Origin of the sequence: Erwinia sp. MYb375 (assembly GCF_037479175.1) — a bacterium.
Classification (GTDB): domain Bacteria; phylum Pseudomonadota; class Gammaproteobacteria; order Enterobacterales; family Enterobacteriaceae; genus Erwinia; species Erwinia rhapontici.
The window spans coordinates 230,687-288,357 of record NZ_JBBGZS010000014.1; the positions used below are offsets into that span (position 1 = coordinate 230,687).

Sequence of the window (57,671 nt, forward strand, 5' to 3'; positions counted from 1 at the left end):
GTTTGTCTCCTTTACTCAGGCATCATCAGAGCATTTCCCGTTTACCTATTACAGTCAGACGCTGGAGATGGCGGATCGTGGCACGGCGGGGCAGTTGGCGGTGAATCCCGCCGTTCAGGTCGGGCAAGGTAGTTTTTAACGTTTCGCGCTTTTGTAGGGGCGAGGCATGCCTCGCCCGTGACGGATAATACGAAATGACGGAATACTAATTCAATTCATCCGGGTCCGGCCCCAGTCGCGTCCCTTCATCCAGTGCGGCAATATAGCTGATTTAGGTTTTCTGTAAGCGGAAATCGAACACCTTGAAATTATCCTCAATGCGCGACGGCGTGACCGATTTCGGGATCACCACCAGCCCACTGTCCAGATGCCAGCGGATGACAATCTGCGCCGGGGTTTTGTCGTACTTTTTCGCCAGCTGTTTAATCACATCCTGATCGAATACGCCTTTACCGCCCTGTGCCAGCGGGCTCCAGGATTCGGTCTGGATCTGATGCAGCGCATTCCACGCATGCAGGGTGCGCTGTTGCAGCATCGGGTGCAGCTCAACCTGGTTAATCACCGGGCTGACACCTGTCTCATCCAGCAGGCGCTTCAGGTGTGGCTCGTTGAAATTACATACGCCAATACTTTTGGTCAGCCCCTGCTTTTGCAGCTCAATCATCGCCTGCCAGGCCGCAACAAAGTTGTTCTTCCCCGGGCAAGGCCAGTGCATCAGATAGAGATCGACGCTCTCCAGCTGCAATTTTTTCAGGCTGGTTTCCAGCGCCTGTGGGGCGTTGAGCTGGTCGTCATTCCACAGTTTGGTGGTCACGAAGATATCATCGCGGGCGACATCGGTTTCCTGTAATGCCTGGCCAATGCCTTCCTCATTTTTATAAATTGCAGCGGTATCAATGGAACGATAACCCACGGATAACGCCTTAACGGCGGCGGCCCGAGCCTCATCAATGCTGGCCTGCCAGACACCCAGTCCGAGCTGCGGCATCATATTGCCATCGTGCAGTTTAATGATTGGTTGATCTGCCATGTTATCTCCTTATCAGCGAGTGAACCGGTGCGCGGGCACCGGTTGATGGCTCTAAGTCTAGTTGATACACAGACAACGGGAGGGGATTAACGGGCATCCAGATAAATCTGACGGCTGACGTCCAGCGTGATGTCCTGGCGTTCACCCAGCGCGGTCAGGCCTTTTTCTTCCAGTTTCTTGAGCAGTTGCGGGATGGAAGAACCGTCGAGCTGGTAGTCGCTAAAGCGCGTCGGTACACCCATCTGCTCGAAGAAGCTGCGGGTGGCGGCAATCGCGCCATCGATGCGTTGATCATCACTGCCGTCATGCAGGCCCCAGATGCGGGCAGCGAACTGCAACAGTTTCTCACGCTTAGTATCACGCTTAATATTCATCAACGAAGGCAGCACAATGGCCAGTGTCTGTGCATGATCCAGCCCGTGCAGCGCGGTCAGTTCGTGGCCGAGCATATGGGTCGCCCAGTCCTGCGGCACCCCGGCACCAATCAGGCCATTCAGGGCCATGGTAGCGCTCCACATCACGTTGGCGCGCACCGCATAATTTTCCGGCTCTGCCAGCGCTCTCGGGCCTTCTTCCACCAGCGTCAGCAGCAGGCCTTCGGCGAAACGATCCTGCACCCGGGCATCGACCGGGTAAGTCAGGTACTGCTCGATGGTATGCACAAAGGCATCAACCACCCCGTTGGCAATCTGGCGCGGTGGCAGGCTGTAGGTGTACACCGGGTCGAGTACGGCGAAGCGCGGGAACACATGATTGTTGCGAAATGCCTGTTTGTCGTGGGTGGAACGGCGGGTGATCACCGCGCTGCGGTTCGATTCTGATCCTGTCGCAGGCAGTGTGAGCACCGAGCCAATCGGCAGCGCTTTATGGATCTCCGCGCCGCCGGTTTGCAGGATGTGCCACGGATCTTGCGGGTAGAAAGCAGCAGCGGCAATAAATTTGGTGCCGTCCAGCACCGAACCGCCGCCCACTGCCAGCAGGAAGGTGATGTTTTCACGCTTCACCACCTCAACGGCCTGCATCAGCGTTTCGAAGCTGGGGTTCGGTTCAATACCGCCAAACTCCTGCACGTCAAAGCCTTCAAGCGCACTGTAAACCTGGTCCATCACGCCATTTTTCTTCACGCTGCCGCCACCGAAGGTGATCAGCACTTTGCTGTCAGCAGGAATTTCAGCGGCTAAATGGGCGATCTGCCCCTGACCAAACAGAATACGGGTGGGAGTATGCAGTAAAAAATTATTCATCGGTGACAGTCCTGGTGAGTGGGGCATTGTCTGAAGAGTCGCTTCAATTGTCACCACAAGGTGCTGTTGGCTCAATGCACATTCCTGCCTGTTTCTTGCCTGATTCTCCAAAGCACTGGAGAAATAGCAGTGTGCGGGCGATGATAGCGCCGGGTTTCTTTCGGTAAATGGGGAGCAATAATGGATCGACAGGCAATCTGCGCCCGACTGGCGCAACAGGTCATCGGCCTGGTGACGGGCGATAAAGAACGACTGGCTCCGGTGCCGGGCATCACGTTAATCTACGCCGATCGCTACTGGGCACGCCAGCCGGTGATGTACCAGCCCGCCATTGTGATCCTGTTCCAGGGGCAGAAAACGGGCTACCTCGGCAACAGCGAGTTCCAGTATGACGCTACCAAGTATCTGATGCTGACCGTCCCGCTGCCGTTTGAATGCGAAACCTTTGCCACACCGGAGCTGCCGCTGGCGGGGTTGTCGCTGCGCGTGGATGCGCTGAAGCTACAGGATCTGCTGATTGATATCGGTGAAGACGATGGCTTCCATCCCGAACCGCAAACGCGCGGCATCCACTCCGCGCTGCTGACGGAAGAGATGCTGTGTGCCACGGAGCGCCTGCTGGATGTGATGAGCCACCCGCGCGATGCACGCGTGCTGGGGCCACAGATTGTGCGTGAAATTCTCTATCACGTCCTGCAAGGGCCGTGCGGCGGTGCGCTGCTGGCGCTGGTCAGTCGGCAGACGCAGTTCAGCCAGATTGCCCGTGCCTTACGGCGTATTGAGCACCATTTTACCGACAGCCTGAGCGTGGACCTGCTGGCCGCCGAAGCCAATATGAGTGTGTCTGCGTTTCATCATAACTTCAAAGCGGTCACCAGCACCTCGCCGTTGCAGTATCTGAAAAGCTATCGCCTGCACCAGGCGCGCATGATGATGTTGCAGGAAGGCATGAAGGCCAGCGTGGCCGCCATTAAGGTGGGATATGAGAGTCCGTCGCAGTTTTCACGCGAATTTAAGCGCTATTTTGGCGTCACGCCAGGGGAAGAGATGATGCGGATGCGCCAGGCGGGATAGCCGTCAGATCCGGCAGGGGGCATTATATCAAAGGTTTACGGGCCAAAAAAACAACAACGTATTGATAAATAGTAAGAAAATCTAAATAAAATAAATTATTGAGAAGATGGTTAAAAAGCCATATATTGGCCGCGTTTTATGCAGGGTACCCATTTACTTTAATTCAATTAATTCAACTGCGGCGTAACAGACACCCCGGTTGTAGGAGAGATATGATGACGGATAAAGTCCGTATTGATGCTTTAGATGCCAAATCTTTTGATGGAAACAATGAGACCTATTTGGCCAGACAGGCCGAGTTTGAATCTAATGTAAGGAGCTATCCGCGCAAATTGCCGTTTGCAATTGCGAAAGCTCAGGGTATTTGGATTACAGATGTTGAGAATAATCAATATCTTGACTGCCTTGCCGGCGCGGGAACGCTGGCCCTTGGACATAACCATCCGGACGTTTTACAGAGCATCCAGAATGTCATTACCAGCGGCTTGCCGTTACATACTCTAGACCTGACCACGCCGTTGAAAGATCAGTTCTCAGAATACCTGCTGTCATTACTGCCAGACCAGGGTAAAGAGTACTGCCTGCAGTTCACCGGTCCTTCCGGTGCAGATGCGGTAGAAGCTGCGCTGAAGCTGGCGAAAAAAGTCACCGGTCGTGCCGGGGTGATCAGCTTCTCCGGTGGCTATCACGGTATGACCCACGGCGCACTGTCTGTGACGGGTAACCTGTCACCGAAAGAAGCCGTCGATGGCATGATGCCAGAAGTGCAGTTTATGCCTTACCCACATCTGTACCGCTGCCCGCTGGGCATTGGCGGTGATGCTGGCGTAAAAGCATTAACTTATTACTTCGAAAACCTGATCAACGATGTTGAGAGCGGCGTGCGTAAACCTGCTGCCGTGATTCTGGAAGCGGTGCAGGGCGAAGGCGGGGTGAACCCGGCGCCGGTTGAGTGGCTGCAACGCATCCGTAAAGTGACCGAAGAGCACGGCATTCTGCTGATCATCGATGAAGTTCAGGCTGGCTTTGCCCGTACCGGTAAATTCTTCGCCTTTGAACACGCGGGCATTCAGCCGGACATTATCGTGATGTCTAAAGCGGTCGGCGGCGGTCTGCCACTGGCGGTGTTGGGCATTAAGAAGAAATTCGATGCCTGGTCTCCTGGCCACCACACCGGCACCTTCCGTGGCAACCAGCTGGCGATGGCAACCGGCCTGACCACGCTGAAGATCCTGAAGAACAACAACGTTGCCGATAAAGTGGCAGAGCAGGGCGAGTGGCTGAAAGGCAAACTGGCTGAGCTGCAAACGCGCTATCCGGCCATCGGCCATATTCGTGGCCTGGGCTTGATGATCGGTATCGAATTCGTGAAGCCGCAGGAAGCGCCAGATCATATGGGTTGCTACCCGGCTGATGGCGATCTGTCTGCGCTGATCCAGAAAAAATGCTTCGAAAACGGTCTGATCCTGGAGCGTGGTGGGCGTAACGGTTGTGTGCTGCGTCTGCTGCCATCCCTGTTGATCACCCAGGAAGAGCTGGGTATTTTCCTGGATAAATTTGAACACGCCCTGCTGTCTGCTGGCGTTAAACAGTCTTAACTGGAGTAAGTTGATGTCCCGGTTAAACCCGATTCTGGCCGCTTCGGTGCAAAGCACCGATGCGTACCAGCAAGCGATTAAACAGACCAGTGAAGCCGTCGTGCAGTGGCTGCAACAGCCTGAGATGTATCAGGGTAAAAGTGTTGCTGAGCTGCGTGAACGTATCCAGCTGGACTTTACTTCTCAGGGCCTGGGCAACCAGGCCGCCATTGAGCGTGCGGTTGAGTTCTTCTTAAAAGACAGCCTGTCGGTGCATCACCCACAGTGCGTCGCTCACCTTCATTGCCCAAGCCTGGTGGTGAGCCAGGCGGCTGAAGTCCTGATCAACGCCACCAACCAGAGCATGGACTCCTGGGATCAAAGCCCGTCAGCCACCATCATTGAGATGAAGCTGATTGAATGGCTGCGTACTCAGGTAGGCTATCAGGCGGGTGATGCGGGCGTCTTCACCAGCGGCGGCACCCAGAGCAATCTGATGGGCCTGATGCTGGCACGTGATGCTTTCTTTGCCGCCAGGGGCCACTCTGTTCAGCAGGATGGCCTGCCAGGCGACCTGAGCAAGATCAAAGTGCTGTGTTCTGAGAACGCCCACTTCTCCGTGCAGAAAAACATGGCGCTGATGGGGCTGGGTTACCGCTCCGTGACGCTGGTGAAAACCGACCGCTTCGCGCGAATGGACATCAACGACTTAGCTGAGAAAGTCGCGCAGGCGCAGGCTAATGGCGAACAGATTCTGGCGATTGTGGCGACAGCAGGCACCACCGATGCGGGCGCTATCGATCCGCTGCGGGCGATTGCTGAACTGGCGGCACAGCATAAAATCTGGGTGCACGTGGATGCGGCATGGGGCGGCGCGCTGTTGCTGTCTGAGAAATACCGCGACTACCTGGACGGCATTGAGCTGGTGGATTCCATTACTCTGGACTTCCACAAGCAGTTCTTCCAGACCATCAGCTGCGGGGCGTTCCTGTTAAAAGAAGCCCGTCACTATGAGCTGATGCGCTATCAGGCGGCTTACCTGAACTCTGAGTTCGACGAAGCGCAGGGCGTGCCGAATCTGGTGTCCAAATCCTTGCAGACCACGCGTCGTTTTGATGCGTTGAAACTGTGGATGGGGCTGGAAGCATTAGGTCAGCAGCAGTACGCTGAAATCATCGATCACGGTGTGACGCTGGCACAAGACGTGGCACAGTATGTCACTGAGCAGCCATCACTGGAGCTGGTGATGCAGCCGCAGCTGGCGAGCGTATTGTTCCGCTATCGTCCGGCGTCGCTGGCGACTGCCGATGATGCGGCGATTGCACTGATCAACCAGAAAATTGGTGATGCTTTGCTGGATTCGGGCCGTGCCAACGTGGGTGTGACGGAATCGGACGGGGTAACCTGCCTGAAGATGACGTTACTGAACCCAACGGTCACCTTGCAGGATATTAAAACCCTGCTGGCACTGGTCGAAAAGACGGCAGAACAGCTGTAAAACGCAGTATGACGGGGAAGAGCAACCGCTGTTGCCCCGTTGATCAAAAGCCCGGTCTTACCGGGCTTTTTTGCCTTTCACGACCAGTGCAATACTGCCGACTAAACCAATCGAGAGCATCACCAGCGGCAGCACCATCAGGCAGGCCATCACCTGATCTTCATGGCGTTTAATAAACGGTACCTGACTGATACTGTAGCCAAAGCCCACCAGAATCGTGACCCAGAGCAGGCCACTCAGCCAGTTGAATAGCTGGAAACGGCCGTTTTTCAGACCCGAAATCCCCGCCAGCGTTGGCAGAATTGTGCGTACGAAAGCCAGAAAACGCCCTACCAGTAACGCCATCAAACCGTGACGATTAAACAGATGCCACGCGCGTTGATGGTACTGTGCGGGCAGATGCAGTAACCAGCCTTTGACCAGCCGGGTATTCCCCAGCCAGCGTCCCTGAATATAGCCCAGCCAGCAGCCCAGACTGGCGGCCGTGGTCAGAATCAGCAGCGTCGGAATAAATGCCATCACGCCTTTGGCGATCATGGCACCTGCCAGCAGCAGCAGACTGTCACCCGGCAAAAAGGCGGCGGGCAACAGGCCATTTTCTAAGAACAACGTCAGGAACATAATCCCGTAAACGATCCAAATTACATCCGGATTGGCCAGCGCGGCAAAATCCTGATGCCAGAGCGCCTGAACAATCTCGTGTAGTACACTCATATCCAGCCTTCATACTTTCTTGACGCTATTAAAACCTGACGGCTAGTGTAACTGGAAATACGCTCCAACACCTTGATCAAAGGCGCGAACCCGCGACCTCATTGATCAATTGTTGAGGATCACCGTATTTCATCGCTCAGGCGGGCAAAACCGGCGGCCAGGTCATCAATCAGATCCTCCACATTTTCCAGCCCGATATGCAGGCGTACCAGCGTACCGGTGAAATCCACACCGCCCGCCGGACGGATCGCCGCGAGTTCTTCCGGCTGGTTAGCCAGAATCAATGATTCATAGCCGCCCCAGGAGTACGCCATACTGAAGTGAGTGAAGTGGTCGAGGTAATGTGCCAGTTGCGTATGGCTCAGTTTTTCCTTTAGCACAAAGGAGAACAGGCCGCTGCTGCCGGTGAAATCACGCTTCCAGAATGCATGGCCTTTGCACTGCGGCAGCGCCGGGTGGTTGACCACCGCCACTTCAGGACGCTCTGCCAGCCAGTGCGCCACGCGCAGGCTGCTCTCTTCATGCTGGCGCAGGCGCACCGCCAGGGTACGCAGGCCACGGCTGGCCATATAAGCCGTATCGGCATCCACCATTTGTCCCATCAGATAGGAGTTTTCCCGCAGCTGTTCCCAGCAGCGTGCATTCGCGACGGCGGTGCCAATCATCGCATCGGAATGACCAATCAGATATTTGGTGCCCGCCTGAATGGAGATATCTACGCCAAAATCCAGCGCGCGGAACAAAATGCCTGCGCCCCAGGTGTTGTCGATCATAATGATCGCGTCGGGGGCTTTGCTACGGATTGCCGCAACGATCGCCGGAACATCCTGCACTTCCATGGTGATCGACGCCGGAGACTCCAGAAACACCACGCGCGTATTGGGCTGTACCTTTTCGGCGATCTCGCTGCCGATGGTGTGATCAAACCAGGTGGTGCTCACATTCATTTTACTCAGGATTTTGGTGCAGAAATCCTGCGTTGGCTCATAGACGCTGCCGCTCATCAGCACATTATCCCCGGCGGAAACAAAGGCGAGGATAGCATTGGCCACCGCTGCTGCGCCGCAAGGGTAGAGTGCACAACCGGCACCGCCTTCCAGTTCGGTCATCGCTTCCTGCAATGAAAAGTGGGTCAGGGTGCCACGGCGCCCGTAAAACAGCTCGCCGTCTGCCCGCCCGGCAGTGGCCCGTTTTTTGTCGGCGACCGTATCGAATACCAGCGAAGAAGCACGCTGAATCACCGTGTTGACGGATCCCTGGGTATAACGTTTGCTACGTCCTGCACGAATCAGTGCCGTTTCAATTTTGTCGCTGCTCATAAAAACCCTGTGTCATTTTTACCCTTTTTTTAACGTTAACACGGTAGCCGTTCAGGGGGTATTCGACAGGCGCATAAGTGATGAAAATTCACTATCAGTGCGAAAGCGGATTCCGGTAATCAACAAAATGAGCATAAAACGTCCAGAAAGTTGTAAATAGTAATGAGAACTACTATCAATTCACTCCTGTTTTGGTATGATCCGCGATAGAATTTTTCGCTATCAGCAATTGACGTTGGAGACACAGCGTGACAAATGATTTGATGCAGATGGACCTGTCCGTCTGGGGCATGTATCAGCATGCAGACATCGTGGTTAAAGCGGTGATGATTGGCCTTCTGTTGGCGTCCGTTGTCACCTGGGCTATTTTCTTCAGCAAAAGCATTGAGCTGAGCGCTGCGCGTAAGCGTCTGAAACGTGAGCAGCAGCTGCTGGCGAATGTACGTTCACTGGAAGAAGCCTCTCAGGTGTGTGAGAGCTTTAAAGGTCACAGTCTCAGCACGCTGTTGGTGAAAGAAGCCGAAAACGAGCTCGAACTGTCAGCCGGTTCTGACGACAACACCGGCATCAAAGAGCGTACCGGTTTCCGCCTTGAGCGTCGCGTTGCGGCTTTCAGCCGTCATGCCGGTCGTGGTAACGGCTTCCTCGCAACCATTGGTGCGATTGCACCGTTTGTCGGACTGTTCGGTACGGTCTGGGGCATTATGAACAGCTTCATCGGCATTGCAAAAACGCAGACCACTAACCTGGCCGTTGTTGCTCCCGGTATTGCTGAAGCACTGCTGGCCACCGCTATCGGTCTGGTTGCGGCGATCCCTGCGGTAGTGATCTATAACGTCTTTGCCCGTACGATCGGCAGCTACAAAGCCTCACTGGGCGATGTGGCGGCACAGGTTCTGCTGTTACAGAGCCGTGACCTTGACCTCGCTGCCAGCGAAGGTGCCCATCGCGTTCAGTCTGCGCAGAAACTGCGGGTAGGTTAAGCATTATGGCAATGCGATTAAACGAAGATCTCGATAGCAACGGTGAAATGCACGAAATCAACGTGACGCCGTTTATCGACGTCATGCTGGTGCTGCTGATTATCTTTATGGTCGCTGCGCCACTTGCCACCGTTGACGTGCGCGTCAATCTGCCTGCGTCCACCAGTTCGCCGCAGCCGCGCCCTGAAAAACCGGTGTATCTGTCGATCAAAGCCGACCGTCAGCTGTTTATCGGTAACGATGCCGTGACGCAGGAAACGCTGGTCGATACGCTGATTAAGCAGACTGAAGGCAAGAAAGACACGACCATTTTCTTCCAGGCGGATAAGTCGGTCGATTATGAAACCCTGATGGGCGTGATGGATAAGCTGCGCCAGGCCGGGTATCTGAAGATTGGCCTGATGGGCATGGAAACCGTCAGTAAATAATCTCGCAGGGGCGACCATTTCTGGTCGCCCCTTTCGTTTATACCTGAATCGCCGGCTCTTTCAGACGCCGTACCTGATACTGCTTCACCAACCGCTTAATCATCAACGAGCCTGCCAGCCCGCACAGCGCGGCAATCGTCAGCCATACGCCCGGCATCGCTTTATCCCCGGTAACATGAATCAGATAGCTGCATATCGCGGGTGTAAAACCGCCAAACAACGCAGTCGCCAGGCTATACGCCAGGGAGAACCCCGTCGCCCGCACTTCAGCTGGCATCACCTCCGTCAGATACACCACCATGGCCCCGTTATAGCTGCCATACAGGAAGGAGAGCCACAGTTCCGCTTCCAGCAGATGGGTGAGGCTGGGGGAGCCGACCAGCCAGTGCAGCACCGGCCAGGCGGTCAGGATCATCAGCACGGTAAACAGCAGTAACAGCGGGCGGCGACCGTAGCGGTCAGAGAGGGAACCCATTACTGGCAGCCAGATCAGATTGGAGATCCCGACGCACAGTGTGACAAAGAAGCTCTCTCTGTCGCTCATCATCAGCACTGTTTTGCCGAACGTAGGGGTAAACGCGGTGATCATATAGAACATCACCGTGGTGGTGACCACCATCAGCATGCCGGCGAGGATCAGCGCCCAGTTGCTGCCGACCGAGTGCATAATCTGACGCATCGTCGGGTGATGCCTACGCTGGCTGAAGGCCTCTGTCTCCTCCAGCATCCGCCGGATCCAGAACAGGAACGGCACAATCATACAGCCAATGACGAAGGGAATGCGCCAGCCCCATTCGGTCACCTGGCCTTTATCCAGCAGATGATTAAGCAGCAGACCCAGCAGTGCCGCGAAGATCACCGCTATCTGCTGACTGCCGGATTGCCAACTGACATAGAAGCCTTTTTTGCCCTTTGGCGCGATCTCTGACAGATACACCGACACACCGCCCAGTTCGACCCCGGCCGAGAACCCCTGGAGCAGACGCCCCAGTAGGATCATGATCGGTGCAGCCATGCCGAGGGTGCTGTAGCCCGGGACGACCGCAATGGTCAGTGTACCGATCGCCATTAGCCCGAGCGTGAGCAGTAACCCCTTACGGCGTCCGTGCTGGTCAATGTACGCGCCGAGGATAATTGCCCCCAGCGGACGCATCAGAAAACCTGCGCCAAAGGTCATCAGCGTCAGCATTAGCGAGGCGAAGGGGTCATCCCCGGGGAAGAAGGTTTTGGCAATGGCGGTGGCGTAGTAGCCAAACACCATGAAATCGTACATTTCGAGGAAGTTACCGCTGGTAACGTTGAAGATTGTTTTCGCACCGCCTTGCCGCGATGTATTGAGCTGGGGGGTTATCGCCATGACTGCATCCTTTTTGTGTTTCTCTCGTTTTTATCCTGCCAGGACGGTCATGTATGTGATGGTGATCACTCTGTTAATTTACAATTTATTTACATTGGTAATCAAAAATTAACAGAGGGCGTGAAGTTTAAAATTTGTACATTTTTCTGAACCTTCCATGAGTACCCTTCAATGAAGATTCACATTTGGTTATATTTGATCGCATTGTTCATTCCTTTTTTTCGCGCTGTATATCAACAGGATGACTGGTTTTTACTGTTTCCGGCCTCGACATGCTCTGAGCGATGACTAGCCTTATTGATGAATAAAACTGTTATCAACAGCCGGAGGAACCATGGCAGACCAATATGAAATGCAGAATCCTCTCACCCAGTATCCCGCCACTGAGTATCCGAAACAGCGTCAACCTGCACCGGGCGTGCAGGCCGAGATGCGCCCACGGCCGGACTGTGGTGAAAACAGCTATCGTGGCAGTGAACGTCTGAAAGGGCGCAAGGCGCTGGTGACCGGTGCCGACTCCGGTATTGGCCGTGCGGCTGCCATTGCCTATGCCCGTGAAGGCGCTGACGTGGCACTCTCTTATTTGCCGGATGAGCAGCGCGATGCCGAAGAAGTCGCCAGGCTGGTTGAGCAGGCCGGACGTAAAGCCGTGCTGCTGCCGGGAGACATCAGTAATGAAGCCTTTAGTAAAAAGCTGGTTGAAGACGCCCGGGAGCTGCTGGGGGGCCTGGACATCCTGGCGCTGGTCGCCGGTAAACAGGTGGCGGTAGAGCACATTGCCGACCTCACCACCGAGCAGTTCCGTAAGACGTATGAGACCAACGTATTCGCGCTTTACTGGATCACCCAGGCGGCCATCCCCCATATGCCACCTGGCGGTAGCATCATTACGACGTCATCCATTCAGGCCTATCAACCGAGTGCGCATCTGCTGGATTATGCGTCCACCAAGGCGGCGATCCTCGCCTATACCCGGGCGCTGGCGAAGCAGATTATCGATAAAGGCATCCGGGTGAACTGTGTAGCACCGGGTCCCATCTGGACGGCGTTGCAGATAGCGGGCGGGCAGACGCAGGATAAGATCCCGGAATTTGGTCAGCAGACGCCGATGAAGCGGGCAGGGCAACCTGCGGAGCTGGCACCGATTTATGTTTATCTGGCTTCGCAGGAATCAAGTTATGTCACGGCAGAGGTGCATGGTGTGACGGGTGGGAATCACTTAGGTTAGTGTGACTCACCGGTTTAAGGGCCAGGTCAAGGGCGTTTCGCTTTCCCACTTCGTGGGCGAAGCGACCAAAGGGCGGCAGTCGCCCCGCCCTTTGGAATCCGCGCTTGCGGCAGGCGCCACGCCCGCTTTCAGCGGGTGCCTTCGCAAGCGTTGCTCACCGACGCACCGCTCGTGACGGCACCTCCCTGTGCCGGCCCGAGCTTTCACCGCCGTCCTGGCGGTTCATCCTGGTTCACATCGCTTCCTCAGCGCGGCTTAATTGCCGCCTCAACGTCAAAATCAAAATCTAAAAGATTAAATAAAACCAAAAAGGCTTTTTATGTCTGGTCTATTTGATTGGTTTTTCTTTTGATTTTGACCTGGCCGTTGACCTTTTGAGCGGCAATTAAGCCTCGCCGAAGGAGGGCGGATTTCCAGGACGAGCCGACAGGACGGCGGCGAGAGGGTGAGCCGGGACAGGGATGTCCCGTCACGCCCGGTCCGGCAGGAAAACCGATCGACTGAGGGAACCCGCTTTAGCGGGCGATGCGCCTGCCGCTAGCCCGGGGTCAAGGGGCGGCGGCGACTGGCCGCCCCTTGTCGCTCAGCCCGCGCAGCGGGAAAGCGAAACGCCCTTGACCTTAATCCCTTGACTTCAAAACGATAAATCCACCGTCACCGTATCATTATACGTCCCTGCCACAGGCGTCGCCTGGCTGGACAACACCTGCGCATTGTAGCTAAACGTACGGGTGAGACCATCCGTACTGGCGATGCCGGCAGTGCTCTGTACCCGGTCAGCCGCCACACTGCTTCCCCAGCGGGTGGTACCCGATCCTTTATAAATCTCATACGCCAGCTGGCCACCCGCGGCGCTGGTCATATAGCGCTGCGTACCCACGGCATGCAGGCCGTTGCTCATGCCGACGCTGTAGGTGCTGCCTTTGGTGCAGATCACGTTGAGCGTCTGACTGATGGGGTTGAACTGGCTGACCAGGGGGGCGCTGCTAAAGTTGACGTTGGGCGCGGTGATCGTTGTGCAGTCTTTGGATATTGCGATATTCACGACAATAGACTGCGTGCTGCTGCCGGTTTGCTGTGAACCCAGCAAGCAGAGACCCAGCGCACCAATGCCCGTACAGACATCGTAATTGACCGTGACCGCCAGCGTGACGGTATAGCTCCCCTCCGCGACCACCGCGCCAGGAACGGTACGCAGGTAAAGGGGAATGTTAAATATCACCTGACCGCCGCCGCCAATATTCAGGCCCAGCAGTTGAGATCGAGACAGGGTGTAGGTTGCACCATTGATGGTCAGCTCGCTGGTAGTGCAGGCAGCGTCGTAACAGAGCTGTATCGGGATCAGATCCGTACCCTGTTTCATTGCGCCCCGATTACCAATGATTGAGCCGGTCGTGGCACCGGTCAACTGGAGCTTAACGGTGTCGCTGCTCAGCAGCGCCAGCACCCCGGCACCGCAGTTAACGGTAATATTTTGTGTGACGGTGCTAATGCCCGTATTCACGGTAAACGAGCTGACGGGGCCAAAGTTGGCCGTCACCGTGGGCGTGGTACAGGCTGCCAGCGCAGGCAATGTGCTCCCCATCAGCAGGATGGCGCTGCACAGCAATAACAGTTTTCTCATGGTGTCTTTCCTGAAGGTAACGGCGGCAGCGTGCAAACCAGCGGGCCGTAGGTGGTCAGTGATTTAGGCCGTCCACCGGAGACGGTCAGTTCCGTGTCACAGGTGCGTCCATCCGGGGTTCGTACATGGATGGCATTGCGGGTTGCCAGATTTTCCATCCAGACAATACCGTCCCAGCCAACATACTCCGTCTGCTGACCCTGACGAGTGATCTCGCTGGAGAGCGGCAGCGCCTCACCGTTCTGGTCATGCAGGATCACGCTGGCCGCACGCAACGGCTCAATGGGGAAATGCAGCAGATAGCCGCTCTGGCGCTTCACGGAAAAACGCTGCTCGACGCTGCTGCTGGTCATATCGGCCGGAAGATCGAGGGTGTCGATATCGTATTTTGCCGGATAATAGGAGCTGACTCTGGGCACCAGCAGGTAGCCTTTTTGATCAGTCTTGCCCATCAGCTGGTTTTCAAAACGCACATTGATATCCGGGTAATCCGTTTTCACCAGCACAAAGGCATCCGTCACCTGGTTAGCGGCAAACACGCCGCCGTCCATCAGCACCAGGGAACCGGATAAATCACCATATTGGGTGCTGTAATTGTCATCGCCGTAGAATCCGGCTGAGGTTTCCACTTTCTGGTTACGCCAGCGCAGGGTGCCCTGACGGTAGTTGCCCCCATCGCTCTGATTGGCGACCGAGGCATCCCACGCAAAACCGCCATCGGTCGGCATGGAGTGCGACAGGCTGAGACGCTCTGAAGTGCCGCCCTGCTGATTACGCTCTACGCTGATGCTGGCGCTGGTCATATCGCTGAAGGGGATCATCAGGCCAATCGCACCGGACCAGTCGCCTTGCTGCTGGTCGCGGCTGGCGGAGACATACAGGCTGGAGTTTCCCCACAGCGTCCGGCTCCACGACAGATTCAGCAATCGGGTTCTTTCGCCGCTGCCGCTGGTGATATCAATCAGTGCTGCACCCAGGCTACCGAACTGATCCAGCGACACGCTGGCATTGTACTGTGCGCTACGGCGGCTGAGCGTGTTGTATTCGAGGTTGTCGCTGTTGTTCTCACGGTCGGCATACAGGGCAAGGTTACCAAAACCGGTGGTGCGTTTGGTCTGCTGCATCCCCAGGCTAAAACGGTTGGTGCTGTACTGATAGCCCCAGCTGTACTGTCTGCCGCTCTCGCCCTGCATCTGGCTCTGGCTGACCGCACCGTTAACCACGCCGTATGCCCCCAGTTTAAGTTGTACCCCCGCGCCGCCCAGTGCCAGTGACGGCGCCGCTTCGGCATGGCTTTCCAGCGTCAGCCAGTCGATCAGCCCGTAGCGATAAGAACCGCTGGTCGCCGCCGAACCGTAATCAAAATTTTTCAGCCCGTAGTTCTGACGCAGGGCTCCGGCGGAGAAAGAGTAATCAGACAGCCCGCTTTTCAACAGGTTACTGGCGACATAAAAGGGTAGCGTGGTACTGACCCGTCGGCCCTGAGCATCGGTCGTGACCACTACTGCATTCCCTGCACCGTTAACAAACGGCATATTCGTCAATGAGTAAGGACCGGGCTGTACGTTATTACTGCTGGTTTTATAGCCGTTAACGAACAGATCAACGGTAGAGGGGACGGCGGCCTGGCCGGAAAATGAGGGCAGAGGATAAGTGACCAGATCCGGACGCAACGAGAAATCGCGCGACAGCTGAATACCGCCGAGGCGTACACTGCTGCTCCACGTCAGCGAGTCGCTGATCAGGTCACCCACCTGCCAGTCCAGGGCATTTTCTTCATTTTGATTCGACCAGTTGGTGTCATAACGGATATAGCCATTTTCCAGATAGCTGGTCTGGCCGGAGAGCTGCTGCTGGTAAACGCCATTGCTGACAAACTGGCCGTAGCCGCCAAACAGGCGCAGCTCATTTGTCGCCGCCAGACGTGAGCCACCGCCAGTCGACTGACTGACATACAGGTCATAATTTAACAGCGCACCGCTGCTGCTGCGTCCTTCATAGCGGGGGCCGTTATGCGTGGTGCCCGTAAAGGTCTGCTCGGGAAGCCATTCGGGCGGCACATTGAGCAGGATACGCTGGCGCTGGCGATCATACTCCGCTTTTACCTTATCCATCACGGAGACATCCATAATCGATGAGTTGATTTGCGCGCTCGGGATGCCTGCCTGCTGAAGATCGGCGGCACGCAAAAGGTAATGTCCGTCACGAAACTGCACCGGCACCACCATGCCGCGATCCTCATCATTGACCACCAACCCCAGCATATAGCTCTGTGGCTGATCTGCCTGGCCTCCGGCGCTGGCAGCGGGTGGGGGCGGCAGTGAGGTATAGGTTTCAGCACTGCATGTCACAGAAGACAGGCAGGTCAGCAGGCCGGTCACGATCAGAGTGCGGTGCCGTTCCGGCACCAGGCAGCGTCTGGTCATCGCCTAGCGTGCTGAACTGGTGCTACGCCAGGTCTTATTTTGCTCCAGTTGTGCGCTGATTTCGGCACGTTCTGAGGCGGGGCTGCTCAGCGGGAAAGTGTTACTGGCATTGGCCAGTACATAGCCCAGCAGACTTCCGGCGAGTTTTTTTCCCCCTAGTTCGACATTACTTAAGCGCGCATGAGCGTTACCACGATTAGTGATTTCAAGCGCCTGTTTTCCTTCGCGATTGACCAGCCGCCAACTGAGGTCAGGGCGGGCGGTCGATGGGTCAAGGCCGCTGCCGTAGACAAACAGGGGAACGGAATAGCGCATCTGGAGCGTCACTCCGGTCTGGTCTTCACCCGGTGCTTTTGGCGTCGGGATTTCATCCAGAATGACCCGATAAGCGGCTTCCTGACCGGCGGCGGGCGGGGTCTGCTTAATCAGACGCACCAGCTGGCGTTTACCTGGTTCAATGCGCACCATCGGCGGGCTGGCAGCCACCTGTTGCTGAGTCTGATATTGCTCCTGACCGTTAACCTGCTGCCAGCCAAACACCCGTACCTGCATCAGCGTGGTACTGGCACCGCGGTTTTCCAGCCACAGTTCGGTGGCTTTGTCGTTCTGACTGATTTTGGGATCGATCGGCCAGATGAGCACCGAGTTCCCGGCATGAGCATTGAGTGCCAGAACGCTCAGCAGCAGAGTGAATAGCGCGCCTGCGAGGTGATGTTTTTTCATTATTGCTCCTTCAATTCCCCGAAATTACCAGCTCAAAGTCACCGTCAAAGTGTCGCTGTAGGTCCCGGCGCGGTTAACACCGCTCAGTTGTAACTGGCCGTAGATGGGCAGCGTAATATTGTTGGCATTGCTCAGCGTCAGTGCCACATTCTGATTCACCGGAATGGCGGTGGTATGAGCGGCACTGGTGTACAGGCTATACGCCACCAGGTTGGTGTTGCCGGCGACTCTCAAGTTGCGTGTGGTGGTGTAGTTACTCCCGCCGTTGATACTCATACTCAGTGCCGTTCCCGGTGTGCAGGCCAGCGTAATACTGGAATTCTGCACATAGGCGGCATTGGCGGTAATAGTGCCTACACCGGGCTGAGTGCCGAAATCGAGCGTGCCGAAAACCGTGGGCGCCGTGCTGGTGATCACACAGCCATTGACGATAGAAGCACTGACTCCAAAATCGGCGGTAGGCAATGCATCACTGCAGCTGCTGTAGGCCAGCAGCAGTAACGTGAACGGACGAATAACCTCCGCATATCGCCTGAGCAGCTCCCGCACGATGGACTCCCCTGTCGCGGCAATCAGTAATTCACTGCAACGTTAATCGTATCCGTGTAGGTGGCGGCAGGAATGGCGGAAGTGTTACCCCCACCGGCAATACGACCATAAATCGGATAGTTATCACCGTAAGTCGCATCGGGGGTGCCGACTGGCGCGATATTGGTGTTATTGGCAATCGGCGTGGTGTAGTCAGTTGTGGGGTACAGGGAGTAGGCGATACCCACGGTGGCCGTGGTGCCACTGATCAGATAGCGTGGCTGCGTTGTTTCTGTACCGTACACGGTGGTCGGTTTAGCACTGCTGCTGGTGATTTGCACAGAATAGGTCGACCCCGTTGAACAGCGGACAAAAATACCATTACCCACCGTCCCGACAACGGCGGCGGTTTTGATATCAAAGGTCGCGGCACCTCCAGGGAACTCCAACGTACCCAGGTTACCGATGGCACCCGGCGTAGCGACCTGCCCATTGACCAGGCAGCCTGCAGTCAGCACCAGTCTTGCGGTAATGGTTCCGGTGGTCGTTGCGGCAAAGCCAGAACTGACTACGCCAAGGCTCAGGCCGCAGCCCAGCAGAAAAAGCTTAGTTTTCATAACTATTCCTTACTAATTAAAGTGATGAACTTGCTTTTTCGCCTGATGAAATATTGTCGTCAGTGTGACTGAGCGAACATGAAAATAATAAAAACCCTTTAGGGGGTAAAATATAACGTAAGGAATAATCTGTTATTTGAATTAACACGTTAGCATTGATTGACTTAACTATAGTTCAGCCCGTTCAGGCTGATGTAAGAATCGTAAAAATATTATTTATGTGTTACCCGTGTCATAGATAAGCAGGGCTTACCGGCGCGTGGCGACAGGGATTGGAAAATTTTCAAGAATATTCCTATCCTGATCTAGGTGAAATATCGGGCCAATGCTATGTTCACTGCGAAGAAGAGGAAAACTAATACACTATATAAATTATAGGGATATATCCTATGCCTGTAAAAATCCTCTTCAGGTTCCTTCACATTCCCCTGTGGCTGCTAAAGGCGGCTGATTTTTAGCCGATAAATAAGCATAAGCCTGGGGTGATTAATAATGACACCGGGTCACTACACACTAAGCCGAAATGGCTACTGCATTCGAGATTGTCATATGCTCATGAGTTCGTACGATCAACTGCTGGTTATCGTCTCTTTTATCGTCGCGTTTCTGGCCTCCTATACTGCGCTGGACATGGCGGGACGGGTTGCCACCTCCAGTGGCAACGTTGCCCGCGTCTGGCTATTGGGTGGCGGTTTTGCCATGGGCGTTGGGATCTGGTCTATGCACTTTATCGGTATGCTGGCGATGAGTCTGCCGATGGTCATGAGCTACGATGCCAGCCTGACGGTGGTCTCCATGGTGATCGCTGTGGCGGCATCCGTCTTTGCGCTGTGGATCGTGTGTTACGGTGAACTGCCGTGGTATCGGCTTTGCGGCGGGGCAGTGATCATGGGCAGTGGAGTCGTGGCGATGCACTACACCGGCATGGCTGCTCTGGCGGTTAATCCCGGTATTATCTGGGACTGGCGCTGGATCTGGGTATCCGTGTTGATTGCACTGGTTGCCTCCGGTGCTGCGCTATGGCTGGCTTTCCGTCTGCGTCAGGGCACTGGCCGCCTTGCACTGATGCGCAGCGGCGCTGCACTTATCATGGGGGTCGCGATTGCCGGGATGCACTATACCGGCATGGCGGCAGCCAGTTTCCCGATGGACAGTCACGCCACGCATCTTGGGGTCAACAGCAACTGGCTGGCGATTCTGGTTGTCGTCGTGACGCTGGCCATCCTCGGTATTACGCTGCTGGTTTCGATGCTGGATGCTCGCCTTCAGGCACGGACGTCGGTGCTGGCATCCTCTCTGGCAGAGGCCAACCGCGAGCTTGCACAGCTGGCGCTGCATGACAACCTGACCCGCCTGCCAAACCGCATCCTGTTGGAAGATCGTCTCGACCAGGCCATCAATAAAGCCTCGCGCGAAGACTCGAAATTTGCCCTGCTGTTTATGGATCTTGATGGTTTCAAAGCCGTCAACGACGCCTTCGGCCACCATATTGGCGACAGCCTGCTGATCGCGGTGACCGAACGCATGAAAGAGAAAGTGCAGGGGCATCACACGCTGGCCCGCCTCGGCGGTGATGAGTTTGTGCTGCTGATTGAGATTGACGATCCTAACGATGCCGCCGCCGTGGCGGACGCATTGGTCAAGGCCGTCGAGCGGCCATTTGATATCTCCCGCTACGAGCTGGTGGTGTCGCTGAGTATCGGTATTGCGGTCTTCCCGGGCGATGGACTCGACGAACGTGAGCTGATGTTTAACGCTGATGCCGCCATGTACCACACCAAAAATAACGGTCGTAACGGTTACAGCTTTTTCCAGCCGTCGATGAACACCATCGCACAAAACCAGTTACAGCTGATTAATGACCTGTGGCTGGCACAGGAAAATAAAGAACTGCGGCTGTTTTATCAGCCTAAATTCTGTGCGCCGCGTGGGCCGATTATCGGTTTTGAAGCACTGCTGCGCTGGCAGCATCCGCAACGTGGTCTGCTGACGCCGGATGTCTTCCTGCCGCTGGCAGAAAAAACCGGGCTGATCGTCAGCATCGGTAACTGGGTGATCGGGGAAGCCTGCCGCCAGTTGCGCTGCTGGCATTTACAGGGCAACAGCCAGTGGTCGGTCGCCGTCAACCTGTCGGCATTGCAGTTTGAGCAGGCCGGGCTGGTGGAAACCGTAGTGAAGGCGCTGGAAACGCACCACATCCCGCCGGAACTGCTGACGCTGGAAGTGACGGAAACCACTGCGATGCGCGACCCGGATGAAAGCATTCGCATTCTGACCGAACTAACGGAACTGGGGGTGAAAGCCTCTATTGATGATTTTGGCACCGGATATTCCAGCCTGCTGTATCTGAAGCGTCTGCCGGCCAGCGAGTTGAAAATCGACCGTGCCTTTGTGAATGAGCTTCAGGCACAAACGGAAGATGCCACCATCGTCACCGCGATTGTGGCGCTGGCGCAAACGCTCAATCTGAAAGTGGTCGCGGAAGGGGTGGAAACAGCCGAACAACAGGCATTTCTGACAGGGCTGGGCTGTAATACCTTACAGGGTTATCTGCTGGGGCGTCCGGTGCCACCGGAGAACGTCCCGGGCCTGAAGCAGTATGTTGACGGCGATGATGGCGTTGAGACACCTGAGGTGGATGTCCCAAATTTGGCGGCGGTCATACCGCTCTCTGACGTGGTATAATAGTTTTCTCTTTTGTTAAAATGGCCTGTAACAGTCGTGGCAAAATATGAACAGCTGGTGGCACAAATCCAGCAGCAGATCGAGACGGAGATATGGCTGCCGGGGGAAAAACTTCCCTCGTTGCGTCAACAGGTTGATCTGAGTGGCATGAGCCTGATGACCGTAATGCATGCTTATCAGGTGCTGGAAAGCCAGGGCTGGATCCAGTCGCGGCCGCAGTCAGGTTATTATGTTGCGCCGCGCGCCGAATTCCTCAGCCAGCCTCTCAGCCATCAGAAAGTGCAGCTGGCTGAATCGGTCGATATCAATGCCTTTATTTTCGATGTATTACAGGCCTGCCGTGACCCGCAGATGGTTCCATTTGGTTCCGCGTTTCCTGATCCGGAACTGTTCCCTCAGCGCCAGCTGATGCGTGCGTTGACCACCGTTTCTCACAGTATGAAAGCCATCGATGCCCTGCATAATCTGCCACCGGGTAATGAAGCGCTACGCAAAACGCTGGCGCAGCGTTACGCCTTACAGGGCATCCAGGTCTCCCCGGATGAGATTGTGATCACCAATGGCGCAATGGAAGCCCTTAATCTCAGTTTGCAGGTGCTGACCGAACCGGGTGACTGGGTGGCGATAGAAAACCCCTCGTTTTACGGTGCGTTGCAGGCCATTGAACGCCTGAAACTGAAAAGTGTGGCCATCGCCAGTGATCCACAAACCGGTATCGATCTTGATGAGCTGAGCCGTTCGCTGGCCCGCTGGCCGATCAAAGCGCTGTGGATGATGACGAACCAGCAGAACCCGGTCGGCTGCACGCTCAGTAAAGAGAAAAAGCAGCAACTGGTCGCGTTACTGGCCCGGCACGGCGTGGCACTGATTGAGGATGATGTTTACAGCGAACTCTATTTCGGCCACGAAAAACCGCTGCCAGCTAAAGCGTTCGACCGCGAAGATAACGTGCTGCACTGCTCCTCATTTTCTAAAAATTTGGTGGCAGGATTCCGAGTCGGCTGGGTGGCGGCAGGAAAGCATGCACAGCGTATTCAGCGTTTGCAGTTGATGAGTACCTTGTCGACCAGCGCACCGATGCAGCAGGCGCTGGCCACTTACCTCGGCACGCGCAGCTATGATCGCCATCTGCGGCGTTTACGGCAGACACTGGAGCAGCGTAAAAATCTGGCGCGTCAGGCTCTCAAACGCTCTCTGCCTGCCGGGGCGCAAATCAATGATTCACGTGGTGGCTACTTCTTGTGGGTGGAATTGCCAAAACAGGTCAATACGACGACGCTTTATTACCGTGCGCTGCACAACAATATCAGTATTGCCCCCGGAAAAATGTTCTCCTCCAGCGAGCAGTATGCCAACTATTTTCGCTTTAACACCGCGTGGTGGGATGAATCGCAGGAAGTGGCGGTCGCCACATTAGGAAGATTAATCGCAGAATTACTGTAGGGGTCAGGCATGCCTGACCCGCATCGGGCGGTTTTACACGGCTGAAGCGCTTTTCTGGCCCCAGGTCAGGTGGAAGACATCGTAAAAATCGACTTCACCTTTTAACGACAGCAGTTTATTAATACCCTGCTTAACCTTGTCCGGCACATTGTCACTGCTGAGGATGTCGCTGATCGCCCGTTCAGACAGGGTGCGCACATAATACCATTCGCCGTTGTAGCAGACGCGAAGATCAAGGGTATCGATATCCTCAAAGCGGTATTTCGGGTTCACGTCCATGAGCATCAGGCCGCTCATCAGCATGATAAAAATAGTCGCCCCCCAGAACGCGGGCCAGCCCAGAAAATCTGTGGTAAAGATCAGGGCAACCGTGAGGATGTAGCACCCGTACATGGATGCCCAAAGCCCCGGATGGGTCTTTAAAAACTGAAAACTGAAGCGCGGTTTGTTATCGCGTTGCTCTTCGCGATTCAATGTATCGATCTCGCGGAGCAATATTTTTTTAACTTCTTCCATTAGTCACCTCTGCAAAACAGTTCGGGCAGAGTGAAAGTAAACCATGTTTGCTCCTATAATAGCAGACACAGTTTATCGCTATTCGACTATAACAGTTGCTCACCGGTATGGGTCAGTTGTCACCTGCCGTGGCAGTGTGTAAAGTTCAGGTCATTCCCGATGGCCTGCTGATATGGAATAAATAACAGATGGATTTAATCAAAGCCCCTGCTGTCATCGGCTTCACTCTGCTGCTCCTTACCTCCACGGCGAAGGCCATCGACTGTGGGCGTGCCGCAAACGTGGTAGAAAATACCGTCTGTGATAAGCCGGAACTGATGTGGCTGGATAGGGTGTTTACTAACGCCTTCAGTGAGCAGCAAATGCGCGATCCGCAGCATGTGAATCAGATAGCGAAGGAGATGATCCGGGAACGTAATACCTGCATTAGCGACAGCTGCCTGCGCAGTGCCTATCTGGGTGGCCTGAGCCAGCTGTATAATGCCGATCGCCAGGTGGACTGGCAGGGCGTCTGGTGGAATGTCAGTGCCCCCCACGGCAATGGCGGAAAAATTCGTATCAGCCAGCTGGCAGGCGATGAGTTCAATATGGATGCATCAGTCTGGGGAGGTGTGTACCGGTCGAGTTTCAGCGGTAAAGTGACGCTGTCCGACGGGGTAGGATTTACCGATAAAATTGTCTGGGGCGGCGGGTGTACCATTGTCCTGATCCCGCGCCCGGATAACCGCCTTGAGGTCAGCAGCGATTCGCACGGACGCTGCGATATGCTGTTGCCAGGCAAGACGTCAATTGATGGAGAGTATGTGAAAGCGGATAACGATCCGCGTCCGCCCGCTACGCTGTTGACCCTTGGCATTTTACCGAATAAAGCGATGGACGAGCGCTTTCGTCAGCTGACAGGCAATGATTATGCGCAATACCTCGCGACGGCCACCAGTTTTGTTTACCGCCCGGACCTTGATCAGTTAGGGGCAACGGTACTCACTCTGTGGGTAAAAGGCATGGCGAACCGACAGTCAGCCATCATCATGTACACGCCGGAAGGGAAAATCTGGGCGCTACGTGTCAGCCCTGGCGAAGATAACGGCGTGGAAGTGGATTATGTAACCACTGAGAAGGATAAAAATACCATGCCCAAAACGCTTCAGGCATGGCGTACGCTGTTTACCGACCGCTAAGTAAAGCAGCCAGTGGTGCTAGCGGTATCGTACCATTTGGCCAGAAGGGGTGATCATTAGACGTTCTTTACCCAGTTGTAGGGTATCAAAATGTACGCCGTTGTTTTCCGCATAGCCGAGAATATTTTTAATCATCCGCGTCTGACCATCATCAGCATAATAAATTTTATGGAACGTAAACATCACACCTTCGGTATTTTGCTTTTGCTGTTCCAGGCTGATCTTGGCCATAAAACGATTATCGTTTGGGCTGGTCAGGGTCATCAGCACGGTACTCCCCCTGGCATCGAAGTAGGTATCATAAATCTCACGCTGGCGCGCCAGCAGGTCGTAATACCCCAGCTGTAAATTCACTTTAACGAAATCCTCCGTGAACAGACCCTTATCTCCTGGCAGATATTTGATCACTGCCACCCCCAGGGGCACCAGCAGAGTCACGATCAGTAAGCTAATTGACGCAGTTGGCCATTTCATTAATTTTTCGTTCGCCTTCACGATAGATTAGGGCGCTCAGTTGAGCACCATCCGTACGCCAGTTGATAATGTTCATAGCCAGCTGTTTACGATCGCATTGATTCGATAACGTCATGGTGTAGTTCAGCGTCGTGCCTGAGGTGTAATAGAAAATTTCCATCGTCACCTTCTGGTTTTTCAGATTTTGATTCAGCGTAAACAGCACCGGTCCCAAAAGCTTATTTAAATCATAGGACGCGGATGAGTTGTCCCATCCCCGGCGCAATTCCATTAGCTGAATATGGCTGTACGGGACGGAATTTTTTTTCACCAGTTGGCTGCTGTTTACCGGGAAAAGCGCTCGCCCGGCCCACGCCAGCACAACCAGTAACAGCAAAACCTGAAAGAAAATAAGCCAGAGCCAGAATGCGCGACGTAAGCGCGGTTTTAGCTCTGCGTTAATCGTCGTTTTCGTCTCGGCCAGCGCGGGTAATACCGCAGGATCTACCGGGTGCTCATCCTCAAGGGGTATTCCATTTTCTGGTACAGATGTTTGCGGCGAGGCACCGGCCAGGCCAGGCGCCTCTTCTTTGTCATAGGAAATACGCTGGCAAAATTCTGCCTCAAGGATATAGCCCTTTTTAGGGATCGTTTTAATAATACGCTGCTGCTTGCCGTCATCCTCCAGCGCCACGCGCAGCGCATGAATCGCATTCGGTAAACTGTTAATACCAATAACCCGCCGTTCCCAAACCAGCGTAGTGAGCTCATCACGGCTTAATGTTTTTCCGGCATTTTCAGCCAGTACCAGCAACAATTTGAATTGATATTCGCCCAGGCGCCGTTCTTCACCACTGAGTTGATGGAGTAACGTACCGGACGAAAAATCGACGTACCAGTGGTGAATAATATAATCCGCTGTCATAGCTTGCCATTGTTCAGAAAAATCAGTGAATATGCTGGTGAATACTTCTGGCGATAATCGGTAATTATAATCTAATTTCCATAACAATTGCTGTAGTCGTAACGCATTAAAAAATTCAATGAAAAGGCGCCCTGTTATTTAAAGTGAGGCCACCCGGTAATGGGAAATAAATGTTACATACAGTAATAGTAACAATGTGTTATCGAGTGATCGTAAAGTCAAATCTCAGGGTGAGGGGGATCAAAGGTGGGTAACCACCAATGAATTTGGCTTAAGTTCATTTAAATTAATAAGTTATGTGATCTGCGGCGTAGGGAAAAGATTGCAAGCTGGCGGAATAGTGCCACAATTAATTTAACAATCACTCAACAAGGCAATTTGACCAGGAGCCTGATATGGTGACCCATTCTCGCAGTGTAATGTTAATGATGTCGTTTGCTGCCGGGACCTTTGCTGCAGGTGCCTCCTCAAACCCGCGCCATCTGATGCTGGCGCAACCCTCACAGGGTATCCCCAATAACCCGTTGCCGCTGATCATCTACCCACAGGTGGTGCCGGACGAGCCGGAAGAAGGGGCGGAAGAGTTATCGCCAGACGATTTGGCGCAGTGGTTCCGCGCTGAGTTTGGCCGCCACGGCTGGCCAGTCAGCTGGCACGCCCCGATTTATCCCTACACCCACTATCACCCGAATACCCATGAATTGCTGGGGATCACCTGCGGCTGGGCCGAGATCCTGTTTGGCGGCGAAAGCGGGCGCATGGTCACCGTTTATGCCGGTGATGTGATACTGATACCGGCGGGCGTCGGGCATCAGCAAATTGCCGCCAGCGATGATTTCATGGCCGTGGGGGCTTACCCGCCGGGCGTGACGCCGAAAACCCTGCGTGACGAGCAGGCATTGATGGAACAGTCTATGCTTGAAATAAAACGCGTCGCGATGCCTGAAACCGATCCCATTACCGGTGGGGAAGGGGCATTAACAGAAGTCTGGCACCCGCTGGCACGCAAAGAATCTCTCTAATCGTTTTACGGGAATGCACCATACTGGTGCGTTCCCCTTCCGCGCTTCGCTTTCCCTGACCCGATTTGTCACCAGGTTGTTGTTCGTTCCTCGTTCTGTACGGGGCCGGCCGCTCGTTCCGACTCTGGCACACTTTGTGCAACTCTTATTCAGGTTCACAGACAGCGGTAGGGAAATCATGAATCAAAGCTATGAAATAGCGTCACACTTTTATGATGAGATGTTGCTGAACGATGGACGCTATCGCGAGCACTATCGGGAATACTGGCAGTGGCTACAGCAGGCTGACCAGCAGGCGATTGCGCGCAAACGCGAAGAGGCGGAACTGTTGTTTCACCGCCTGGGGATTACTTTTAATGTTTATGGTGATGACGGCGGTGCCGAGCGTCTGATCCCGTTCGACAGCGTACCGCGCATTATCCCTGCCAGCGAGTGGGCAATGCTGGATAAAGGCATCCGCCAGCGCGTTCAGGCGCTGAATGCCTTTTTGCATGACATCTACCATGACCAGCGCATCCTGAAAGCCGGGATCATTCCCGCTGAACAGGTACTGGTTAACGATCAGTATCAACCCTGCATGCAGGGCCTGAATCTGCACCGTAACCTCTACGCGCACATTATTGGCGTGGATATGGTGCGCAACAGTGATGGCGAATATTACGTGCTGGAGGACAATCTGCGTACCCCGTCCGGCGTCTCTTACATGCTGGAAAACCGCAGAATGATGATGCGCCTTTACCCGGAGCTGTTTGCCGATCAGCGCATTGCCCCCGTCGAACGGTATCCGTCTCTGCTGCTACAAACCCTGCGCGAAAGCTCGCCGATCAACGATCCGGTGGTGGTGGTATTGACGCCAGGCCGCTTTAACAGCGCCTACTTTGAGCACAGCTTCCTTGCACAGCAGATGGGCGTGGAGCTGGTGGAAAGTGCCGATCTGTTTGTCAAAGATGGCGCAGTGTTGATGCGCACGACCGCCGGGCCCTGCAAGATCGATGTGATCTACCGCCGGGTGGACGATGCCTACCTCGATCCTCTGGCATTCCGGCCGGATTCGATGCTCGGTGTGCCGGGCCTGCTGTCGGTGTATCGCGCGGGTAACGTGGTGCTGGCTAACGCCATCGGCACCGGGGTGGCCGATGATAAATCGATCTACCCGTATGTGCCGGAAATGGTGCGCTTCTACCTGGGGGAAGATCCGATCCTCAACAACGTACCGACCTGGCAGTGTCGCCGCCCTGATGAACTCTCCTGGGTGCTGGCTAACCTCGAAAAGTTGGTCGTGAAAGAGGTTCACGGTGCGGGGGGATACGGCATGTTGATTGGCCCGGTGGCCAGTAAACAGCAACTGGCCGATTTCCGCGCGCTATTACTCGCCAAACCACAGAACTACATTGCCCAAAACACGCTGGCACTCTCCACCTGTCCGACTTTTGTTGCTCAGGGGCTGGCACCGCGTCATATCGACCTGCGTCCCTTTGCCCTGAGTGGGGCCGATATCCGGCTGGTGCCCGGCGGCCTGACGCGCGTGGCGCTGACCGAAGGTTCGCTGGTGGTGAACTCATCGCAGGGCGGTGGGACGAAGGATACCTGGGTTCTGGAGGATGACGCATGCTGAGTCGCACGGCCAGTGGCCTGTACTGGATGGCGCGCTATTTAGAGCGCGCAGAAAATATTGCACGCGTGCTCGACGTTACAAATCGTCTTTCTCTGATGCCGGTGCGCGGCAGCCATAATAATGAGTTGCGTGTGCCGCTCAATCTGACCAACACGGATGAACTTTACTGGTCGGTCAGCGATCGGCTGAGTATGCCACAGCTGTTCAGTTTTTTTGCCTTTGATGAACGGAACCCCGGCAGCATTTTCAATTGCTGGCAGGCGGCCTGGAACAACGCCCATGCGGTTCGCGGTAGCCTCTCTTCTGAAGTCTGGGAGAGTATTAACTCCAGCTGGATTGAACTGAGAAAAATGCGGCGTCACGGCGTCAGCAGCGACGGCGCGGATGCTTTCTTCGACTGGGTTAAAGAGCGCTCACACCTGTTTCGTGGCGCGATGTTTGGCACCCTGATGCGTGGCGATGCCATGAGCTTTATCCGTCTGGGGACGCTGCTGGAACGTGCCGACTGCACGGCACGCCTGCTCGACGTGTATCAGTATCTGACCGATGATGATGATGACACCGTGCGCGAATACTACCGGCTGGATACGCTGCTGCGTTCGGTGTCAGCGCGCGAAGCCTATCACACTATCTACAAGCAGCAACTGGCGGCGGACGGTGTCAATGAGATGCTGATCCTGCGTGAAGAGAGCCCGCGATCGTTACGATCCTGTCTGGATGAAATCGCCAGGCAACTCGATCAAATCGGCAGTAGCGGTGAAGACAGGCCGCGTTACTTATTGACGATACTGCATGCACAGCTGCGTTTCAGCAGTTGGGAATCCCTGATGGATGACGGACTGCATGCCTGGTTACAACGTTTTCTGGGTGAACTGGCATTGATTGCTGACAGCATCCACCACACTTATCTGGAGGCGAAATAATGAAGCTGACCATCGCGCATAAAACCTGTTTCAGCTATCAAAGCCTGGTGCGTCAGAGCACGCAGTACCTGCGTCTGACGCCACAGGACTCAGTGCATCAGCATATTATTTCGTGGGATCTGCTGCTGCCGGAAGAGGCGATTTGCACTACCGACACCTGGGGTAACGTGCTGCATGTGCTGACGCTCGACCGTCCGCATCAGGAAATCGAGATTGAAGCACGTGGCGTAGTGGAGATCCTCGACGACGAGGATAGCGCACCGGACCCGGACTGTATGCTGTCGCCGCTGGTATTTTTACGCATCACTCCGCTGACGCAGCCCGACGCGGCGATCAACGATTTTGCCCGCCGCTATTACCGTGAAGAGGCCCCGTTGGCCAGTCTGGAACGTCTGATGGGCGAGCTGCTGTTGAAAATGCCTTATCAGCCCGGCAGTACGCTGGTGACGGATACCGCCGCGAAAGTGTTTGCCGCTGGCAGCGGAGTTTGTCAGGATCACAGCCACGTCTTTCTCGCCTGCTGTCGCAGCCTGCATATTCCCGCCCGTTATGTGAGCGGCTATCTGTATACTGACCACGTGGAACATGTGGCCACGCATGCCTGGGTGGAAGCCTGGGTGGGCGGCAGTTGGCACAGTTTCGATATTACCAATAATACTCGCAGCACCCGCCAGCATCTGAAACTGGCGGTGGGGGTGGATTATCTCGATGCCTGCCCGGTGCGCGGAATGCGCCTTGGCGGTGGCAGTGAAGATATGCAGGCAGTGGCTGCGGTACAACTGGTGTTTTCGCAGCAGTAATCTTTTATCGGACTCACTATGACCTATTGTGTAGCTATGCGTTTATCGTCAGGGATGATTTTCGTTTCCGATTCCCGAACTAATGCGGGCGTGGACCATATTTCCTCGTTCCGTAAGCTTCATGTTTTTCAGCAGGATGGCGAACGCACCCTGGTGCTGCAAAGCGCCGGTAATCTGGCCACCACCCAGAGTGCGCTGAGCCTGCTGCGACGTGGCTGCGAAGATGGCAAAAATCCGAGCCTGATGAATGCCACCAACATGTACGATGTGGCGCTGCTGGTTGGAGAAACGTTGCGGTCGGTGATCAAGCGCGACGGCGAGGAGTTTGGCGGCACGCTAATGCTGGGCGGGCAGATCAAAGGCGAAGAGCCACGGCTGTTCCAGATCTACCCACAGGGCAACTTTATCGAAGCCAGTACCGATACGCCGTATTTCCAGATTGGGGAAAGCAAATACGGTAAGCCGATTATTGACCGCGTGCTGCGTTTTGATACGCCACTGGATCAGGCGATGCAGTGCGCACTGATTTCGATGGACTCCACGTTGGCGAGTAATATTTCGGTGGGATTACCGCTGGATGTGATGGTCTATCCAACGGACAGTTACAGCAGTATGCAGCAGTATCATATTACTGAAAAACACCCCTACTTTTCGCAGATCCGCCAGTTATGGAGCAGTGGCTTACTGAGCGTGTTCTCGCAGTTACCGCCGTTACAGCTCGACGAATAACCCCGGGCGAGGGGGGGCCCCCCCCCCCGTAGCCCCACCCCCGCAGGCCGGTCATCGTAGGGGGGGGCATGCCCGCCCCGCATTACCGGCATCCACCCGGCGCATCCTGGCTTTCTGCCATGCGCAGCAGCATGCGGTGGCCGATGGTGTTGTCCCAGTTAAAGCTGTTTTGCAGCACCACGATCGCCGTTTTATGCTTCAGGTCCATCCCGATATAGCTGGCATAGCCGCCAATAAAACCGGACTGATAGAGAATGCTCTGCCCGTTAAGATTGTTGCTCAGCCACGCCAGCGCGGAGGAGTCGTTTTGCGCCTCTTTAAAGCGGATGGTGGTGGCATCATTGAAGGCTTGATCCAGGGTCGGATCGCCGCTGCCGTAAAGATGGGCACTCAGGTAGGTCAGCAGATCGTTGCCGCTTGACCACAACGATGCAGCACCCACCATATAACCCTTAAAATTCCAGTCCGGCACCACATCACCACGCTTCACAAACTTCGGCTGATCCCCGGCATGTCCGCGTGCACGCAGCAAATAGCCCGGCAATCGCTGCGGCTGATAACCGGTATGATGCAGGCCAAGTGGCGCAATAATCCGCTGCCCGGCGATCTGCTGTGGCGTCTGGCCCGCTCGCTGTGTGATGGCGTAATCAAGAATGGCGTACCCCAGATTGGAATACATCACCTGCTGATGACGCGGGCGGCTGAAATCCTGCAAATAGCTCAGGAACTCGCCGTCATCCAGATCGTCGTAGAAAGGCTCGCCGTAAAACAGATACGCCGTCAGTTTGCGCAGCATATGCAGGCTTGGCATCTGGCGTGGCAGCCCGGCGGTATGTGTCGCTAGCTGTTGCAGGGGGATAGCGCGTGCATCTTCACTTAGGGGAACATCTTTGCCGATGAGCTGGCCGAGCGTCTCATCCCAGCGCAGCTTCCCGTCAGCGACCAGCAGCGCCGCACTCTCGGCGGTGAACCCTTTGGTGACAGAGCCGACGGCAAACAGCGTATCGCCGTTGATGGGAATGCGTTTATCGGTATCGGTATAGCCGTAGCTGAATATATGGCGCTGGCGGTCTGCATCCAGCACGGCCACTACCATGCCCGGAGTGCGCTGCTGGTCAATCTGCGGCTGCGCCAGGTGATCAATCTGCGCGTTGAGCGGCAGATGACAGCTGGCCTGCAAGCTGGCTGTCGCGGACGTATCAATACTGTTACTGGACAGCGAGCCACAGCCCGCTAACAGCAGGCAGAGCAGAGGAGGCAGCGTTTTCAGGTTCATCATGAGGAGTCAGTCATGCTGATAATTTTTACTGCCACACGCGGATTATGCTGCCAGGAGGGAAAGGCACGCAATAAGGTGCGAATAATTTCCGAAAGCACGCGCTGTAACGATGCGGTAAATAAAAAAATATCAATAAATTTAATAAGTTATAGTTGTGCGCATTTTAACCTGAACGCCTCGCGCACAGCAAGGAAAGCCGCTAATTCCTGCAATATTCAGTGCAATCTGAATCTTCCTTCTCCTCAGGGCGGCGACACAAATTCATCGGGTATTTCACCTGTCATTTACCTGACATGAAAATGTCATCCGGGCTGGTTAGTGTGCCGATAAAACACCTGGAGGCTAACCCGTGTTTACAGTTGAAAGCGTATTAGACGATCTCAGTCCCGGACATGACACCCCCTCCTGGCAGAAAAGCGTGCTGCGCCGCCTGCTCCATGAAAAAGAGTTCCAGCAGTTCAACCAGCGCAACCGCCACCTGAAAGGGCTGGATATGGTGGAGCAGGTGCTGGAGTACATGGATGTCAGCTGTGAACTCAGCGAACGCGACCTGGAGCAGATCCCAAGCACAGGGCCGGTGGTGATTGTTGCTAATCATCCGCTGGGAACGCTGGATGGTCTGGCGCTGCTGCATGCCGTCTCTCAGGTGCGGCGCGATGTGAAAATTGTCACCAATCGTCTGCTGAACTGCCTGTCCTCGCTGAGCAGTCTGATGGTGCTGGTGGACAACATGGGCAACCGCACCAGTCGCCAGCAGGTGGGGCAGATGCAGGAGCAGCTGGAAAACCAGGGCGTGCTGATCTTCTTCCCGGCGGGGGAAGTCTCCCGCTTTGGCAGCAAGGGCGTGAAAGATGGCAAATGGAGCCACGGCTTCCTGCGCCTCGCCGCCCGTTTTCGTGCGCCGGTGGTGCCGATCCACGTCAGCGGCCGCAACAGTGCGCTGTTCTATCTCACCTCAAAAATCTATCAGCCGTTGTCGATGCTGTTGCTGGTGCGTGAAATGTTCGGCAATCGTGGCGTGCGGCTGAAATTGAAAATCGGCAAGCGCATCCCGTATGCCAGCTGGCATGATGGACACACCCCGGCGAAAGAGCTGGCGGCGCGTTTCCGCCGTCATCTCTACCGTATCGGCCTGGGTAAATCCGAGCTGTTCCAGACGGAAGCCGCCATTGCGCGCGCAGAAGATCGCGCGGTGCTGAAGCGGGCGCTGGCCGGATGCGAAGTGCTGGGGCAACTGCCCGACGGTAAGATGATTTACCTCTATCGCCGCCAGGGCGAAGACTATGTCCCGATCCTGCGTGAGCTGGGAAGGCTGCGTGAAATCGCCTTCCGTGCGGTGGGTGAGGGCAGCGGGACACGACGCGACCTTGATGATTACGACGACGACTATTATCACCTGATTTTATGGGATGAAGAGGCGCTGGATATCGTTGGCGCCTACCGCTTTATTCCCACTGCCGAACAGTTCGAACGTAAAGGCTTTGAAGGGATCTACAGCCACAGCCTGTTCCATTACGACCACCAGATGAGCCCGGTGCTGATGCAGGGCATTGAACTGGGGCGCAGTTTTATTCAGCCAGCCTACTGGGGCAAGCGCGGCCTCGACTATCTGTGGATGGGCATTGGCGCGTATCTGGCGAAATATCCGCAGTACCGCTATCTGTTTGGCCCGGTTTCCATCTCGGGAGGCCTGCCGCTGGCGGCCCGCGATCTGCTGGTGGCATTTTATCGTCTGTACTTTGCGCCGGACCTGCCGCTGGCCACCTCACGCCGTCCGTATCCGGCCTCGCTGCCTGATGTGCTGGCCCAGTTCAGCGGTGATAACTACAGTGACGATCTCAAACGTCTGAAGCGGCTATTAAGCAACCTGGGGACGGGGATCCCACCGCTGTATAAGCAGTATTCCGAGCTGTGCGAAACCGGCGGGGTACAGTTTATCGACTTCGGCAGTGACCCGGACTTCAACCACTGTATAGACGGGCTGGTGCTGGTGGATCTCACCCGGCTGAAAGAGAGGCGTTTCCAGCGTTATATTGCGGTGCATCATACGCCACCGGTGGCGGAGCCTCTGATCGACTGATCGCTGCGGGCCTCGGCACGCGCCATCCCTGGCGCGTGCCGTCCGGCTTAGCTCGAACTGGCCCCGTCCCCGTAATAGAGTGCTCACTGTGCGTGTTAAAACTGCCACGATGATGTATTTCTTTAATTCCCCCGTAATCTTTTATAAATCGTTTTTTTACTATTTGTTATTCACCACCATTGGCTTTACCTTTCCCTGTCCTTAACAGATTAAATCTATTAATCAATCCACTAACAGATTCCGTTTAAATAAACAGCCATCCGTTTTATGATTTTATTCATCAACAAGGAAGAGATATGGCTCAGGATATTTTCATCAGATTTACCGGTATTGAGGGCGAATCCCAGGATTTTGCACATAAAGGCGAAATTGACGTTCTGCGCTGGACGTGGGCTGCCCGCCAGCCATCCAATATGCACTCAGGAAGCGGTGGTGGCGCGGGGAAATCCACCGTCGGCGATCTGTACTTCGATCACTTTATTGATAAATCCAGCCCCAATCTTCTCCAGCATTCCCTTAGCGGTAAACCGATCCCCGAAGCGGTGCTGACCGTGCGCAAAGCGGGCGGATCGCCGCTGGAATATCAGATCATCACCCTGCAAGAGGTCATCATTACCCGGGTGGCGTTGATCTGCTATGACAACATGCCCGCACCACTCGAAAAGGTCGCCATCGCGTTCTCGCGGGTGAAGATGGATTACGTGCTGCAAAATGCCGAGGGGAAAACGGCGGGAACCGTTTCAATGGGGTACGACATCAAAGCCAATACGGTGATCTAAATCGCCTCAAGGGAGGGAAACCAATGCTATACGTTAATGAAAATGGTCATATTTATGCCGACCGCATTAAGATCAAAATATTCAATAATATCGAGCATGAAAAAATGGATGCGGTGAATGGCATTGTCGTGCATCAGACCAATGCCTCTACAGCGAGCAGCACCTTTCATAGCTATCAAAACAAACGCGCCGCTGGCGCTCACTTTCTGATTGACAGAGATGGCACCATCTATCAGACCGCCTCATTGTTTAAAGTCACCTGGCATGTGGGAAGGCTTCAATCCCGCTGCTATCTGACGAAAAAGTGCGAACCTGCTGATTTCCAAAAAGTGGCCGATCTGGAAAAGTCATGGAGAAATTACGATAAGGTGCATCAGATTGAAAAAGTGAAAAATTACCCGGATCGATTCCCCAGTAATGTCGACAGTATTGGGATAGAAATAGTGGGCAAGGCGGAAAGAGTAGAAAATCCTAAAACTGGGAAAACAGAATTCGTTTATGAAGAGGTCAATGAGCAGCAGAACGATTCTCTGAATTGGTTAGTTAAAGAGCTTGTCAGTACGTTAAAAGTCTCAATGAATGAAATACATCGCCATCCGGATATTGGTAGGAAAAACTCAACTGAGGCCAGCACAGCGAAATGGTAAAAATGACAAGTATCTTCACGGCTATTTTCTGCATTTTCATTGTCGTTTCAGTTCATGCGCAGGCAAGAGTTGTCAGCCACCTCGAGGTTAAAGGTATCGGGTTGTACTCTGACCAACGGAATGATAAGGATGAAGAAAGAGCCTGCAAAGTCTTCAGGCCGACAAAAAAACAAATGACCCGATATTTCAATCTTTCTAAAGAATCGGAAGAAAGTGGAAATCTACTTCATGAATATTACTCACCATGCCTGGCGATAGGTAGCGTCAAATTTAAAGACGGCACTTCAGGTCGATGGACAGTACAATCCAGCGGTTTAGGGATTGTTGTTTTTGAGAATGGGAAATCATCCGTCTTCTTCCATAAAGACAACCAATGGACCGATCCTTATGCCTGCACCTACGGCTTACGAAACGATCCTATATGCTAATTAACCCCCTTTTCTAATACGGGCACCGTTTGTGCGGGGATGGGGCCGGGTGAGGTAAGCCGGACGGCACGCGCCAGGACGCTGCGTGACGAGGCCCGCATGGGTGCGTCTTTTGCCGATCCGGCGTGCTCACCCCGGCCTCAGCCCTGTCACCGCACTACAAGCACACGGGCTTCTGCCATTATCTGCCCGCCTTTGTGCATTTAGCGCGATAGCATTGTGACCACGATCCCGATTTAAAATCATTACACATCTGATTTAATTACTATTTTAAAAACCGTTACGCCTGGCGTAATGGTTATAGCACTGGGCGTAATTGTTTGACTGCGCCCCGGCGTGCAGACTCGGTAACCAGACTGAAGCATCCCTGCAGGATGCGCTCACAGGAGGTTACATCATGCTTACCCAACCATCCCCCCGTATCTGGGATACGCGCCGCCGCGAAAAACAGCGCCGTATTGCCAGCCTCGGGCTCACCCATAAAGTTCTCCCTACCGATGATTTGATCGCCATGCTGGAAAAACTGATTGTCCCTGGCGACCGCGTCGTTATGGAGGGTAACAACCAGAAACAGGCCGATTTTCTGTCCCGATCGCTGGCGCAGGTCAACCCGAAAAAACTGCACGATCTGCATATGATCATGCCGAGCGTCGGCCGTAGCGAACATCTTGATATCTTCGAAAAAGGCATTGCCCGCAAACTCGATTTCTCATTTTCCGGCACCCAGAGCCTGCGTATTTCGCAGCTGCTGGAGGATGGTCTGCTGGAAATCGGCGCGATTCACACCTACATCGAACTCTATTCGCGGCTGTATGTTGACCTGATCCCTAATGTGGCGCTGGTCGCGGGTTTTAAAGCCGATCGTAAAGGCAATCTCTACACCGGTGCCAGCACGGAAGACACCCCGGCGCTGGTCGAAGCGGCGGCATTCCACGATGGCATCGTCATTGCCCAGGTGAATGAACTGGTGGATGACGAAAGCGACCTGCCGCGTGTGGATATCCCCGGTTCGTGGATCGACTTTGTGGTGGTGGCAGATAAACCCTTCTTTATCGAGCCATTGTTCACCCGCGATCCGCGCCTGATCAAACAGGAGCATGTGCTGATGGCGATGCTGGCGATCAAGGGCATCTATGCCGAGCACAAAGTGCAGTCGCTCAACCACGGCATCGGGTTTAACACCGCGGCCATCGAGCTGCTGTTACCCACTTACGGCGAACAGCTGGGTCTGAAAGGCAAAATCTGCCGCCACTGGACCCTGAACCCGCACCCAACCTTAATCCCGGCGATTGAAAGCGGCTGGGTGGAAAGCGTGCACTGCTTCGGCGGTGAACTGGGGATGGAAAAATACGTTGCAGCGCGCCCGGACGTGTTCTTCACCGGGGCTGACGGTTCCATGCGATCTAACCGCGCCTTCTGCCAGATGGCGGGCCAGTATGCCGCCGATATGTTTATCGGCTCCACCTTACAAATCGACGGCGATGCGAACTCCTCCACCGTGACCCGTGGCCGCCTGTCAGGTTTTGGCGGCGCGCCCAATATGGGCCACGACCCACACGGTCGCCGCCATGCCACCCCGGCCTGGCTGGCCATGATCAACGAACCAGACCCGATGGCACGTGGCCGCAAGCTGGTGGTACAGATGGTGGAAACCTTCCAGGCCGGCGCGAAACCGACCTTTGTTGAAAAACTGGAGGCGGTCGAGGTGGCTAAAGCGTCCGGTATGCCGCTGGCCCCGGTGATGATCTACGGCGATGACGTCACCCACGTACTGACCGAAGAGGGAATTGCTTACCTCTATCGTGCGCAGTCGCTGGAAGAACGGCGGGCGATGGTGGCATCGGTCGCCGGGATCACCGATATCGGTCTGGGCGTGGATGCGAAGCGGGTGCAGCAGTTGCGGCGCGAAGGGAAAGTGGCCTTCCCGGAAGATCTTGGCATTCGCCGTACCGATGCCACCCGTTCCCTGCTGGCGGCAGGCAGTGTGGCTGACCTGGTCGAATGGTCCGGTGGGTTATATCAGCCTCCGGCCAAATTCAGGAGCTGGTAATGAATCTGCAACGGCAGTGGGCTGCGAGTTCAGCGGAACGCCATGCACAGCGCCTGGCCGCGCTGGCAACACGTTGCCTGGTCATAGAAGCCAACCTGACGCCGAAACCCGGGTTGGTGGATCGCCGGGGTAGCGGGGCGCATCACGACCTGACGCTGGCGCTGATGGAGCGTTCCGCTCACAGCCTGACGCCAATGTTCCGCGAGATGGCGCGACAGAGCTGGCAGCGTCCGGCGGATATCGCTCTGCGCCAGCTGGCGGGCCGACTGGGACGTGAAGGCGAAGCGGTGATGATGCAGGTGACGGGCGGAGTGAATACCCATCGCGGTGCTATCTGGGCCCTGGGGTTGCTGGTCTCTGCGGCGGCCATGTGCGGAGGACGCGGCAACCCGGCGCAGATTACCCGCCTGGCCGCACGCCTGGCGCAATTGCCGGATGACGCCGCGCCGAAGCAGTTCAGCAACGGTCAGCGCGCCCGTGCACGTTATCGTCTGCCGGGCGCACGGGAAGAGGCTCAGCAGGGGTTTCCCCATGTGATGAATCTGGCCTTGCCGCAGCTCTGGCAAAGCCGCCAGCAGGGAGCGGACAGCAACGCCGCCCGGCTGGATGCGCTGATGGCGATCATGACCTCGCTCAGCGATACCTGCGTGCTGTCACGTGCCGGAATACCAGGGCTGGAAGCAATGCAGCAAGGGGCGCGGGCGGTACTGGTGGCAGGCGGGGTGCAGCAACCTGCCGGGCAGCAGGCACTTCAGCGACTGGATGCAGTAATGCTGGCGCTGAATGCCTCTCCCGGCGGTGCCGCTGACCTGCTGTCTGCAACGATTTTTCTGGACCATGTCCATTGCGCGGGTCGGGCATGCCCGACCCCTACAAAAGGATGGGCGTAGGGGCATGCCCCGCCCGCAACAAACGGTCGTCCTGGCGATGTGTGGCAACCCGATGTTCGTAGGGGGGGGGCCCCCCCCCCCGCCCGCAACAATCGCTCATCCCCGCAGACGAGCAATCAATTTTAAGAGGATCTTATGCAACAGATAACCTTGTCTTTTCCGGCTTCACGCCACCTCAGCGGTAAGGCGCTGGCGGGTGTTGTCGGGTCCGGCGATATGGAAGTGCTGTTCACAGCGAACAGCAGCCATGTCCTGAGCGTGGCCATCACCACCTCAGTCGATAACAGCAGCCCGCGCTGGCAGGCGCTGTTTGAACGTATCAGCAGTTTTGGCTCACTACCTGCCGGGCAGATGACCATTCATGATTTTGGTGCCACCCCCGGCGTGGCCCGCATTCGCATTGAACAGGTGTTTGAGGAGGTAGCCGATGCGTAACGACAGCAGCTTTATCGAACTGAAAGCGCGTGAGCGTGCACGTCTGCTGCTGGATGACGGTAGCTTCCGCGAGCTGCTCGACCCGTTCGACGGCATTATGTCGCCGTGGCTGGGTGCTCAGGGCGTTGTGCCGCAGTCTGATGACGGCATGGTGGTGGCAAAAGGCACCATCGATGGTCAGCCCGCCGTGGTGATTGCCATTGAAGGGGCATTCCAGGGGGGCAGCATGGGCGAAGTCTCCGGGGCGAAAATGGCGGCTGCACTCGAACTGGCCGCGGAGGATAACCGCAAGGGTATCGCTACGCGCGCGGTGCTTTGCCTGGAAACCGGCGGCGTACGGCTACAGGAAGCCAATCTCGGTCTGGCAGCGATTGCGGATATCCACGCCGCCATTGTCGACCTGCGGCGCTACACCCCGGTGGTCGGCATTATCGCGGGCACAGTGGGGTGCTTTGGCGGGATGTCGATCGCCGCCGGGCTGTGCAGCTATCTGATAGTGACCCGCGAGGCCAGGCTGGGTCTGAATGGTCCGCAGGTGATTGAACAGGAAGCGGGCATTGATGAGTACGACTCTCGCGACAGGCCATTTATCTGGAGCATGACCGGAGGAGAAGTGCGCGCCCGCAGCGGCCTGGTGGATGCGATTGTCGCCGACGGTCAGCATGTCGTACAGCAGGCAATGCGTACGGCGCTGGCGAAGGGCGTTCCGGCGCTACATCGTTCACAGCGTTATCAGCACTATCTGCCGCGTCTGGCGCAGTTCGATACCCGCCAGCAGGCCGATGCGCAACAGATTACACAGCTATTCAGTGGGGAGGATCACAAATGAAACAGCCAACAGGACGCGGTGAAATCTGGCTACAGCAACTCAGTGCCGGAGCGGCCCGTTTACCGGGGTTATGCCCGTCGGTGCAGGTTGCTGACGGTCACGTAAACGGGGAAGCCGTGCGTTTTATTGCCGTGGTGCCGGACGCCGATAACCACTATCCCCGCGCCAGACAGGGTGAAGTTGGACTGTTAGAGGGCTGGACACTGGCGAAAGTGGTCAGCGAAACCGTGGCGCAGGATGCCAAAAAAGACGACAAGCGGCCGATTATCGCGGTGATTGATGTTGCCAGCCAGGCCTACGGTCGGCGTGAAGAGGCTTTTGGAATTCATCAGGCGCTGGCCGCTGCCGCCGGGGCTTACGCTGAAGCGCGACTGGCGGGGCATGTGGTGATTGGGCTGATAGTCGGCAAAGCGATGTCCGGGGCTTTCCTGGCACACGGCTACCAGGCCAACCGGCTGATTGCCTTTAACGACAGCGGCGTGCTGATTCATGCGATGGGCAAAGCGGCGGCGGCACGCATTACGCTGCGCAGCGTCGAGGCGCTGGAAAAACTGGCGCAGACCATCCCGCCGATGGCTTACGACATCAAAAATTACCACAGTCTGGGCTTGCTGGAAGCGCTGCTGGATATTCGTCAGCCTGATGCACCCGATGCCGCCGACGTGTCACAGGTGCAACTGGCGCTGGCGGCGGCTATCACCGCCGCACGCCATGAGCCTGGGTTGCAGTGCCGACTGAAAGCAGAGAACCGTCGCAGTTCACACACCGTCAGAGAACGGATGCGTCAACTCTGGTAAGGCCCGTTGCGAAATCGATAAGACAACCTGCGAGGCTGCCGGATATCAGACAGATACCCGGTAGTCTGAACATAATAATCATCATCGCGCCTGTGCTTACTTCAACTAACAGGTGATGTTATGACTTACGTGATCGTTCATGCTCTTGCCCCCATCTTTATCATTATGCTACTGGGCTTTTATGCCGGCAAAGCCGGGATGGTGGATAATAAAAATGTCTCATTACTGAATATCTTTGTGATGGATTTTGCCCTGCCTGCGGCCTTGTTCAGTGCCACCGTGCAGACGCCGTGGGCCGGTATTATCCAGCAGTCGCCGCTGATTCTGGTATTGGTGCTGGCGATGTGGATTGTCTATGCGGCGATCTACTTTCTCAGTACCCGGGTGTTTAAAAAATCACCGCAGGATGCGGCGGTACTGACGCTGACCGTGGCGTTGCCGAACTATGCGGCCCTGGGCTTGCCGATCCTCGGTAGCGTGCTGGGAGAAGGTGCGTCGACATCGCTGTCGGTCGCGGTGTCGATCGCCTGCGGTTCCGTGCTAATGACGCCGTTCTGCCTGCTGACGCTGGAGCGCGAAAAAGCACGTGCAGCGGGTGATGCGGGCAGCACCGGCATCGGCATGTTGCCGGTGCTGATGTGGCGTTCGGTGACCAAGCCGATTGTCTGGGGGCCGCTGCTCGGTGTGGTGTTATCCGGGCTGGGTGTGAAGATGCCGGAGCTGGTGCTGGCGGCAATCAAACCGCTCGGACTGTCGGCCACGGCGGGCGCACTGTTCCTGACCGGGGTGATCCTGTCGGCGCGTCAGCTGAAGATCAACGGCGTGGTGGTGGTGTCGAGTATTACCACCATGCTTATTCAGCCTTTTATTGCCTGGGGACTGGTGCTGGCCCTGGGGCTTAGCGGACAGGTGGCGATCACGGCGATCCTGATGGTGGCATTGTCAGCCGGTTTCTTTGGCGTGGTGTTCGGCAACCGTTTTGGCGTGCAGTCGCCGGATGCGGAAGCGACACTGCTGATCAGTTCGCTATTGTGTATCATCACGTTACCGCTGTTTATCACCCTGACATCCGGGATGTAACATGACCTTGACGCCACATGATTTGATCTGGATCCGCACTGCTGACGCGATGGAGGGCGATCTGCCCGACTGGGTTGCCAGCCAGTGGCGGCGAGCCTTGCCGCTGGTGGTACGTCGTGACCATGATCAGGATGGGCGTATTCCGGTTGGGGTGCGTGGCCTGCGGCGTGAGCAGCGTGCCGCAGGCTGGGTGGCCGCAGAGCATGTGGTCCGCACGCTGTCGCCGGAGGCACTCAGTGTGGCGGAGCATCTGCTGGCTTCTCCTTTTGTTTCCCAGCCGCCGGTACAGGCGGCTATTCAACTGGCGCAGCAGCGCTGGACATGGGCGTGGGGCGTTACCGGCAGCGTGGGTTATGCGCTGGCAACAGAAGTCCCGGTACTGCATAACGACAGCGATCTCGACCTGCTGATCCGCTGCCCGGAACCCGTGGCGCAGCAGGAGCTGGAACGCTGGCAGCAGTTTGTCAGCCAACTGCCTTGTCGTGTGGATACACAGGTGGAAGTGCCACAAGGCGCCTTTGCCTTAAGTGAATGGCTGCGTGACGGGCGCGTGCTGTTGAAAACCAACGCAGGCCCGCGCATCACCACCCAGCCGTGGAGTGTCATACCATGAAAATACTGTTCTCTTTTCCAGGTCAGGGGCCACAGCGCCCCGGAATGCTGCAACAGCTCCCCAACGGACAGGCGTTACTTGATGAGGCCAGTGAGGTGCTGGCGGAGGATGCTCGCCAGTTGGATCAGGCCAGCGCGCTGCAACATACCCGGGCGGTACAGCTCTGTCTGCTGATTACCGGCGTGGCGCATGCGCGTGAACTCCAGCGGCAGGGCATTGTGCCGGATATCACCTGCGGCCTGTCGATTGGTGCTTTTCCGGCGGCGGTGGTGGCCGGGGCGCTGGCGTTTGATGATGCCTTACGGCTGGTTGCGCTGCGCGGTACGCTAATGGAGGAAGCTTATCCGCAAGGCTACGGCTTGACGGCGATTATCGGGCTGGAGGTATCACAGCTGACACCGCTGCTGGGCAACGACTGCTGGCTGGCTAACATCAATGCGCCGCAGCAACTGGTGATTGCCGGCAGTGACGCCGCGATGAGCGCCGTCGCCACCCGCGCACGTCACGCTGGGGCGCAGAAAGTTCATCGGCTGGCAGTGAGTGTGCCTTCTCACTGCGCGCTGCTGGCCGAACCGGCTATGAAACTGGCGATGGCATTTCAGGCGGTGTCACTGACGCGCCCACACTGTGCGTATCTCAGTGGCAGCACGGCACGTGTGCTGTGGCAGCCGGAGCAGATTGCTGACGATCTGGCGAAAAATATGTCGCGTACGGTGCGCTGGCATGAGGCGATGGTGGCGGCCCGCGAACGGGATGTGGGGCTGGCGATTGAAATGCCGCCGGGGTCGGTGCTGACCGGCCTTGCGCGCAACGCATTTTGCGGCAGCGCAGGGGAAGCGATCGCACTGGAACAGAGCGGTGAGCTGCTGGCTAAGCGCCTCGCGGAACGTCTGACGTAGTCGTCACGGTGTGCTGCGTTGGCGGCTGTACATGCGGCCTTCGGCCACCAGCGCCAGCAGGTTTGGGTCATGCTCGCGGTTACGCTCAAAGACAATCCCGATCTTCTGGCGCATCTGATACGGCTCGGCCAGCCTGAGCAACTGCACCGAGTTCTCATACACCCGCTTCATCCTGCCCGGCAGCAGTGTAAAACCGACCCCCGCCTGTACCAGGCTCAGCATCGAGAAAATATCATTTACCCGGGTGACAATATTTGGCGCATACCCGGCAACATGAAACGCTTCCTGGAAGCCCTGCCAGGTGGCGAAGCCTTCCGCCAGTGAGACAAATTTTTGCTGACGAAAATCGCGCAGGTCCGCCGGGAATCGGGTGTCCAGCCCCGAAGTAGAAGGCGCGGCAAGGAAGATATCATCATCAAACAACGGCAGACATTCGAAGCGATTGTAGTCCAGTTCACCGGGGGCGATGGCGATCAGAATAGCATCCAGCGAGCCTTCTGAAAGGCGTGTGGTGAGCGTCTGGTTTGAACCCATAGTCAGTTCCAGTTCCAGATCGGGGCGACGCAGTTTCATCCCCATAATCAGCTGCGGAATGGTTTCCAGCGTCAGGGAGTAGAGTGTTCCCAGACGCATATGTCCCTGGCCCATGCCCGCCGTTTTCCTTGTTTCTTCCACGCCGCGCGACATCATATCCAGCGCTTCCTGACTGTACTCCCACAGCGTATGTGCGGCAGGCAGCGGGACCAGGCTGCGGCCTTTGTGAATAAACAGCGGGCAGCGCACGCTCTCTTCCAGGCTGTGCAGCGCCCGATGAACGCTGACGCTGCTGATACCCAGTGCATCAGCGGTACGCGCCAGATTACCCCGGTTCATAAAGGCGATGAAAATTTCCAGTTTACGAAAAGTGATGTCTGAATCAATGTTCATGGCAGCCTGTACTCAGGTGGCAGGAAAGTGTGGAAACAGGCTTTATTCTAGGCTGTTACAGCCTGCGTTGCTTAACGCAATCATGCGCTATTACCTGTAACCAGGTGTTTCTCCGCACGCAAAGCCGTCGATAAATAACATTCATGGCAGACCGCTGTTTTGTGCTTTTGGTGGACCAGGCCTAAACAGAAAAGTCATCAGCGACAAATTAGTCGTCAATCATCCGTGTTACCGGTTTTATTCACTGTTATGCGATGAAATTTGCTGATGGATCCTTGCTTACATTTCACTGAGTTTAGCGCCAATTATCTGACTGGCAGGGGAAAAAATATCGCATAGTCTTATTCACTGTCGGTGCCTGTGCGCCGTCAATAATGTTTATTTTGACTGACATAAGGAAATCAAAGGATGAATCCTCTTTCACGTCGCAGTTTTATGGCTTTTGCCGCCGGTGGTACCGTAGCGCTGGCGGCCGGTAAGGTTCATGCTCACGAACAGCCCGCTGCCCAGCCCTGGAATGGAAAAATGGGCGGCACCGATCCCGGCCCGCGAGACCTGATCCGTGAGGGGGAAAACCCTGATATTGTAAACCCCCCGGAGACCGATAGCGGCACCTTACCGAATTTGCGTTTCTCCTTCAGTGATGCGCATGTGCGCAAAGGCAGTGGCGGATGGACTCGCCAGGTGACTCAGCGTGAGCTGGGGATCTCGACCACCATTGCTGGCGTGGATATGCGCCTGAACAGCGGGGGTATCCGTGAGTTGCACTGGCATAAAGAGGGCGAATGGGCCTATATGCTGTATGGCAATGCGCGCATTACCGCGCTGGATACCGACGGCGGCTGGTTTGTGGATGATGTCGGCGTGGGCGATTTATGGTATTTCCCGTCAGGTATGCCGCACTCGATTCAGGGGTTGGGGCCGGATGGCTGCGAGTTTTTGCTGGCCTTCGACGATGGCAACTTCGATGAAGACAGCACGTTCTTACTCAGTGACTGGTTCAAACATATTCCCCCGGACGTGCTGGCGAAAAACTTCGGTGTGCCTGCCAGCACCTTCAGCTCGCTGCCGTCACCGTCAGACGAGTATATTTTTGCCGGTCAGGTGCCGGGGCCCCTCAGTGCCGATGCCATTGCCGGCGCGAAACGTTCTACGCTGAAGTTTAGCCATCGTATGATGGCGCAAACGCCGATGACGCTGAAAGGCGGAACGGTGCGCATTACCGACTCCTCCAACTTTACAATCTCGAAAACCGTCGCCGCCGCGCTGGTGGAGTTACAGCCGGGAGCGATGCGTGAGCTGCACTGGCATCCGAATAACGATGAGTGGCAGTACTATCTGGAAGGGGAAGGTCGCATGGGCGTGTTTGCTTCCTCGGGTGAGGCGCGAACCTTTGATTTTCGCGCCGGTGATGTCGGCTATGTACCGTTTGCCATGGGCCACTACATTGAGAACACCGGTGATAAACCGCTGCGTTTTTTAGAGCTGTTTAAAAGCGATTATTATGCGGATCTGTCGCTTAATCAGTGGCTGGCACTGACCCCTCCGGCGCTGGTGAAACAGCACCTGCACCTTGATGATGCCTTTATGAAGGCCCTGAATAAAACCAAAACCCCGATCGTTAAATAACCCTGAATCGCTTCGGGCGGGGCATGCCCCGCCCCTACGGCGGGGGCAGGCCCGTCCGGCCCGTCCCAACAACCCGCAGCATTCCGTAGGGGTCAGGCACGCCCGGCCCGTCCCGACAACCCGCAGCATTCCGTAGGGGTCAGGCACGTCCGGCCCGTCCCAACAACCCGCAGCATTTCGTAGGGGTCAGGCACGCCCGGCCCATTCCGACAACCCATAGCATTCCGTAGGGGTCAGGCACGCCCGGCCCATTCCGACAACCCATAGCATTCCGTAGGGGTCAGGCACGCCTGACCCGTCCTGGCCCGCAACGCCACTGTCGTTCGCTATCGCACTGTCACCTCCCTGTCATCTACGCTCAGTATGTTTTAACGCGTTACTGTGACTGACGGAGCTGAACTGCATTTATGTCTGCGATCCTGATCGATAACCTGTGTAAATCCTTTGGTTCGCAGCCGGTGCTGCGCGATGTGTCACTCCATATTGAACACGGTGAATTTATTGCGGTACTCGGCCCTTCCGGCTGCGGTAAGACCACTCTGTTGCGTACGCTGGCCGGTTTTGAAACCCCGGATGCGGGAACGATCAGCATAGGTGAACGCTGTTACAGCGCGCCGGGGCAGCATCTGCCGCCGGAACAGCGCGATCTGAGCATTGTCTTTCAGAACTACGCGCTGTGGCCGCATATGTCAGTGGCGGAAAACGTGGAATACGGTCTGAAAGTGAAAGGAATGGCACGCGAGCTGCGTCAGCAGCGGGTGGCGGCGGCTCTGTTACAGGTCGGGCTGGAAGGAATGGCCGAACGCAAGCCGGCCGATCTCTCTGGCGGCCAGCGGCAGCGCGTGGCACTGGCCCGCTGTCTGGTGACGCGTCCTCAGGTGGTATTGCTCGACGAGCCTCTGGCCAACCTTGATGTCCATCTGCGCGCCACCATGGAAGAGGAATTCACCCGCTTTCACCAGCACTCTGGCGCCACGCTGGTGTATATCACTCACGACCAGCACGAAGCGATGGCGCTGGCCGACCGCATTGTGGTGATGCACGCCGGGCAGGTGATGCAGTTCGCCAGCCCGCAAACCCTTTACCGCCAGCCCGCCTGTGAAATGGTGGCGCGCTTTATTGACGATGGCCGCGTGGTCACGGTCAGCGATATCGAACCGGACGGGCACGGCAGCGCCTGGGTCACGCTGTACGGACAGCGTATCTCCCTGCGCGCCAGCCCACAGCAGGCCGTACTGCCTGTCGGGAAAATCTGTCTGCATGCAGCCGATTTACGCCTGGCAACGGAAGAACAGCCGGGCTTCTGGGGCACCATCCAACGGGTGATTTACCGTGGCGGTTACCGCCAGCTGGAGATTGCGCCGGAGGCTGATCCGGAAAACCGCCTGACGCTGATGCTCACCGATGAGCCACTGTGGCAGACGGGTGAGCGCCTGAAGCTGTCGATCATTGATGGCTGGGTTATTCCTGCTTAATTTTTCTCTCATGTACCATCATTTAAAGGACTTCAGGGATATGCGTAAAACGATAAAAAATCTGGCGCTGCTGGTGGGTTTCTCTTCACTGTCCGCCATGGCTGCCGATGGCAAACTGGTGGTATATACCTCGCAGGCACCGGAAATTGCCCAGCAAACGATGGATGCCTTTAAAGCGGCGAACCCCGGCATCGACGTGTCCTGGACGCGTAACGGCACCACGCAATTGATGAACGTGCTGCGGACCGAAATGATGAGCGGTGAGGTGAAAGCCGACGTGCTGCTGGTGGCAGATGCCATTAACCTCGGCGCGCTGAAGAAAGAGGGCAAACTGATGGCCTGGCCGGAGGCGCCGGTCAGCAACATCAGCCCTGATTTCTATGACAAAGATAAGACCTGGTTTGGCACCAAAATCATCGCCACGGTGATTGGCTATAACACCCAAAAGGCCAAACCGGTAAACAGCTGGATGGCGTTGACGGCGGCAGATAACCGGGGGCAGGTGGCGGTGCCAAGCCCGCTTTACTCCGGTGCGGCGCTCTATCATCTGCACACGGTGATCAATACGCCGACGATTGGCTGGGATTTTTATCAGAAACTGGCCGCGAACGGCGTGACCCCGGAAGGTGGCAACGGCCCGGCGCTGAAAGCGGTGGCCAGCGGCATGGCGAAATATGGCGTGATCACCGATGCCGATATTATCCGTGCTAAGAAGCAGGGATCCCCGGTGGACCTGGTCTATCCGCAGGAAGGCGTGTCCTATGTGACAGAGCCGGTGGCGATCCTTAAAGGGGCGCATAACGTGGCCGCTGCCAAAGCTTTCGTCAGCTTTATGCTGTCGGAGAAAGGTCAGCAGTTAGTCGCGACCCAGGGGAACCGTCCTGTCGACAAACGTGTGGCTGCGCCGGAAGGCTTTGCGCCGATGGAGAGCATCAAACTGCTGACGCTGGATACCGATAAAGCGGTGGCCGACGATAAGCAGGTGCGGGATAAATTCACTGAAATCTTTGGTGGCTAAAGGATGAGCGTGCTGCCTTCTCTGACGCGCAGCCTGCCGGGGCAGCGCAGGTTTCGTTTGCCCGGCAGCGAGCACGGGGTGCTGTGGCTGCTGGCGCTGATGATTGGCCTGCTGTCGGTGGCCCCGCTGGCGCGGCTGGTTTGGGCCGCCGTGGCGCCGCAGGGTGTGCCGGACAGTCAGCGTCTGTTTGAGCTGCTGGCCACCCCGCGCGTGCTGCGTGCCACAGGCAACACGCTGCTGATTGCGCTGGCCTCGACGGCACTGGCGCTGTTGCTGGGGACGCTGGCTGCCTGGCTGGTGGCGCTGAGTAATATGCGTGCGAAAGCGGCATGGGTCTTTGCGTTTATCCTGCCGCTGATGATCCCCCCGCAGGTCACGGCGCTGGCCTGGGTACAGGCGCTGTCACCGTCCAGCCTGGTGATGCAGGCGCTGGTGGCAGTTGGGCTGCCGTTTGACAGCGGCGGGCCACCGCCGCTCTATTCGCTGGGCGGTATTATTCTGCTGCTCGGCCTGCACAATGCGCCACTGGTATTTCTGGCGGTGCGCGCCGGGCTGCAACGCCTGCCCGCCGAACTGGTGGAGGCGGCTCGCATTACCGGCGCATCGCCGCTGCACGTCCTGCTGACGGTGGTCCTGCCGCTGGCGCGTCCGGCGATCTTTGCCGGAGCGGCGCTGTCGTTTGTGGCGGCGGCCGGCAATTTTGGTATTCAGGCCATGCTCGGTATTCCTGGCCGGGTGCCCACGTTGATCACGCTGGTTTATCAGCAGCTTAATACCACCGGACCGGGCGCACTGCCTGATATGGCGGTGCTCTCGCTGCTGCTGGCGGCAATCACCCTGGGCGGTATGCTGGTCAGTAATCTGCTGGGCGGGCGACGCGATGTGCGCGTGAATGGCAGCACGCAGCCGTTCAACCAGTCCCTTGGGCGCTGGCGTCTGCCAGTGGAGTGTACGGTCTGGTTGCTGATGGTGCTGATCCTGCTGCTGCCGCTCTCGGCGCTGCTGACCACCTCGCTGACGCAGGGTTTTGGTCAGTCACTGAACCTGCAATCACTGACGCTGCTTAACTACCGCAATGCGTTGTTTGACTACCCGGCGGTGCGTCATGCTTTTCTCACCAGCCTGGGGCTGACGCTGCTGGCGGTGGCAATCCTCACGGTGATGGCGCTGTTTATGGCCTGTTTCCTCAGCTGGCACCGCAGTCGCCTGGTGCGGGTGCTGCATCTTTCCAGCGAACTGGCTTACGCCTTGCCTGGTGTGGTGACCGGGATTGCCGCGCTGCTGTTCTTCCTGAAACCGTTGCCGCTGGTGAATGTCAGCCTGTACGGCACGGTGTGGATTATTCTCGCGGCCTATCTTTCCAACTTCCTGGCGCTGGTGCTGCGGCCAACGCTGGCCGGTTTTGCCCGCATCGAGCGTTCGCTGGATGAAGCCGCACAGCTGGCGGGAGCGGGGTTTCTGCGGCGCATGCGTGACATTGTGCTGCCGCTGGTGGCGCCTTCGGCGATTGCCGGGGCGATTCTGGTGTTCCTGACTGCGCTGAACGAAATTCAGGTATCGATTCTGTTGGTGACCTCCGCAACGCAGACCCTTGGACCGACGATTGTCTTCCTCGATGAGGGCGGCTCCTCAACGCTGGCCGCCGCGGTTGGCTGTCTGATGATCCTGCTGGTGGTGGGGCTGATGCTGCTGGCGTCATGGCTGGCACGACGTCATCGGGGTGTGCTGCCATGGCAGGTTTAAACCGTTATCTAATGGCGTTTACGGTCAACGGCAGGTCAAGGTCAAGGGGCGGCGGCGACTGGCCGCCCCTTGTCGCTCAGCCCGCGAAGCGGGAAAGCGAAACGCCCTTGACCTTGATCTTGACCTGAAGACCTTGACCTGAAGACCTTGACCTTAAAACCCTGGCCTTTCGGATCACCTCCTACGGCAACACCGGATATACCCCCGGCCCAATCGGCAGCCCCAGCGCATACCACACCAGCAGCAGCGCAATCCACACGGCAAAAAACACCAGCGGATACGGCATAATCAGCGTGTAATAGGTCCCGAGCTGCGCGTCTTTACGGTAGCGTTGCAGGAAGCCAAGGAATAGCGGCAGGAACGGTGACATTGGCGACAGCGGCAACACAGCAGAGTCAGCGATGCGGAAAATCATCTGTGCGAAAGCCGGGTGGAAGCCCAGCAGCATAAACATCGGCACGAAAATCGGTGCCAGGATCGACCAGATAGCTGACCCACTGGCGATAAACATGCAAAGAAATGCCGACAGGAACATCAGCCCGATAAACGCCGGTGCGCCGGTCATGGACATTTGCTCCAGCACATCCGTCAGCCCCACCGCCATAAACGTGCCCATATTGCTCCAGTTAAACATCGCAACAAACTGGGCGAGCGGGAACACCATCACGATAAATCCGGCCATGCTTTTCATCGGTTCAATCAGCAGGGCAGGCACATCATCCGGGCGGGCGATCTGCTTTGTCGCCACGCCGTAAGTGATCGCCACCACAAAGAAGAACAGAATAATCAACGGCACAATGCCCTGAATAAACGGCGAAGGGATGATCGCGCCGCTGGCCGGATTGCGCAGCATCGCCCCTTCAGGTACCACCATCAGCGCCACCAGACCGATAAATACCACTGCCGCCAGCGCACTCATCAGCAGGCCACGGTTCTGTAACGGTGTCAGGCTGGCGAGCTTCTCTTCGCTGTTGCCCTGCCAGGCAGGCAGGCGGGGTTCAACAAACTTATCCGTCAGCAGCCCGCCCGCGAAGGTCAGCACGATCACCGAGCTGGCCATAAAGAACCAGTTATCGATGACGCTAACGTGTACGGTATCGCTCACCGCTTTGGCCGCCTCACTGCTGATGCCCGAGAGCAGCACATCGGTGGTCACAATCAGCAGGTTGGCGGTAAAGCCGGAAGCCACCCCGGCAATCGCGGCAAGCAGCCCGGCGACCGGATGACGACCAACGGCAATAAACATCAGGGCACCCAGTGGCGGCATCACCACCAGTGCGGCATCCGACGAAATATGACTGAAAAAGGCGATAAACAGCACCATATAACTGGCGTAGCGGGCGCTGACAAACGAGGCCATCTTATTCATCAGTGCCTGCAACAGCCCGGTTTTCTCGGCCAGTCCGGCACCGATCATCAGCGCGAGGATCGAGCCCAGCGGGGCAAAGCCGCTGAAGTTTTTGATGATATTCGGCAGGATCCACTGGATCCCCGCCACGCTCAGCAGGTTTTTGACCTCGACCATTTTACCGCTGGCCGGGTTTTTCACCGCCACGCCGAACCAGGAGAGCAGCGCGGTCGATATCATCAGTACAGCGATCAGATAAACAAATAACAGAAACGGATTAGGTATCTTGTTGCCGATGCGTTCAATCCAGTAAAAAATCTTTCCCGGGCTTTTGTTGGCCGCTGTTGTTTCGCTCATTGATTAACCCTATTGCCTTGTCGTCGTTATGATGGTGTTTGCGTGTTATTTTTTTAACGGGGCCGGGATCGAGCCAGGCCTCCGGGAACGTCGAATATCGTTACGCCAGCGGCGTTGGTTTAACGCCTGCCGGAATGGGGCAGTGGTAAGGCTGTCTGGCCCGCTGCTGACGGAACTCCTGCTGGGCCTTATCCAGGACATCCGCATCGCTGAATAATGCCAGCGCGGTTGCCGCCAGGGTTTTACCTGCAAGACACATGCCTTTATGAGCAATCGGGGTGCGGCCCTGGGCCACTAACTGCCAGCTGTGCAGTGCCGTGCCGAAGGCAAAACAGGGGGTAAAGCACTGTGCGGTCGGTGCCACCCAACTGACATCACCCACATCGGTTGAGCCGTACAGCACCTCTTCACTGGCGCAGTACGGAGCAACGCTCTCCATCAGCACGCGATCGCCCAGCTCCTCTACCCAGGCGTGGCCCGCAATCCCCCCTGTACGCGCAGCGTTCAGCCGGGCGTTACGCAAATCGTCGGCGTTCAGCGTCTGGCGAATATCGGCGGCAAACTGGCGTTCTTCGTCGGTATAATCGGGCAATCCAAAATGCGTGAGCTGGCGATACATCAGCTGTTCCAGCACCCGGTTGGGCTGATAGTTGGAACAGGCTTTTTCAAAGCGCACACTCATCTGCGTCCCGGTCATCAGCGCGGCGCCACGAGCGATATCGGTGACCCGCTGGTAAATATCCTCCAGCTGGTCAAGCTGCGGTGCGCGCACCAGATACAGTACTTCTGCCTCCGCCTGCACCACATTGGGGGAACTGCCGCCGCTGTTGGTCACCGCATAGTGCAGCCGCGCTTCAGGAATAATGTGTTCGCGCAGGAAGTTAGCGCCGGTATTCATCAATGTGACAGCATCCAGCGCGCTGCGTCCGAGGTGCGGTGCATTGGCCGCATGAGAGGCGACGCCACTGAAGTGAAACGCCGCCTGGATGTTGGCGAGGGTAGCGGTATTAAACATGCCGCTGAAACCCTCAGGGTGCCAGGTCAGCGCGGCATCGACATCGTCGAACAGCCCTTCACGCACCATAAAGGTTTTACCGGAGCCACCCTCTTCGCCGGGGCAGCCGTAAAAGCGGATCGTGCCCGTTGCGCTGTTCTGTTGCAGCCAGGCCTTGACCGCACAGGCCGCCGCCAGCGCGGCGGTGCCCAACAGATTGTGGCCGCAGCCGTGGCCGTTGCCGTCCGTGACCAGCGGCGTGCGTGTGCTGCATCCCGCCAGCTGGCTCAGCCCGGCCAGCGCGTCATACTCGCCCAGCAGGGCAATCACCGGCTGACCGTTCCCGTAGCTGGCGATAAACGCAGTTTCAATGCCACCCGCCGCCTGTTCAATGCTAAAACCTTCCTGCTCCAGCACCCCGGAGAGCAGTCCGGCGGCAAAGGTTTCGGTAAAGCGCGTTTCTGGCTGGTCCCAAATGGCATCGCTTAATGCGCTGAATCGCGCCTGGTGCTGGTCGATGTAGTGCGCCACAAAGTCATTCATTGCCTGGTTCATCACGCCTCCACTTCGAATTCAGCAATATTGAGTGCAATCGCCGCGAGGGTTTTCACCGCCACCGCCATCACCTGCTCATTGAAGTCGAATTTTTCGTTGTGGTGCCCGGCGCTCAGTTCGGTGCCGAAAATGATGTAGGAAGCCTGCCCGCCGTGCTGCTTGACCCGCTCCATCATGTAGGTGGCATCTTCCGATCCGGCCGCCACACCGCGCTTGTCAACCCGTGAGGTCAGTTCGGGAATATGCCTTGCCTGGTGGCGAATGTAACGCACCCACGGGGCGGTGGGCTGACTGCTGCGCGCCGCGCCCATCAGCGTGACCTGATGCTCCACGCCGTACATCTCTGCCGCCCCTTTCAGGGTTTGTAGCGCACGCTGGTAGATAAAATCGTTGATTTCATTGGTTGCGCCACGGGTTTCCACTTTCATCATTGCACGGTCAGCGACGACATTACGCCCGGTACCTGCCTGCAAGACGCCAACGTTGACACGGGCGCTGCCGCCGCTGTGCTGGGTCAGGGTGTGCAATCCCAGCGTGGCCTGCGCGGCGGCCAGCAGCGCGTTGCTGCCCTCTTCGGGGCGAGCACCCGCATGGGCAGCATTGCCACGGAAGCTGACGTCGAGCTTGGTGGTGGCCATAAAGTTATCGCTGCCGCACACCAGTTCACCCGCTGGAACGCCGGTGCCGATATGGATGGCGGTAAAGAAGTCGACGTCATCGACTACACCCGCTTCGACCATCGATTTTGCGCCGCGAGTGCCTTCCTCTGCTGGCTGGAAAATCAGCTTGATGGTGCCGCTCAGTTCGGCTTCGAACTGCTTCAGGACCTGTGCCAGGCCAAGGCCGATGGTGGTGTGGCCGTCGTGGCCGCAGGCGTGCATCATGCCCGCATTGACGGAGCCAAAGCCCTCGGCGTGCGGGCGATGCTCCGCCGTCTGGTTTTCAATCACGTCCAGCGCATCCATATCCACGCGGAACGCCATCACCGGGCCGGGGCGGCCAGTCGCCAGCGTGGCGACAATCGCGCAGAAACCGCCGGAGAAGTGCGGCAGCCACTCCGGCAGCGCCCCCTGTTCCCGTGCGCGCTGTTCGTGTTGCGCCAGTACCTCCGGCGCAGGCAGGCCCATGCGCGCTTCGGCTTTCACCACCTCTTTACCCAGCTGGAGCTGATAGCCAAGTCGATGGAGTTCGGCAGCCACGAGGGTGGCGGTGCGGAACTCCAGCCAGCCGGATTCGGCAAATTTATGCAGGTCACGCCGCCGAGCCTCTAGACGGGGTGCAATCTCTTTCACAAAGTCAGCAATAGCCTGGTGCATGGGTCATCCTTCTGATTGGGCATCATGATTTCAGTGTTATTACTTTCTGTTCTACACAATGGAATCCACGGGCAGAAGATGCCAATATCTTGTGACTGATAATCAGTGGTTATCACATAAGGAAAACCTATGCCTGCCTCCATCAAGTTACACCAGCTACGCGCTTTTGTTGACGTTGCCCGTCACGGCAGCATTCGTGCTGCCAGCCGGGCCGCCGGATTGTCACAGCCCGCGCTGACTAAATCGATTCAGGAGCTGGAGGAGGTGCTGGGTGCAAGGTTGTTTATCCGGCGCAGCCAGGGCGTGGCGCTCACCGAGATTGGTGATAACTTTTTTCAACATGCGAGCCTGGTCCTTGAAGAGTTGCGCGTGGCCCAGGAGGACATACAGCAGCGGCTGGGGCTGGCGGGGGGCACGGTGAACATCGGTGTGGGCGGCAGCATTGCGCGAACGCTGATGCCACAGGTGATCACCCAGTTTCGTCGCCAGTTTCCCAATGTGAAAATCCGCATTGTGGAAGGGCAACTGGTCTCAATGATCCCTGAGTTGCGACAGGGCGAGCTGGATTTCACCATCAACACATCCTATCCCGGTCATCTGGACAGCGAGCTGAGCTATGAAAGGCTGATGGAGCGCGAATATCGCGTCGTGGTGCGCAAAGGGCATCCGTGTGAGCACGTGACGTCGCTGGCGGAATTGCAGCATTGCGACTGGACGATGCCAACGCCACGCGGCAGCTATTATCGCCTGCTGCATGATCTGCTGCACGATATGGGCATGGCCCCGGCGATCAGCGTCACCTGCGAAACCTTTATGGCCTGCACCAGCCTGATCGCACAGAGTGATTTTGTCAGTATTCTCTCCAGTGATGTGATCGGCGACCCGATCCTCGGCAACCAGCTGGTGGCGCTGAATATTAAAGAGGTGCTGCCCAATGCCACGTTTTATCTCATTCAGCGGAAGGACAGTACGCTGACGCCGATGGGGGCAGAGCTGGCGCGCTTATTCCGTCTTCATTGCTGCCACGTCCACAAGGAGGATTAACCTGATGTGGAAGAGCAGAAGACAAATTTCCTCTGAATGTGGGCGATTTTTCATTCGCCAACGTATTAGTAAAAGCGATAGATTACTCTGCATCGCCGAATGATCTTAACCCCAGCGGAGCCACGAATGATGCCCAGCGAGCTTGTCACTATCCAGCGCTACCGACCGCAATACCAGCCTGGCGTTGTGCAGCTAATCCTGCCGATCCAGAATCAGGAGTTTGGCATTGCCATCACGGCAGCCCAGCAGCCGGATCTCAGCGATATCGGGAATTTTTACCAGCAGGGCAACGGCGATTTCTGGCTGGCGCAGATTGGCGATCGCGTAGTGGGCTGCATTGGCCTGAAGGATATTGGGCAGCAGCAAACGGCGCTGCGTAAGATGTTTGTTGCCGCCCCGTATCGCGGCCGGGAGTGGGGCGTGGCATCGGCGCTGCTCAATACGCTGATGATGCACGCGCGCCATCGTGGCGTGGCGGATATTTTTCTCGGTACCACCGCTAAATTCCTTGCTGCGCACCGTTTTTACGAGAAAAACGGCTTCAGTGACATTCCTCAGACGGATCTGCCGGTCAACTTCCCCGTGATGACGGTGGATACGAAGTTCTACCGCTTTACCTTCTCATCCTGATGCGAAATTTCCTGACACATATTGTAATAACCCCGCCCTCGTCGTAGCATTCCTCAGCAAAATTGAGATTGAGAATAATTATTATTTCCTCTGTGGAGAGTGCTATGACGTTCTGGGGTAAAGCAGTGATCTTTGCTGGCGGTTTGTTCGCGTCGGCCAGCCTGCTGGCGGCACCGTTTGTGGTGGAAGATGTCAGCGGCCGTAAGGTCGAAATCAAATCCGAAGTAAAACGCATGATCCTCGGTGAAGGGCGGCAGATCTACCTGCTGGCGGCCTTTGATACCGATGCACCGTTCCAGCGCGTGGTGGGCTGGCGCGACGATCTGCCGAAAGCCGATTTTGACAGCTATCAGATCTACGCCAAAAAATACCCGTCCATTACTTCACTGCCGACCTTTGGTGGTGCGAAAGATGGCACCTTTAACGTTGAGCAGGCGCTGACGCTGAAGCCCGATCTGGTATTGATGAACCTGGAATCGAAAGCCGCCATCGATGAATCTAAACTGACGGAAAAACTCGACAAGCTGGGCATCCCGGTGGTGTTTATCGATTTCCGCGAAAAGCCGTTTGAGAACGCGGTGAAAAGCATCCGCATTATGGGGCAACTGGTCGGTAAACCTGAACGTGCGGAAGAGATCATCGCCTTCCGTCAGCAGCAGATCGATATCGTCACCGAACGCCTGAAAAACTATCAGGGCCCGCGTCCTAAAGTGATGCTGGATCGTGCCGGTGGCTATACCGAAGAGTGCTGCATGTCCTTCGGCGACGAGAACTTCGGCCGTATGGTCGAAGTGGCAGGGGGAACGAATATTGCCAAAGGGCTGATCCCAGGCACCTTCGGTACGCTGAATCCTGAGCAGATTATCGCTTCACGCCCGGATGTGGTGGTGGTGACCGGTGCGAACTGGAAAAACTACAACACGGCCGGTGGCTGGGTAGGTGTGGGGCCGGGTGCGGATATGACGCTGGCGACCCAGCGTTTAACCGCCCTGATGGCGCGTCCGGCATTCCGTACGTTGCCGGTGGCCACCAACGGTAATGCTCACGCTATCTGGCATCAGTTCTACGACAGCCCTTATCAGTTTGTCGCGATTCAGATGCTGGCAAAATGGCTGCATCCGGAGCTGTTTAAGGATATCGACCCGGACGCCACGTTCCGTGAGTTCCATC

At 56.4% G+C, this 57,671-nt stretch carries 51 protein-coding genes and 1 pseudogene (2 of these 52 running past the window's edge); 34 read left to right on the top strand and 18 right to left on the bottom strand.

The genetic code is table 11. From position 1 onward, the window contains the following. Positions 1-139: the 3' end of a cell division protein FtsP gene (gene ftsP, locus WH279_RS07595; protein WP_200642819.1), read on the top strand. Its footprint begins 1,304 nt before the window's first position; the window shows 139 of its 1,443 coding nt (coding positions 1,305-1,443); its start codon lies beyond the left edge, outside the window; its stop codon occupies positions 137-139. A gap of 66 nt (positions 140-205) precedes the next feature. On the opposite strand, the pseudogene dkgA reads toward ftsP, so the two are convergent. Continuing rightward, positions 206-1,030 (bottom strand): annotated as a pseudogene (dkgA, locus tag WH279_RS07600) (2,5-didehydrogluconate reductase DkgA). Positions 1,031-1,116: 86 nt separating this feature from the next. After that, positions 1,117-2,274 (bottom strand): alcohol dehydrogenase, encoded by a 1,158-nt coding sequence (yqhD, locus tag WH279_RS07605; protein ID WP_339455565.1) that lies wholly within the window; start codon positions 2,272-2,274, stop codon positions 1,117-1,119. A gap of 180 nt (positions 2,275-2,454) precedes the next feature. Between yqhD and WH279_RS07610 the strand changes: the two genes are divergently transcribed. From WH279_RS07610 to WH279_RS07620, 3 genes are all read left to right on the top strand, one after another. Beyond that, positions 2,455-3,348 carry an AraC family transcriptional regulator gene (locus tag WH279_RS07610; RefSeq protein WP_200642822.1) on the top strand — a complete coding sequence of 298 codons (894 nt, stop codon included), beginning with the start codon at positions 2,455-2,457 and terminating at the stop codon, positions 3,346-3,348. 215 nt (positions 3,349-3,563) lie between these two features. After that, complete coding sequence (locus WH279_RS07615) at positions 3,564-4,946, top strand: diaminobutyrate--2-oxoglutarate transaminase (protein ID WP_200642834.1); 1,383 nt, start codon at positions 3,564-3,566, stop codon at positions 4,944-4,946. Positions 4,947-4,959: 13 nt separating this feature from the next. Beyond that, positions 4,960-6,423: a pyridoxal phosphate-dependent decarboxylase family protein gene (locus WH279_RS07620; protein ID WP_212813692.1), complete on the top strand. Its 1,464-nt coding sequence runs from the start codon at positions 4,960-4,962 to the stop codon at positions 6,421-6,423. Between the two features lie 57 nt (positions 6,424-6,480). On the opposite strand, the gene WH279_RS07625 is transcribed toward WH279_RS07620, so the two are convergent. Then, a complete protein-coding gene (locus WH279_RS07625) occupies positions 6,481-7,137 on the bottom strand; it encodes a DedA family protein (protein ID WP_200642824.1) in 657 nt (218 codons plus the stop codon). A gap of 119 nt (positions 7,138-7,256) precedes the next feature. After that, positions 7,257-8,456, bottom strand: a complete 1,200-nt coding sequence (metC, locus tag WH279_RS07630; protein ID WP_339455569.1) for a cystathionine beta-lyase — start codon at positions 8,454-8,456, stop codon at positions 7,257-7,259. 248 nt (positions 8,457-8,704) lie between these two features. Between metC and exbB the strand changes: the two genes are divergently transcribed. Beyond that, positions 8,705-9,439, top strand: coding sequence for a tol-pal system-associated acyl-CoA thioesterase (exbB, locus tag WH279_RS07635; protein ID WP_159337358.1), 735 nt, complete (start codon positions 8,705-8,707; stop codon positions 9,437-9,439). 5 nt (positions 9,440-9,444) lie between these two features. Further along, on the top strand, positions 9,445-9,867 hold the full coding sequence (gene exbD / locus WH279_RS07640) for a TonB system transport protein ExbD (RefSeq protein WP_133843795.1): 423 nt from the start codon (positions 9,445-9,447) through the stop codon (positions 9,865-9,867). Between the two features lie 37 nt (positions 9,868-9,904). Here the strand turns inward: exbD and WH279_RS07645 are convergent, their stop codons facing one another. Further along, positions 9,905-11,224, bottom strand: coding sequence for an MFS transporter (locus tag WH279_RS07645; RefSeq protein ID WP_339455572.1), 1,320 nt, complete (start codon positions 11,222-11,224; stop codon positions 9,905-9,907). A 334-nt stretch (positions 11,225-11,558) separates the two neighbouring features. Here WH279_RS07645 and WH279_RS07650 point away from each other — a divergent pair, with 334 nt between their 5' ends. Further along, a complete protein-coding gene (locus tag WH279_RS07650) occupies positions 11,559-12,452 on the top strand; it encodes an SDR family oxidoreductase (RefSeq protein WP_339455574.1) in 894 nt (297 codons plus the stop codon). Positions 12,453-13,086: 634 nt separating this feature from the next. On the opposite strand, the gene WH279_RS07655 is transcribed toward WH279_RS07650, so the two are convergent. Genes WH279_RS07655 through WH279_RS07675 form a run of 5 tightly spaced genes read right to left on the bottom strand, consistent with a single transcriptional unit; the run spans position 13,087 to position 18,370 of the window. Further along, a complete protein-coding gene (locus tag WH279_RS07655; protein ID WP_339455576.1) occupies positions 13,087-14,076 on the bottom strand; it encodes a Csu type fimbrial protein in 990 nt (329 codons plus the stop codon). After that, complete coding sequence (locus tag WH279_RS07660; RefSeq protein WP_339455578.1) at positions 14,073-16,502, bottom strand: fimbria/pilus outer membrane usher protein; 2,430 nt, start codon at positions 16,500-16,502, stop codon at positions 14,073-14,075. The genes WH279_RS07655 and WH279_RS07660 overlap by 4 nt, the downstream gene beginning before the upstream one ends. 3 nt (positions 16,503-16,505) lie before the next feature. Then, positions 16,506-17,225: a fimbrial biogenesis chaperone gene (locus WH279_RS07665; RefSeq protein WP_339455579.1), complete on the bottom strand. Its 720-nt coding sequence runs from the start codon at positions 17,223-17,225 to the stop codon at positions 16,506-16,508. Between the two features lie 24 nt (positions 17,226-17,249). After that, the gene (locus tag WH279_RS07670; RefSeq protein ID WP_339455580.1) at positions 17,250-17,774 is read right to left on the bottom strand and encodes a Csu type fimbrial protein; all 525 of its coding nucleotides are present in this window, start codon (positions 17,772-17,774) and stop codon (positions 17,250-17,252) included. A gap of 23 nt (positions 17,775-17,797) precedes the next feature. After that, complete coding sequence (locus tag WH279_RS07675; protein WP_339455582.1) at positions 17,798-18,370, bottom strand: spore coat protein U domain-containing protein; 573 nt, start codon at positions 18,368-18,370, stop codon at positions 17,798-17,800. Positions 18,371-18,919: 549 nt separating this feature from the next. Between WH279_RS07675 and WH279_RS07680 the strand changes: the two genes are divergently transcribed. Together WH279_RS07680 and WH279_RS07685 are read left to right on the top strand one after the other, a co-directional pair. Further along, a complete protein-coding gene (locus WH279_RS07680; RefSeq protein WP_339455584.1) occupies positions 18,920-21,055 on the top strand; it encodes a putative bifunctional diguanylate cyclase/phosphodiesterase in 2,136 nt (711 codons plus the stop codon). A gap of 36 nt (positions 21,056-21,091) precedes the next feature. Continuing rightward, the gene (locus WH279_RS07685; protein WP_339455586.1) at positions 21,092-22,498 is read left to right on the top strand and encodes an aminotransferase-like domain-containing protein; all 1,407 of its coding nucleotides are present in this window, start codon (positions 21,092-21,094) and stop codon (positions 22,496-22,498) included. A 33-nt stretch (positions 22,499-22,531) separates the two neighbouring features. Here WH279_RS07685 and WH279_RS07690 read toward each other — a convergent pair whose 3' ends face one another. Then, on the bottom strand, positions 22,532-23,014 hold the full coding sequence (locus tag WH279_RS07690) for a YlaC family protein (RefSeq protein WP_200644169.1): 483 nt from the start codon (positions 23,012-23,014) through the stop codon (positions 22,532-22,534). A 188-nt stretch (positions 23,015-23,202) separates the two neighbouring features. Between WH279_RS07690 and WH279_RS07695 the strand changes: the two genes are divergently transcribed. Continuing rightward, on the top strand, positions 23,203-24,192 hold the full coding sequence (locus WH279_RS07695) for a lysozyme inhibitor LprI family protein (RefSeq protein ID WP_339455588.1): 990 nt from the start codon (positions 23,203-23,205) through the stop codon (positions 24,190-24,192). 18 nt (positions 24,193-24,210) lie between these two features. Here the strand turns inward: WH279_RS07695 and WH279_RS07700 are convergent, their stop codons facing one another. Then, a complete protein-coding gene (locus WH279_RS07700; RefSeq protein ID WP_339455589.1) occupies positions 24,211-24,666 on the bottom strand; it encodes a hypothetical protein in 456 nt (151 codons plus the stop codon). Then, the gene (locus WH279_RS07705) at positions 24,641-25,570 is read right to left on the bottom strand and encodes a transcriptional regulator (RefSeq protein WP_339484646.1); all 930 of its coding nucleotides are present in this window, start codon (positions 25,568-25,570) and stop codon (positions 24,641-24,643) included. The genes WH279_RS07700 and WH279_RS07705 overlap by 26 nt, the downstream gene beginning before the upstream one ends. A 395-nt stretch (positions 25,571-25,965) precedes the next feature. Between WH279_RS07705 and WH279_RS07710 the strand changes: the two genes are divergently transcribed. From WH279_RS07710 to WH279_RS07730, 5 genes are all read left to right on the top strand, one after another. Beyond that, a complete protein-coding gene (locus WH279_RS07710) occupies positions 25,966-26,592 on the top strand; it encodes a cupin domain-containing protein (RefSeq protein WP_234472516.1) in 627 nt (208 codons plus the stop codon). A 178-nt stretch (positions 26,593-26,770) separates the two neighbouring features. After that, a complete protein-coding gene (locus WH279_RS07715; protein WP_339455594.1) occupies positions 26,771-28,207 on the top strand; it encodes a circularly permuted type 2 ATP-grasp protein in 1,437 nt (478 codons plus the stop codon). Beyond that, positions 28,201-29,130: an alpha-E domain-containing protein gene (locus WH279_RS07720; RefSeq protein WP_200644165.1), complete on the top strand. Its 930-nt coding sequence runs from the start codon at positions 28,201-28,203 to the stop codon at positions 29,128-29,130. The genes WH279_RS07715 and WH279_RS07720 overlap by 7 nt, the downstream gene beginning before the upstream one ends. Continuing rightward, entirely contained in the window at positions 29,130-29,930 is an 801-nt protein-coding gene (locus WH279_RS07725) for a transglutaminase family protein (RefSeq protein WP_200644164.1), read from the top strand. Before WH279_RS07720 ends, WH279_RS07725 begins: the two co-directional genes overlap by 1 nt. 18 nt (positions 29,931-29,948) lie before the next feature. Continuing rightward, the gene (locus WH279_RS07730) at positions 29,949-30,659 is read left to right on the top strand and encodes a proteasome-type protease (RefSeq protein WP_200644163.1); all 711 of its coding nucleotides are present in this window, start codon (positions 29,949-29,951) and stop codon (positions 30,657-30,659) included. A gap of 82 nt (positions 30,660-30,741) precedes the next feature. Here the strand turns inward: WH279_RS07730 and WH279_RS07735 are convergent, their stop codons facing one another. After that, entirely contained in the window at positions 30,742-31,938 is a 1,197-nt protein-coding gene (locus tag WH279_RS07735) for a serine hydrolase domain-containing protein (RefSeq protein ID WP_339455598.1), read from the bottom strand. A 349-nt stretch (positions 31,939-32,287) separates the two neighbouring features. Between WH279_RS07735 and WH279_RS07740 the strand changes: the two genes are divergently transcribed. The 12 genes from WH279_RS07740 (at position 32,288) to mdcH (ending at position 43,465) form a co-directional block, all read left to right on the top strand. Beyond that, positions 32,288-34,018 carry a lysophospholipid acyltransferase family protein gene (locus WH279_RS07740; RefSeq protein ID WP_339455600.1) on the top strand — a complete coding sequence of 577 codons (1,731 nt, stop codon included), beginning with the start codon at positions 32,288-32,290 and terminating at the stop codon, positions 34,016-34,018. A gap of 296 nt (positions 34,019-34,314) precedes the next feature. Then, positions 34,315-34,797, top strand: a complete 483-nt coding sequence (locus WH279_RS07745) for an Hcp family type VI secretion system effector (protein WP_200641086.1) — start codon at positions 34,315-34,317, stop codon at positions 34,795-34,797. 23 nt (positions 34,798-34,820) lie between these two features. Further along, positions 34,821-35,444 carry a peptidoglycan recognition protein family protein gene (locus WH279_RS07750; RefSeq protein ID WP_339455603.1) on the top strand — a complete coding sequence of 208 codons (624 nt, stop codon included), beginning with the start codon at positions 34,821-34,823 and terminating at the stop codon, positions 35,442-35,444. A 2-nt stretch (positions 35,445-35,446) separates the two neighbouring features. Further along, positions 35,447-35,872: a hypothetical protein gene (locus WH279_RS07755; RefSeq protein WP_339455605.1), complete on the top strand. Its 426-nt coding sequence runs from the start codon at positions 35,447-35,449 to the stop codon at positions 35,870-35,872. Between the two features lie 397 nt (positions 35,873-36,269). Next, positions 36,270-37,922 carry a malonate decarboxylase subunit alpha gene (gene mdcA, locus WH279_RS07760; RefSeq protein ID WP_445235208.1) on the top strand — a complete coding sequence of 551 codons (1,653 nt, stop codon included), beginning with the start codon at positions 36,270-36,272 and terminating at the stop codon, positions 37,920-37,922. After that, entirely contained in the window at positions 37,922-38,812 is an 891-nt protein-coding gene (locus WH279_RS07765) for a triphosphoribosyl-dephospho-CoA synthase (RefSeq protein ID WP_339455607.1), read from the top strand. Before mdcA ends, WH279_RS07765 begins: the two co-directional genes overlap by 1 nt. 135 nt (positions 38,813-38,947) lie before the next feature. Next, positions 38,948-39,247, top strand: coding sequence for a malonate decarboxylase acyl carrier protein (gene mdcC / locus WH279_RS07770; RefSeq protein ID WP_227535686.1), 300 nt, complete (start codon positions 38,948-38,950; stop codon positions 39,245-39,247). Beyond that, positions 39,240-40,076 carry a biotin-independent malonate decarboxylase subunit beta gene (locus WH279_RS07775; RefSeq protein ID WP_339455610.1) on the top strand — a complete coding sequence of 279 codons (837 nt, stop codon included), beginning with the start codon at positions 39,240-39,242 and terminating at the stop codon, positions 40,074-40,076. Before mdcC ends, WH279_RS07775 begins: the two co-directional genes overlap by 8 nt. Further along, the gene (mdcE, locus tag WH279_RS07780) at positions 40,073-40,873 is read left to right on the top strand and encodes a biotin-independent malonate decarboxylase subunit gamma (protein WP_339455612.1); all 801 of its coding nucleotides are present in this window, start codon (positions 40,073-40,075) and stop codon (positions 40,871-40,873) included. The genes WH279_RS07775 and mdcE overlap by 4 nt, the downstream gene beginning before the upstream one ends. 120 nt (positions 40,874-40,993) lie before the next feature. Then, positions 40,994-41,953, top strand: a complete 960-nt coding sequence (locus WH279_RS07785) for an AEC family transporter (RefSeq protein ID WP_339455614.1) — start codon at positions 40,994-40,996, stop codon at positions 41,951-41,953. A 1-nt stretch (position 41,954) separates the two neighbouring features. Next, entirely contained in the window at positions 41,955-42,566 is a 612-nt protein-coding gene (locus WH279_RS07790) for a malonate decarboxylase holo-ACP synthase (protein WP_339455616.1), read from the top strand. Next, the gene (gene mdcH / locus WH279_RS07795; RefSeq protein ID WP_339455618.1) at positions 42,563-43,465 is read left to right on the top strand and encodes a malonate decarboxylase subunit epsilon; all 903 of its coding nucleotides are present in this window, start codon (positions 42,563-42,565) and stop codon (positions 43,463-43,465) included. Before WH279_RS07790 ends, mdcH begins: the two co-directional genes overlap by 4 nt. A gap of 3 nt (positions 43,466-43,468) precedes the next feature. On the opposite strand, the gene WH279_RS07800 is transcribed toward mdcH, so the two are convergent. After that, a complete protein-coding gene (locus WH279_RS07800; RefSeq protein ID WP_339455620.1) occupies positions 43,469-44,392 on the bottom strand; it encodes a LysR family transcriptional regulator in 924 nt (307 codons plus the stop codon). Positions 44,393-44,800: 408 nt separating this feature from the next. On the opposite strand from WH279_RS07800, the gene WH279_RS07805 reads away from it, so the two are divergent. The 4 genes from WH279_RS07805 (at position 44,801) to WH279_RS07820 (ending at position 50,257) form a co-directional block, all read left to right on the top strand. After that, on the top strand, positions 44,801-46,021 hold the full coding sequence (locus WH279_RS07805; RefSeq protein WP_339455622.1) for an oxalate decarboxylase family bicupin: 1,221 nt from the start codon (positions 44,801-44,803) through the stop codon (positions 46,019-46,021). Between the two features lie 407 nt (positions 46,022-46,428). Beyond that, entirely contained in the window at positions 46,429-47,496 is a 1,068-nt protein-coding gene (locus WH279_RS07810; RefSeq protein ID WP_339455624.1) for an ABC transporter ATP-binding protein, read from the top strand. Positions 47,497-47,536: 40 nt separating this feature from the next. Further along, positions 47,537-48,514 carry an ABC transporter substrate-binding protein gene (locus WH279_RS07815; RefSeq protein ID WP_339455626.1) on the top strand — a complete coding sequence of 326 codons (978 nt, stop codon included), beginning with the start codon at positions 47,537-47,539 and terminating at the stop codon, positions 48,512-48,514. A 3-nt stretch (positions 48,515-48,517) separates the two neighbouring features. Continuing rightward, entirely contained in the window at positions 48,518-50,257 is a 1,740-nt protein-coding gene (locus WH279_RS07820; RefSeq protein WP_339455628.1) for an ABC transporter permease, read from the top strand. A 181-nt stretch (positions 50,258-50,438) separates the two neighbouring features. Here WH279_RS07820 and abgT read toward each other — a convergent pair whose 3' ends face one another. From abgT to WH279_RS07835, 3 genes are all read right to left on the bottom strand, one after another. Further along, positions 50,439-51,962, bottom strand: coding sequence for a p-aminobenzoyl-glutamate transporter (gene abgT, locus WH279_RS07825; RefSeq protein WP_200641103.1), 1,524 nt, complete (start codon positions 51,960-51,962; stop codon positions 50,439-50,441). A gap of 100 nt (positions 51,963-52,062) precedes the next feature. Next, the gene (locus WH279_RS07830) at positions 52,063-53,511 is read right to left on the bottom strand and encodes a M20 family metallopeptidase (protein ID WP_339455630.1); all 1,449 of its coding nucleotides are present in this window, start codon (positions 53,509-53,511) and stop codon (positions 52,063-52,065) included. Beyond that, complete coding sequence (locus WH279_RS07835; protein WP_200641105.1) at positions 53,511-54,827, bottom strand: amidohydrolase; 1,317 nt, start codon at positions 54,825-54,827, stop codon at positions 53,511-53,513. The genes WH279_RS07830 and WH279_RS07835 overlap by 1 nt, the downstream gene beginning before the upstream one ends. Positions 54,828-54,956: 129 nt before the next feature. Here WH279_RS07835 and WH279_RS07840 point away from each other — a divergent pair, with 129 nt between their 5' ends. The 3 genes from WH279_RS07840 to WH279_RS07850 all read left to right on the top strand — a co-directional run. Continuing rightward, positions 54,957-55,871, top strand: a complete 915-nt coding sequence (locus tag WH279_RS07840; protein ID WP_339455633.1) for a LysR family transcriptional regulator — start codon at positions 54,957-54,959, stop codon at positions 55,869-55,871. A 126-nt stretch (positions 55,872-55,997) separates the two neighbouring features. Then, positions 55,998-56,501 carry a GNAT family N-acetyltransferase gene (locus WH279_RS07845; RefSeq protein ID WP_339455635.1) on the top strand — a complete coding sequence of 168 codons (504 nt, stop codon included), beginning with the start codon at positions 55,998-56,000 and terminating at the stop codon, positions 56,499-56,501. A gap of 104 nt (positions 56,502-56,605) precedes the next feature. Beyond that, positions 56,606-57,671 carry the 5' portion of an ABC transporter substrate-binding protein gene (locus WH279_RS07850; RefSeq protein WP_339455637.1) on the top strand. It continues 62 nt past the right edge of the window, so only the first 1,066 of its 1,128 coding nucleotides appear in the window; the start codon lies at positions 56,606-56,608; its stop codon lies beyond the right edge, outside the window.

Bases quoted from the DNA above. Each gene is read 5' to 3' on its own strand.
- WH279_RS07690 (WP_200644169.1), bottom strand. From the start codon at position 23,014: ATGGAAGAAGTTAAAAAAATATTGCTCCGCGAGATCGATACATTGAAT.
- WH279_RS07720 (WP_200644165.1), top strand. From the start codon at position 28,201: ATGCTGAGTCGCACGGCCAGTGGCCTGTACTGGATGGCGCGCTATTTA.
- metC (WP_339455569.1), bottom strand. From the start codon at position 8,456: ATGAGCAGCGACAAAATTGAAACGGCACTGATTCGTGCAGGACGTAGC.
- yqhD (WP_339455565.1), bottom strand. From the start codon at position 2,274: ATGAATAATTTTTTACTGCATACTCCCACCCGTATTCTGTTTGGTCAG.
- WH279_RS07805 (WP_339455622.1), top strand. From the start codon at position 44,801: ATGAATCCTCTTTCACGTCGCAGTTTTATGGCTTTTGCCGCCGGTGGT.
- WH279_RS07660 (WP_339455578.1), bottom strand. From the start codon at position 16,502: ATGACCAGACGCTGCCTGGTGCCGGAACGGCACCGCACTCTGATCGTG.
- mdcC (WP_227535686.1), top strand. From the start codon at position 38,948: ATGCAACAGATAACCTTGTCTTTTCCGGCTTCACGCCACCTCAGCGGT.
- WH279_RS07815 (WP_339455626.1), top strand. From the start codon at position 47,537: ATGCGTAAAACGATAAAAAATCTGGCGCTGCTGGTGGGTTTCTCTTCA.
- WH279_RS07695 (WP_339455588.1), top strand. From the start codon at position 23,203: ATGGATTTAATCAAAGCCCCTGCTGTCATCGGCTTCACTCTGCTGCTC.
- WH279_RS07615 (WP_200642834.1), top strand. From the start codon at position 3,564: ATGACGGATAAAGTCCGTATTGATGCTTTAGATGCCAAATCTTTTGAT.
- WH279_RS07835 (WP_200641105.1), bottom strand. From the start codon at position 54,827: ATGCACCAGGCTATTGCTGACTTTGTGAAAGAGATTGCACCCCGTCTA.
- WH279_RS07755 (WP_339455605.1), top strand. From the start codon at position 35,447: ATGACAAGTATCTTCACGGCTATTTTCTGCATTTTCATTGTCGTTTCA.
- WH279_RS07680 (WP_339455584.1), top strand. From the start codon at position 18,920: ATGCTCATGAGTTCGTACGATCAACTGCTGGTTATCGTCTCTTTTATC.
- mdcH (WP_339455618.1), top strand. From the start codon at position 42,563: ATGAAAATACTGTTCTCTTTTCCAGGTCAGGGGCCACAGCGCCCCGGA.
- WH279_RS07655 (WP_339455576.1), bottom strand. From the start codon at position 14,076: ATGAGAAAACTGTTATTGCTGTGCAGCGCCATCCTGCTGATGGGGAGC.
- WH279_RS07620 (WP_212813692.1), top strand. From the start codon at position 4,960: ATGTCCCGGTTAAACCCGATTCTGGCCGCTTCGGTGCAAAGCACCGAT.
- WH279_RS07800 (WP_339455620.1), bottom strand. From the start codon at position 44,392: ATGAACATTGATTCAGACATCACTTTTCGTAAACTGGAAATTTTCATC.
- WH279_RS07725 (WP_200644164.1), top strand. From the start codon at position 29,130: ATGAAGCTGACCATCGCGCATAAAACCTGTTTCAGCTATCAAAGCCTG.
- WH279_RS07735 (WP_339455598.1), bottom strand. From the start codon at position 31,938: ATGATGAACCTGAAAACGCTGCCTCCTCTGCTCTGCCTGCTGTTAGCG.
- WH279_RS07610 (WP_200642822.1), top strand. From the start codon at position 2,455: ATGGATCGACAGGCAATCTGCGCCCGACTGGCGCAACAGGTCATCGGC.
- WH279_RS07645 (WP_339455572.1), bottom strand. From the start codon at position 11,224: ATGGCGATAACCCCCCAGCTCAATACATCGCGGCAAGGCGGTGCGAAA.
- WH279_RS07775 (WP_339455610.1), top strand. From the start codon at position 39,240: ATGCGTAACGACAGCAGCTTTATCGAACTGAAAGCGCGTGAGCGTGCA.
- WH279_RS07625 (WP_200642824.1), bottom strand. From the start codon at position 7,137: ATGAGTGTACTACACGAGATTGTTCAGGCGCTCTGGCATCAGGATTTT.
- WH279_RS07745 (WP_200641086.1), top strand. From the start codon at position 34,315: ATGGCTCAGGATATTTTCATCAGATTTACCGGTATTGAGGGCGAATCC.
- WH279_RS07840 (WP_339455633.1), top strand. From the start codon at position 54,957: ATGCCTGCCTCCATCAAGTTACACCAGCTACGCGCTTTTGTTGACGTT.
- WH279_RS07710 (WP_234472516.1), top strand. From the start codon at position 25,966: ATGGTGACCCATTCTCGCAGTGTAATGTTAATGATGTCGTTTGCTGCC.
- WH279_RS07820 (WP_339455628.1), top strand. From the start codon at position 48,518: ATGAGCGTGCTGCCTTCTCTGACGCGCAGCCTGCCGGGGCAGCGCAGG.
- WH279_RS07665 (WP_339455579.1), bottom strand. From the start codon at position 17,225: ATGAAAAAACATCACCTCGCAGGCGCGCTATTCACTCTGCTGCTGAGC.
- WH279_RS07750 (WP_339455603.1), top strand. From the start codon at position 34,821: ATGCTATACGTTAATGAAAATGGTCATATTTATGCCGACCGCATTAAG.
- abgT (WP_200641103.1), bottom strand. From the start codon at position 51,962: ATGAGCGAAACAACAGCGGCCAACAAAAGCCCGGGAAAGATTTTTTAC.
- WH279_RS07675 (WP_339455582.1), bottom strand. From the start codon at position 18,370: ATGAAAACTAAGCTTTTTCTGCTGGGCTGCGGCCTGAGCCTTGGCGTA.
- WH279_RS07830 (WP_339455630.1), bottom strand. From the start codon at position 53,511: ATGAACCAGGCAATGAATGACTTTGTGGCGCACTACATCGACCAGCAC.
- exbD (WP_133843795.1), top strand. From the start codon at position 9,445: ATGGCAATGCGATTAAACGAAGATCTCGATAGCAACGGTGAAATGCAC.
- WH279_RS07650 (WP_339455574.1), top strand. From the start codon at position 11,559: ATGGCAGACCAATATGAAATGCAGAATCCTCTCACCCAGTATCCCGCC.
- WH279_RS07730 (WP_200644163.1), top strand. From the start codon at position 29,949: ATGACCTATTGTGTAGCTATGCGTTTATCGTCAGGGATGATTTTCGTT.
- WH279_RS07765 (WP_339455607.1), top strand. From the start codon at position 37,922: ATGAATCTGCAACGGCAGTGGGCTGCGAGTTCAGCGGAACGCCATGCA.
- mdcA (WP_445235208.1), top strand. From the start codon at position 36,270: ATGCTTACCCAACCATCCCCCCGTATCTGGGATACGCGCCGCCGCGAA.
- WH279_RS07785 (WP_339455614.1), top strand. From the start codon at position 40,994: ATGACTTACGTGATCGTTCATGCTCTTGCCCCCATCTTTATCATTATG.
- WH279_RS07810 (WP_339455624.1), top strand. From the start codon at position 46,429: ATGTCTGCGATCCTGATCGATAACCTGTGTAAATCCTTTGGTTCGCAG.
- WH279_RS07845 (WP_339455635.1), top strand. From the start codon at position 55,998: ATGATGCCCAGCGAGCTTGTCACTATCCAGCGCTACCGACCGCAATAC.
- WH279_RS07700 (WP_339455589.1), bottom strand. From the start codon at position 24,666: ATGAAATGGCCAACTGCGTCAATTAGCTTACTGATCGTGACTCTGCTG.
- WH279_RS07705 (WP_339484646.1), bottom strand. From the start codon at position 25,570: ATGACAGCGGATTATATTATTCACCACTGGTACGTCGATTTTTCGTCC.
- WH279_RS07715 (WP_339455594.1), top strand. From the start codon at position 26,771: ATGAATCAAAGCTATGAAATAGCGTCACACTTTTATGATGAGATGTTG.
- WH279_RS07790 (WP_339455616.1), top strand. From the start codon at position 41,955: ATGACCTTGACGCCACATGATTTGATCTGGATCCGCACTGCTGACGCG.
- mdcE (WP_339455612.1), top strand. From the start codon at position 40,073: ATGAAACAGCCAACAGGACGCGGTGAAATCTGGCTACAGCAACTCAGT.